The sequence below is a fragment of the Pseudomonas sp. SZ40 genome (assembly GCF_052958135.1).
On the sequence record NZ_JBQWIF010000016.1, the window covers coordinates 1 to 57,154 of the forward strand.

Annotated in this window: 50 protein-coding genes, 2 pseudogenes and 1 riboswitch (1 of these 53 cut by a window edge); of the genes and pseudogenes, 20 read left to right on the top strand and 32 right to left on the bottom strand. The window is 63.0% G+C overall.

Annotated features, from left to right (window positions below):
- The first annotated feature begins 348 nt into the window (after positions 1-348).
- The gene (locus tag ACT9T4_RS14195; RefSeq protein ID WP_499117547.1) at positions 349-807 is read left to right on the top strand and encodes a GNAT family N-acetyltransferase; all 459 of its coding nucleotides are present in this window, start codon (positions 349-351) and stop codon (positions 805-807) included.
- Between the two features lie 283 nt (positions 808-1,090).
- Positions 1,091-2,557, top strand: a complete 1,467-nt coding sequence (locus tag ACT9T4_RS14200; RefSeq protein WP_042552212.1) for an alanine/glycine:cation symporter family protein — start codon at positions 1,091-1,093, stop codon at positions 2,555-2,557.
- Positions 2,558-2,656: 99 nt separating this feature from the next.
- Here the strand turns inward: ACT9T4_RS14200 and ACT9T4_RS14205 are convergent, their stop codons facing one another.
- Positions 2,657-3,283 carry a LysE family translocator gene (locus tag ACT9T4_RS14205; RefSeq protein ID WP_499117550.1) on the bottom strand — a complete coding sequence of 209 codons (627 nt, stop codon included), beginning with the start codon at positions 3,281-3,283 and terminating at the stop codon, positions 2,657-2,659.
- A gap of 94 nt (positions 3,284-3,377) precedes the next feature.
- Positions 3,378-5,186, bottom strand: coding sequence for a sensor domain-containing phosphodiesterase (locus ACT9T4_RS14210; protein WP_042552210.1), 1,809 nt, complete (start codon positions 5,184-5,186; stop codon positions 3,378-3,380).
- Between the two features lie 263 nt (positions 5,187-5,449).
- Between ACT9T4_RS14210 and ACT9T4_RS14215 the strand changes: the two genes are divergently transcribed.
- From ACT9T4_RS14215 to ACT9T4_RS14240, 6 genes and pseudogenes are all read left to right on the top strand, one after another.
- The gene (locus ACT9T4_RS14215; RefSeq protein WP_499117552.1) at positions 5,450-6,235 is read left to right on the top strand and encodes a substrate-binding periplasmic protein; all 786 of its coding nucleotides are present in this window, start codon (positions 5,450-5,452) and stop codon (positions 6,233-6,235) included.
- A 187-nt stretch (positions 6,236-6,422) separates the two neighbouring features.
- Positions 6,423-8,966, top strand: coding sequence for a PAS domain-containing protein (locus tag ACT9T4_RS14220; protein WP_499117554.1), 2,544 nt, complete (start codon positions 6,423-6,425; stop codon positions 8,964-8,966).
- 534 nt (positions 8,967-9,500) lie between these two features.
- Positions 9,501-9,662 (top strand): annotated as a pseudogene (locus ACT9T4_RS14225) (con-10 family general stress protein); the annotation flags it as partial.
- A 209-nt stretch (positions 9,663-9,871) separates the two neighbouring features.
- The gene (locus ACT9T4_RS14230; RefSeq protein WP_042552206.1) at positions 9,872-10,093 is read left to right on the top strand and encodes a hypothetical protein; all 222 of its coding nucleotides are present in this window, start codon (positions 9,872-9,874) and stop codon (positions 10,091-10,093) included.
- 281 nt (positions 10,094-10,374) lie between these two features.
- Positions 10,375-10,776 (top strand): DoxX family protein, encoded by a 402-nt coding sequence (locus ACT9T4_RS14235; protein ID WP_042552205.1) that lies wholly within the window; start codon positions 10,375-10,377, stop codon positions 10,774-10,776.
- A gap of 295 nt (positions 10,777-11,071) precedes the next feature.
- Positions 11,072-11,458 carry an NUDIX hydrolase gene (locus ACT9T4_RS14240; protein WP_042552204.1) on the top strand — a complete coding sequence of 129 codons (387 nt, stop codon included), beginning with the start codon at positions 11,072-11,074 and terminating at the stop codon, positions 11,456-11,458.
- A gap of 30 nt (positions 11,459-11,488) precedes the next feature.
- Here the strand turns inward: ACT9T4_RS14240 and ACT9T4_RS14245 are convergent, their stop codons facing one another.
- The 5 genes from ACT9T4_RS14245 to ACT9T4_RS14265 all read right to left on the bottom strand — a co-directional run bounded on the left by ACT9T4_RS14245 (position 11,489) and on the right by ACT9T4_RS14265 (position 17,781).
- Positions 11,489-12,415 carry a DMT family transporter gene (locus tag ACT9T4_RS14245; RefSeq protein ID WP_179537695.1) on the bottom strand — a complete coding sequence of 309 codons (927 nt, stop codon included), beginning with the start codon at positions 12,413-12,415 and terminating at the stop codon, positions 11,489-11,491.
- A gap of 6 nt (positions 12,416-12,421) precedes the next feature.
- Entirely contained in the window at positions 12,422-13,237 is an 816-nt protein-coding gene (locus ACT9T4_RS14250; RefSeq protein ID WP_042552202.1) for an alpha/beta fold hydrolase, read from the bottom strand.
- A 92-nt stretch (positions 13,238-13,329) separates the two neighbouring features.
- Positions 13,330-14,217 carry a LysR family transcriptional regulator gene (locus ACT9T4_RS14255; protein WP_499117558.1) on the bottom strand — a complete coding sequence of 296 codons (888 nt, stop codon included), beginning with the start codon at positions 14,215-14,217 and terminating at the stop codon, positions 13,330-13,332.
- Positions 14,218-14,292: 75 nt separating this feature from the next.
- Entirely contained in the window at positions 14,293-16,761 is a 2,469-nt protein-coding gene (locus ACT9T4_RS14260; protein WP_499117560.1) for a PAS domain-containing hybrid sensor histidine kinase/response regulator, read from the bottom strand.
- 129 nt (positions 16,762-16,890) lie between these two features.
- A complete protein-coding gene (locus ACT9T4_RS14265) occupies positions 16,891-17,781 on the bottom strand; it encodes a LysR family transcriptional regulator (protein ID WP_179537692.1) in 891 nt (296 codons plus the stop codon).
- Between the two features lie 107 nt (positions 17,782-17,888).
- Here ACT9T4_RS14265 and ACT9T4_RS14270 point away from each other — a divergent pair, with 107 nt between their 5' ends.
- Both ACT9T4_RS14270 and ACT9T4_RS14275 read left to right on the top strand, forming a co-directional pair.
- The gene (locus ACT9T4_RS14270; protein ID WP_179537691.1) at positions 17,889-18,809 is read left to right on the top strand and encodes an NAD(P)-dependent oxidoreductase; all 921 of its coding nucleotides are present in this window, start codon (positions 17,889-17,891) and stop codon (positions 18,807-18,809) included.
- Positions 18,810-18,833: 24 nt separating this feature from the next.
- The gene (locus ACT9T4_RS14275) at positions 18,834-19,619 is read left to right on the top strand and encodes a 2-keto-4-pentenoate hydratase (protein ID WP_499117562.1); all 786 of its coding nucleotides are present in this window, start codon (positions 18,834-18,836) and stop codon (positions 19,617-19,619) included.
- Positions 19,620-19,656: 37 nt separating this feature from the next.
- Here ACT9T4_RS14275 and ACT9T4_RS14280 read toward each other — a convergent pair whose 3' ends face one another.
- From ACT9T4_RS14280 to ACT9T4_RS14305, 6 genes are read right to left on the bottom strand one after another with little or no spacing between them, the layout of a single operon-like run.
- The gene (locus ACT9T4_RS14280; protein ID WP_499117564.1) at positions 19,657-21,600 is read right to left on the bottom strand and encodes a PAS domain-containing hybrid sensor histidine kinase/response regulator; all 1,944 of its coding nucleotides are present in this window, start codon (positions 21,598-21,600) and stop codon (positions 19,657-19,659) included.
- Positions 21,590-22,465, bottom strand: a complete 876-nt coding sequence (locus ACT9T4_RS14285; RefSeq protein WP_499117566.1) for a sensor histidine kinase — start codon at positions 22,463-22,465, stop codon at positions 21,590-21,592. Before ACT9T4_RS14285 ends, ACT9T4_RS14280 begins: the two co-directional genes overlap by 11 nt.
- Complete coding sequence (locus ACT9T4_RS14290; RefSeq protein ID WP_499117634.1) at positions 22,458-23,468, bottom strand: ATP-binding protein; 1,011 nt, start codon at positions 23,466-23,468, stop codon at positions 22,458-22,460. Before ACT9T4_RS14290 ends, ACT9T4_RS14285 begins: the two co-directional genes overlap by 8 nt.
- Positions 23,465-23,869 carry an anti-sigma regulatory factor gene (locus tag ACT9T4_RS14295; RefSeq protein ID WP_042552195.1) on the bottom strand — a complete coding sequence of 135 codons (405 nt, stop codon included), beginning with the start codon at positions 23,867-23,869 and terminating at the stop codon, positions 23,465-23,467. The genes ACT9T4_RS14290 and ACT9T4_RS14295 overlap by 4 nt, the downstream gene beginning before the upstream one ends.
- Positions 23,866-24,228, bottom strand: coding sequence for an STAS domain-containing protein (locus ACT9T4_RS14300; protein ID WP_042552194.1), 363 nt, complete (start codon positions 24,226-24,228; stop codon positions 23,866-23,868). The genes ACT9T4_RS14295 and ACT9T4_RS14300 overlap by 4 nt, the downstream gene beginning before the upstream one ends.
- Before the next feature lie 4 nt (positions 24,229-24,232).
- Positions 24,233-25,084, bottom strand: a complete 852-nt coding sequence (locus tag ACT9T4_RS14305) for an STAS domain-containing protein (protein WP_499117568.1) — start codon at positions 25,082-25,084, stop codon at positions 24,233-24,235.
- A gap of 344 nt (positions 25,085-25,428) precedes the next feature.
- On the opposite strand from ACT9T4_RS14305, the pseudogene ACT9T4_RS14310 reads away from it, so the two are divergent.
- Both ACT9T4_RS14310 and ACT9T4_RS14315 read left to right on the top strand, forming a co-directional pair.
- Positions 25,429-26,217, top strand: a pseudogene (locus ACT9T4_RS14310) (MCP four helix bundle domain-containing protein); the annotation flags it as partial.
- 57 nt (positions 26,218-26,274) lie between these two features.
- The gene (locus ACT9T4_RS14315) at positions 26,275-27,075 is read left to right on the top strand and encodes a methyl-accepting chemotaxis protein (RefSeq protein ID WP_413694639.1); all 801 of its coding nucleotides are present in this window, start codon (positions 26,275-26,277) and stop codon (positions 27,073-27,075) included.
- Positions 27,076-27,124: 49 nt separating this feature from the next.
- Here the strand turns inward: ACT9T4_RS14315 and ACT9T4_RS14320 are convergent, their stop codons facing one another.
- The 3 genes from ACT9T4_RS14320 to ACT9T4_RS14330 all read right to left on the bottom strand — a co-directional run bounded on the left by ACT9T4_RS14320 (position 27,125) and on the right by ACT9T4_RS14330 (position 29,063).
- Complete coding sequence (locus tag ACT9T4_RS14320; RefSeq protein ID WP_499117570.1) at positions 27,125-27,796, bottom strand: cytochrome c oxidase assembly protein; 672 nt, start codon at positions 27,794-27,796, stop codon at positions 27,125-27,127.
- Positions 27,797-28,396, bottom strand: coding sequence for an SCO family protein (locus tag ACT9T4_RS14325; RefSeq protein WP_499117572.1), 600 nt, complete (start codon positions 28,394-28,396; stop codon positions 27,797-27,799).
- A gap of 118 nt (positions 28,397-28,514) precedes the next feature.
- Positions 28,515-29,063: a RipA family octameric membrane protein gene (locus ACT9T4_RS14330; protein WP_156152644.1), complete on the bottom strand. Its 549-nt coding sequence runs from the start codon at positions 29,061-29,063 to the stop codon at positions 28,515-28,517.
- A gap of 312 nt (positions 29,064-29,375) precedes the next feature.
- Here ACT9T4_RS14330 and estP point away from each other — a divergent pair, with 312 nt between their 5' ends.
- Positions 29,376-31,220 carry an esterase EstP gene (gene estP, locus ACT9T4_RS14335; RefSeq protein WP_499117574.1) on the top strand — a complete coding sequence of 615 codons (1,845 nt, stop codon included), beginning with the start codon at positions 29,376-29,378 and terminating at the stop codon, positions 31,218-31,220.
- A gap of 131 nt (positions 31,221-31,351) precedes the next feature.
- Here the strand turns inward: estP and ACT9T4_RS14340 are convergent, their stop codons facing one another.
- The 5 genes from ACT9T4_RS14340 to ACT9T4_RS14360 all read right to left on the bottom strand — a co-directional run bounded on the left by ACT9T4_RS14340 (position 31,352) and on the right by ACT9T4_RS14360 (position 37,578).
- Positions 31,352-32,518, bottom strand: a complete 1,167-nt coding sequence (locus ACT9T4_RS14340) for a zinc-dependent alcohol dehydrogenase (RefSeq protein ID WP_042552187.1) — start codon at positions 32,516-32,518, stop codon at positions 31,352-31,354.
- Between the two features lie 108 nt (positions 32,519-32,626).
- On the bottom strand, positions 32,627-33,649 hold the full coding sequence (locus ACT9T4_RS14345) for a FecCD family ABC transporter permease (RefSeq protein WP_499117577.1): 1,023 nt from the start codon (positions 33,647-33,649) through the stop codon (positions 32,627-32,629).
- Entirely contained in the window at positions 33,649-34,611 is a 963-nt protein-coding gene (locus ACT9T4_RS14350; RefSeq protein WP_499117578.1) for an ABC transporter substrate-binding protein, read from the bottom strand. The genes ACT9T4_RS14345 and ACT9T4_RS14350 overlap by 1 nt, the downstream gene beginning before the upstream one ends.
- Positions 34,608-35,390 carry an ABC transporter ATP-binding protein gene (locus tag ACT9T4_RS14355; protein ID WP_042552184.1) on the bottom strand — a complete coding sequence of 261 codons (783 nt, stop codon included), beginning with the start codon at positions 35,388-35,390 and terminating at the stop codon, positions 34,608-34,610. Before ACT9T4_RS14355 ends, ACT9T4_RS14350 begins: the two co-directional genes overlap by 4 nt.
- Positions 35,391-35,439: 49 nt before the next feature.
- Entirely contained in the window at positions 35,440-37,578 is a 2,139-nt protein-coding gene (locus ACT9T4_RS14360) for a TonB-dependent receptor (protein ID WP_499117580.1), read from the bottom strand.
- A gap of 110 nt (positions 37,579-37,688) precedes the next feature.
- A riboswitch (cobalamin riboswitch) is annotated at positions 37,689-37,893 on the bottom strand.
- A gap of 114 nt (positions 37,894-38,007) precedes the next feature.
- Between ACT9T4_RS14360 and ACT9T4_RS14365 the strand changes: the two genes are divergently transcribed.
- From ACT9T4_RS14365 to ACT9T4_RS14375, 3 genes are all read left to right on the top strand, one after another.
- Positions 38,008-39,051 (top strand): LacI family DNA-binding transcriptional regulator, encoded by a 1,044-nt coding sequence (locus ACT9T4_RS14365; RefSeq protein ID WP_499117582.1) that lies wholly within the window; start codon positions 38,008-38,010, stop codon positions 39,049-39,051.
- A gap of 308 nt (positions 39,052-39,359) precedes the next feature.
- Positions 39,360-40,520 (top strand): L-talarate/galactarate dehydratase, encoded by a 1,161-nt coding sequence (locus tag ACT9T4_RS14370; RefSeq protein ID WP_042552182.1) that lies wholly within the window; start codon positions 39,360-39,362, stop codon positions 40,518-40,520.
- 414 nt (positions 40,521-40,934) lie between these two features.
- A complete protein-coding gene (locus tag ACT9T4_RS14375; RefSeq protein ID WP_042552181.1) occupies positions 40,935-42,734 on the top strand; it encodes a methyl-accepting chemotaxis protein in 1,800 nt (599 codons plus the stop codon).
- 5 nt (positions 42,735-42,739) lie between these two features.
- Here the strand turns inward: ACT9T4_RS14375 and ACT9T4_RS14380 are convergent, their stop codons facing one another.
- Both ACT9T4_RS14380 and ACT9T4_RS14385 read right to left on the bottom strand, forming a co-directional pair.
- Positions 42,740-43,006: a DUF1652 domain-containing protein gene (locus ACT9T4_RS14380; protein ID WP_499117584.1), complete on the bottom strand. Its 267-nt coding sequence runs from the start codon at positions 43,004-43,006 to the stop codon at positions 42,740-42,742.
- 71 nt (positions 43,007-43,077) lie between these two features.
- Positions 43,078-43,428: a hypothetical protein gene (locus ACT9T4_RS14385; protein ID WP_042552179.1), complete on the bottom strand. Its 351-nt coding sequence runs from the start codon at positions 43,426-43,428 to the stop codon at positions 43,078-43,080.
- A gap of 461 nt (positions 43,429-43,889) precedes the next feature.
- Here ACT9T4_RS14385 and ACT9T4_RS14390 point away from each other — a divergent pair, with 461 nt between their 5' ends.
- Both ACT9T4_RS14390 and ACT9T4_RS14395 read left to right on the top strand, forming a co-directional pair.
- On the top strand, positions 43,890-44,114 hold the full coding sequence (locus tag ACT9T4_RS14390; protein WP_082045704.1) for a PLD nuclease N-terminal domain-containing protein: 225 nt from the start codon (positions 43,890-43,892) through the stop codon (positions 44,112-44,114).
- Positions 44,115-44,225: 111 nt separating this feature from the next.
- The gene (locus tag ACT9T4_RS14395) at positions 44,226-44,474 is read left to right on the top strand and encodes a DUF1652 domain-containing protein (RefSeq protein WP_042552177.1); all 249 of its coding nucleotides are present in this window, start codon (positions 44,226-44,228) and stop codon (positions 44,472-44,474) included.
- On the opposite strand, the gene ACT9T4_RS14400 is transcribed toward ACT9T4_RS14395, so the two are convergent.
- Positions 44,468-44,923 carry a hypothetical protein gene (locus tag ACT9T4_RS14400; protein WP_042552176.1) on the bottom strand — a complete coding sequence of 152 codons (456 nt, stop codon included), beginning with the start codon at positions 44,921-44,923 and terminating at the stop codon, positions 44,468-44,470. The genes ACT9T4_RS14395 and ACT9T4_RS14400 overlap by 7 nt on opposite strands.
- 196 nt (positions 44,924-45,119) lie before the next feature.
- Here ACT9T4_RS14400 and ACT9T4_RS14405 point away from each other — a divergent pair, with 196 nt between their 5' ends.
- Complete coding sequence (locus ACT9T4_RS14405; protein ID WP_042552175.1) at positions 45,120-45,344, top strand: hypothetical protein; 225 nt, start codon at positions 45,120-45,122, stop codon at positions 45,342-45,344.
- A gap of 89 nt (positions 45,345-45,433) precedes the next feature.
- On the opposite strand, the gene ACT9T4_RS14410 is transcribed toward ACT9T4_RS14405, so the two are convergent.
- Both ACT9T4_RS14410 and ycaC read right to left on the bottom strand, forming a co-directional pair.
- On the bottom strand, positions 45,434-47,791 hold the full coding sequence (locus ACT9T4_RS14410; RefSeq protein ID WP_042552174.1) for an FdhF/YdeP family oxidoreductase: 2,358 nt from the start codon (positions 47,789-47,791) through the stop codon (positions 45,434-45,436).
- Between the two features lie 208 nt (positions 47,792-47,999).
- Positions 48,000-48,632 carry an isochorismate family cysteine hydrolase YcaC gene (gene ycaC, locus ACT9T4_RS14415; protein WP_042552173.1) on the bottom strand — a complete coding sequence of 211 codons (633 nt, stop codon included), beginning with the start codon at positions 48,630-48,632 and terminating at the stop codon, positions 48,000-48,002.
- A 160-nt stretch (positions 48,633-48,792) separates the two neighbouring features.
- On the opposite strand from ycaC, the gene ACT9T4_RS14420 reads away from it, so the two are divergent.
- Complete coding sequence (locus tag ACT9T4_RS14420; RefSeq protein WP_499117586.1) at positions 48,793-49,698, top strand: LysR substrate-binding domain-containing protein; 906 nt, start codon at positions 48,793-48,795, stop codon at positions 49,696-49,698.
- A gap of 71 nt (positions 49,699-49,769) precedes the next feature.
- On the opposite strand, the gene ACT9T4_RS14425 is transcribed toward ACT9T4_RS14420, so the two are convergent.
- From ACT9T4_RS14425 to ACT9T4_RS14450, 6 genes are all read right to left on the bottom strand, one after another.
- The gene (locus ACT9T4_RS14425) at positions 49,770-50,129 is read right to left on the bottom strand and encodes a hypothetical protein (RefSeq protein ID WP_499117587.1); all 360 of its coding nucleotides are present in this window, start codon (positions 50,127-50,129) and stop codon (positions 49,770-49,772) included.
- Positions 50,116-50,589, bottom strand: coding sequence for a hypothetical protein (locus ACT9T4_RS14430; protein ID WP_042552170.1), 474 nt, complete (start codon positions 50,587-50,589; stop codon positions 50,116-50,118). The genes ACT9T4_RS14425 and ACT9T4_RS14430 overlap by 14 nt, the downstream gene beginning before the upstream one ends.
- 310 nt (positions 50,590-50,899) lie before the next feature.
- The gene (locus tag ACT9T4_RS14435; protein ID WP_499117589.1) at positions 50,900-51,778 is read right to left on the bottom strand and encodes a serine hydrolase domain-containing protein; all 879 of its coding nucleotides are present in this window, start codon (positions 51,776-51,778) and stop codon (positions 50,900-50,902) included.
- A gap of 170 nt (positions 51,779-51,948) precedes the next feature.
- A complete protein-coding gene (gene hrpA, locus ACT9T4_RS14440) occupies positions 51,949-55,995 on the bottom strand; it encodes an ATP-dependent RNA helicase HrpA (protein WP_499117591.1) in 4,047 nt (1,348 codons plus the stop codon).
- 195 nt (positions 55,996-56,190) lie between these two features.
- A complete protein-coding gene (locus tag ACT9T4_RS14445; RefSeq protein WP_499117593.1) occupies positions 56,191-56,595 on the bottom strand; it encodes a hypothetical protein in 405 nt (134 codons plus the stop codon).
- Positions 56,596-56,663: 68 nt separating this feature from the next.
- Positions 56,664-57,154: the 3' portion of a hypothetical protein gene (locus tag ACT9T4_RS14450; RefSeq protein WP_499117595.1), read on the bottom strand. Its footprint extends 457 nt past the window's final position; 491 of the gene's 948 nt are visible here — the last part of the coding sequence; its start codon lies off the right edge, out of view; its stop codon occupies positions 56,664-56,666.

Sequence of the window (57,154 nt, forward strand, 5' to 3'; positions counted from 1 at the left end):
CACCAATGCATTACCACGCAGAGCGTGGGAACGATCACAAAAGCCGTAAGCTGGGCTTCCTCGATTATCAGGCCAGCGAAGATGCCTTCTTCGCCGTATTCGAGCACCTGCGCGAAGCCAAGCTGATTCCCTGAGCCTGGATCTGCCGTCAGTTTGGGAGCCATCGACTGCACGAGGTAGCACTCGTCACGATCCAACCAACCTACCCGGCAGAGTGCGTACTACGTCCATACGAAGCTATCATCCTGCCGATATCCAGACCGTGGGCGAAAAAAGCGCAAGTGACACCTGTCATGCCGTATTTCGCCTGAGGTCTCACGTGCCACAGTCAGCAGGTTGATCCAGAACATGACGCGCATACAGCAAGCGACGCCCAACGACGTGCCGGCCCTGCTCACCCTGGTAGCCAGCTATTGGGACTTCGAGGGCATTACCGGCTTCGATCAGACCCGCGTCGCCATCCAGCTCACTCGCCTGCTATCCACCCCGGAGTTGGGGGCTGGCTGGATTGCACGGGTGGACGGTGCCGCAGTGGGTTATCTGCTCGCCGTTCAGGTATTCAGCCTCGAATACCTCGGGCTCACCGCAGAGATCGACGAATTCTTCGTGCTGTCATCACAGCGCGGAAGCGGAGTCGGGGCAGAGCTGCTGACCGTCGCCGAGTCCGAGTTCGCACGCCGGGGCTACACCAATATCGCGCTGCAACTGTCACGGGATAACGAGCCCGCACGCAGGTTCTACCGCAGCCGAGGCTACGCCGACAGAGCGGGTTACGAGTTGCTCGACAAGGTGCTGGTTGCTCAGTAAAGCTCGATTGCAGGCAGAGGCCGCTTCGCCCCACTTTCGTAGGGTGGACAACGCGAAGCTTGTCCACCACCTCATCGCATAAAGCGCTCTCCACAGCGGATACGCCCCTCCCTCGCCGCTTCGTTTACCTGAACCATCGCGCCCTTCCCGGCCCTAAGCAGTACCGCTGCGGGTAAGGGAAAGGGGCTTATCGGCCTGCCGTCAGCGGCATCGGGTTTGGGAATTTGGGCGTATTGGCCTATCCTCGCGCCCTTTCGAATAAGACGACCAAAGGAAGACGCCTGTGTCTGCGTTGCTCGATGCCTTCTCCGGCCTGCTCTGGACTTACCTTGCCATTCCCATGCTGCTGCTCAGCGGCGTCTATCTGACTTACGTGTGCCGTGGCGTGCAGCTGCGGATGATCCCCGAGATGTTTCGGGTCATTCTCGAACGTAACCACGGCGACAAGGAGGCGATCTCCTCCTTCAAGGCTTTCACCATTTCCGCCGCGTCGCGGGTCGGCACCGGCAATATCGCCGGGGTGGCCACGGCGATCGCCCTCGGTGGGCCGGGTGCGGTGTTCTGGATGTGGATGGTAGCCCTGGTAGGCGGCGCGACATCGTTCGTGGAGTCGACCCTGGGGCAGTTGTACAAGTCGGACAAGCAGTACCGCTACCACGGTGGCCCGGCCTACTACATCCAGCGCGCGCTGGGCTGGCGCTGGCTGGCGGTGGTGTTCGCGGTGATGATCAGCATCACGTATGGGCTGGTGTTCAACTCGGTGCAGGCCAACTCCATCGTCGATGCCATGCAGACGTCGTTCGGCGGCGAAGGCGGCAGTCAGACGCTGGCCTGGGGCGTCGGTATCGCGCTCACGCTGCTCACCGGGGTGATCATCTTCGGCGGCGTGCAGACCATTTCCAAGGTCTCGGTGACCGTGGTGCCAGTGATGGCGGTGATGTACCTGGGCATCGGCCTGGTGGTGATCGTCCTCAACATCGGCGACGTGCCAGCCGTATTCGCCGATATCGTCGCCCACGCCTTTGGCTGGCGCGAGATTGCCGGTGGCGGCATCGGCGCGGCGATCATGATGGGCGTGCGCCGTGGCCTGTTCTCCAACGAAGCGGGCATGGGCTCGGTGCCCAATGCCAGCGCCACGGCATCGGTCTCGCACCCGGTCAAACAGGGCCTGGTGCAGACCCTGGGCGTGTACTTCGACACCCTGGTCATCTGCACCATGACGGCGCTGATCATCCTCCTGGCCGACCCGGGCCATGCCTACGGTGATGCCGCCCTGGGTGCCAGCCTGACGCAATGGGCGCTGGCCGAGCAGCTCGGCAGCTGGGCGATTCATTACCTGACCTTCGCCATTCTGCTGTTCGCCTTCACCTCGGTGATCGGCAATTACTATTACGGCGAGTCGAACATCCAGTACATATTCGGCAGCAAGCTGTGCCTGAACCTGTTTCGCGTGCTGGTGATGGCCTTCGTGCTGATCGGTTCGGTGGCGAAGGTGTCGGTGGTCTGGGCGATGGCCGATGTGTTCATGCCGTTGCTGGCACTGACCAACCTGGTCGCCATCGTGCCGCTGGCCGGTATCGCTGCCCGTCTGCTCAGCCACTACAACGCACAGCGCCGCAAAGGTGTGGAGCCGGTGTTCCACCGTGACGACATGCCGGACCTGAAGAACGTCGAGTGCTGGGACGGCAGCGATCACATCAGTTGCGCCGAAACCTACAGCCAGCCTGCGGATAAAGCGCTGAAAAATTAGATGTTGCACCAAGCAGGCTGATCATTTGGCCTGGCAATAAAGAACGCCGACCTGAAAGGGTCGGCGTTCTGCTTTCCAGCCCACGTGAACGCGCGCTTGCTACGCCCGAACCGAGAGCAGGCGAACCCCAAGCCCGATAAACAGCGCCCCGCTCAAACGCTTGATCGCTGCGACCCAATACGCAGCACCGAGGCGTTTGCTGAAGCGAAACGCGGTGTAGCAGTACACCGAATGCACGCTGACCACGACCGCGGCGATGGTCAGGTACATGACTGCGAATTGCACCGGCACGGAACGATCCGCCTGCAGAAACTGCGGCAGGAAGGCACAGAGAAAGATCATCGATTTGGGGTTGCTGACCGACACCAGAAACGCCTCGCCGGTGATGCGCCATTTCGCTACGGGGCTGTGGTGCGCGACCGTCAGCGCATGGGTGCCCGCACTGCGGCTGAGCAGTTGGCGTGCCCCCAGGTAGATCAGGTAGCCGGCACCGACGATCTTCAGGGCCAGAAACGCCGTGGGCATGGCAACCAGTAGCGCACCGACGCCCAGGGCAACGCCGGTAGTGACGAGCAATTGGGCCGTCAGGTTGCCGACCAGCGTCACCCCCATGGCCGCCGGCCCATGGCGCAGCGCATTGCGCACCACCAGCAGCACGTTCGGCCCAGGCGTCAGCGTGGTGGCCAGATAGGCCAGGAAGAAGGTGAACCAGAGGTGGAGTGCCATGGCGGGAGCTCGTTATTGGGCGGCGCCTGTCGATGCTATCAGCTTGCACACCTGAAAACCCCACTCCCCTGGGGGGCAATCAAGGCCTCGCGCTTCAAATCACGATTCCCTGCTCGCTGACACGAACACCCGCTTTCGCATTCAGCCAGGCAACCAACGCCGGCGCTTCCAATGGGCGAGAGATAAAGTAGCCCTGGGCCTCCTGGCACCCCCACTCACGCAGGATCTGCAGCGTTTGCTCGGTTTCGATGCCTTCCGCGACCACCCGCTGATCCAGTTCCGTGGCCAGGCTGATCAGTGCGCGAACGATGTTCCAGTCCTTCTGACCGGGGCGCAGGTCATCCATGAACGAACGATCGAGCTTCACCGTGTCGGCCGGGATATCGCGCAGGTAGGACCAGTTGCTGTAGCCGCTGCCGAAGTCGTCGATGGCGATGTCCACACCAATCGCCTTGAGACGTTCGAGCTGCGAAATCACTACCGAGAGATCCCCGACCAGCGCGCTCTCGGTGAATTCCACTTCCAGGCAGGAACCGTTCAGTTCGTGGCGGGCCAGCAGACGGATAATCTCGTCGGCCAGGTGATCGTTATTGAGATCAGCAGCGGAGACATTGATGGCGACCTTGAGATCGAGACCGCTCTGGCGCCAGGTGATGATCTGCGTGATCGCCTGGTTGATGACCCAGAAACTGACAGCGTGGATCAGCACGGTCTTCTCGGCCAAGGGAATGAATTCGGCAGGGCCGATCTCGCCCAGCGTCGGATGCGTCCAGCGCAGCAACGCTTCGACGGACATGCAGGCGCCGCTATGCAGGTCGACACGCGGCTGGTACACCAGGCGCAGTTGGTCGTCGGCGCGCACCGCGTCGGCCAGGTCATTGAGCAAACGGGTACTGCGTTGCTGGGCGACATCCATCTGGTGGTCGTAGTAGGCCCAGCCACGGCCCGAAGTGCGCGCCTCGTCAGCCGCACAGACGATCAGACGCATCCAGTCAGCCGGCAGCTCGTCTGCACTGAGGCGCAGCACGCCCACGCCGATCTGCGGCAGCACCGGTAGGCCCTGGCAGTGAATGGGTTTGCTGAACGCGTCAACCAGTTGCCGGAACACGGCCTCGGCCTGCTCCTGCTGGCTGGCCGGCACGCTGCAGGCAAAACGCAGCGCGCTGATCTTGTAGAGCTCCCAGCCGTGGGGCAGCAAGGCACGCAGGGTGTCCCTGACCGCCAGGGTGAAGTCGGTGAGGAAGCGGAAGCCCAGGGATTTGAGCATGTCGTTCAACTGCGCTGGCGAAACCAGCTCGATGGCCAGGGCCAACGGGCTATCGCCCTTGCTCAGCGCATCGGAGATGTCTTCATCCAGCTTGGCGTGGTTGAACAGCCCGGTGGCGCCATCGGTGAAAGCGGCTATACGCAATTCATTGAGACGACTCATGGCCAGGCGCCCCATTTGCTGCAGCATGGCCATGTCGCCCGCCGACATCGGCTGCCGCGGCTCGGTGTCGATCACGCACAGGTTGCCAAGGATGATGCCGTTATCCAGGGCCAGGGGTACGCCAGCGTAATAGCGAATGCCAGGATCGCCGGTGACCAGCGGATTGCAGCGAAAACGTGGGTCGAGCGTGGCGTCGCACACCTCGACGCTCTCACCGATCGCCACGCTGTAGGCGCAGAACGAATCGCTGCGCGGCGTTTCCTGCAGCTCGGTACCCACGCGGGCGCGGAACCACTGACGCTTGCGGTCGAGAATGGTGATCAGCGAGATGGGCGTCTTGAAGTACATCGCCGCCATCTTCACCACTTCGTCGAGAAATGGGTCGGCGCTCTGTTCGAGGAGGCACGGATGCTCATCGAGCAGTGCCTGCCGGCTCAACTCATTCAACGGAAGGGGTGGGTTGGGCGCCAACATCGTTCTTTCTCTCACTTGTCGCTAAAAACGGGGCCGGGTTCCACGTGACACAGATGACACGGCAGATGATAACGAAATGACATCACCACGAGCAGAGAGTTGCCTAAAAGTTTCTGACCGTTTGGCGGTTAGGAACCATACGCATTGAGCCAACAAGGCATGATCCCCGCAGAATCACCGCATATCGCCGTCCAGTCGACATCAATCCGCCATGCTGCTGGTTTAAACTGGTGCCCTATCAACAGGGATGTCATGAGGTTTCCATGAGACGTTGCCGCGTGCTGCACAGCTACGCTCTGCTGATCGCGCTATGGTGCAGCGCGAGCTCGGCGCAAACCCTGCTGGGTGGCGGCGCACAGTGGCACCCTTACAGCTTTGAAGATGCCGATGGACAGGCCACCGGCATTGCCGTGGACATCGTTCGCAAGGTCATGAAGCAGAGCGGCTTGCAGGTCGAATTCGTGTTCTACCCCGCCAACCGTCTCAATCTGCTGCTCGACGAAGGCCACCTGGATCTCAATTACGCCGACTCACCACAGTGGAATTCGGCGAATGCCAGCGAACGCTTCGTGTATTCGCAGCCCTATCTGCACGTTCGCGAATACCTGTACTTCCTAAAAGACCACCCGGCGCTGCAATTGTCACTCGGTGAATTGCAGGGCCTGCGCATTGGCATCGTGCGGGGCTACACCTACCAGACTCTGGATGCTCCACTCAGAGACAAACGGCTGATGAAAGTGGAAACCTCACGCGAGCCTGCGTTGCTGGATCTGCTGATGCTTGGCCGGGTGGACGCCATTGCAGTGGTAGACGATGTATTCACCGACCTGCTCTCCACGCGCCATCTCGAGCCTGGACGCTTCGCCCGCGGTGCCAAACTCAGCGAAGCACCCCTGGTGATCAAACTGCAAAGGCAGCACGCCGATCGACTACCTGAGCTCAATACCGCTCTGGAGGGGCTGGTCCGCAGCGGCGAAGTCGAACGCATTCGCCGCAGTTACCTGGTCAACCAGACCGCAAAACCCGCCAAGAAAAGCGCAGACCGATAGTGCCGTGACGCCGAGCGAGGCGCACCTCTCCAGCTCCCCGCAGACGAGCGCCAGGCGGCACTGACACGCCGGGGCGGCATGACGTCACAAACGTCAAAAACCAGTGGAACGTAAATAGCGCTTCACACCTCTTAAAGGCGAGGCCTGAAGCGCCTCGCCCCTCAATTACAGTGCTCGCCTTGATGATATGGATCAGTTGACCAAGACCGCACCCCGAGACAGCGCAATCGAGCGCTTCGACTTCCTGGCCAGCGGCGGGAAAATCGGCGAATTGCTGCAAAGCGGCAATGGCATGAACTCGCCACTCGGCTCTCCTGCCCAGTGGTCGCCGAGCCTCAAGACGCTCATGGCCACCGTACTTCCGGTAAAGGCGCAGATCGCATTGCTGTGGGGGCCCGACTACATCGCCCTGTACAACGATGCCTATGCCCCCACCATTGGCGACAAGCACCCGCGCGCACTGGGCCGGCCGGCCGTGGAAAGCTGGACAGAGCTGTGGGATGACCTCGAGCCTTTGCTGCGCGGGGTGCGCGAAACCGGCGAAACCTTCGCAGCCAAGGACCGCCCCTTCTACATCGAGCGCCACGGCCGTGGCGAGACGGTCTATTTCGACGTGTCCTACTCGGCGGTGCGCGAGGCGGATGGTTCGGTCGGTGGCGTGCTGTGTATCGTCAGTGAGACCACCGAGCGCGTGCAGTTCGAGCGCCGCCAGACGTTTCTGCTCGAACTCGGGCAGGCGTTGCCGTCGATCAACGACCCCGACAGCGTGGAAGCACTCGTCCTGCGCAGGCTCACCGACGAACTGAAGGCTGCGCGGGTATTCTTCGCGAAAAATCAGGGTGATGGCACGACGTTCGCCGTCAAACAGCGCTACCCCACCCAGCACGATGGTGCCTCAGGCGGCGAGCATTACGAAGCATCGGAAATCGATCTTCTACGCTCGGGCCAGCCCCTGCTGCGCCCAGGCGATGAAAACCAGCAAGCTGCGCTGCACGTTCCAGTGGTGCTTCATCACGCGCTCGAAGCCGTACTGGTGATCGAGCACGAGTACGGCCACGGATGCACCGATCACGAAGCACAACTGGCCGAAGAAACCGCAAAACTGGCCTGGGCCTGGATTACCCGCGCCCAGGCCGAAGCCGCATTGCGCGCCAGCTCGGCACAATTGTCGGCCATGTTCGACCAGGCCAGCGCGGGTATTGCCGTGTGCGACGACGCCTGGGCACTGGTTCGGGTCAATGACCGTTACTGCGAAATCGTCGGCCGCAGCCGCGAAGAATTGCTCGGCCAGGGTCTGTACGACCTCGGCCAGTCAGGTGAAACCTCCCGCGTCGCTTCTGCCTGCGAGCGCAGCCTGCGGCGCGGGCAGCAGTTCGAGAGCACCCGTCCGCACAATCGTCCCGACGGCACGACCGTGTGGACACAGAACCACATCACACCGCTGCTGGACGAGCAGCGTAACGTCACCGGAACCATCTGCGTCTGTGTGGATATCAGTGAGCGCATGCGAGCCGAAGCGGAGCTGCGCGCCTTGAACGAGGGCCTGGAAGACCATGTAGCCGATATGGTTGCGCAACGTGAAGCGGCCATCGCACAGCTCCACGAAGCGCACAAGATGGAACTGGTCGGCCAGCTTACCGGCGGCTTCGCTCACGACTTCAACAACCTGCTGACGCCCATCATGGCGTCCCTGGAGCTGATTCGTCGTCGGGTGCCGGACGAGCGCGCCAGCAAACTGGTGGATGGCGCCCTGCAGGCAGCCGATCGTGCGCGCATTCTGGTGGAACGGCTGCTTACCTTCGCGCGCCGACAAACGCTCAAGCCCCAGGCGGTCAGCCTCGCAACGGTGATCGGCGAAATGCGCGACCTGATCCAACGCTCGCTCGGACCGGCTACCGAGGTGTGCATCGATATTCCTGCCGAGATGCCGACCGTCTTCATCGACCCGCATCAACTGGAACTGGCCATTCTCAACCTGACGGTCAATGCCCGCGACGCCATGCTCGACGGCGGCCGGCTGAAAATAACCGCCGAGCTCGACGCACTGGCCGACGGCACCGTGGAGAGCCTGAGTGCCGGCCAGTACGTGCATTTGCGGGTGGAAGACAGCGGCAGCGGGATGGACGAGGAAACCCTGCGCCGCTGCATCGAGCCCTTCTACTCCACCAAGGATGTCGGCAAGGGCACAGGCCTTGGCCTGCCCATGGTACAGGGCCTGCTCGTACAGTCAGGAGGCGGATTCGATATCGTCTCGCAGGTGGGCCAGGGCACGCGCGTGAGCCTGTGGTTGCCAATCGCCGATACCCCGGCTACCCGCGACACCAGTTCGACCGAGGAAGACGCGCCAAGGGCGCCACGCCCCACCCACGTTCTGCTGGTGGATGACGAGAACCTGGTGCGCGACACCACCAGCCTGCACCTGCATGATCTCGGCTACGAGGTGACGGAGACCTGTTCGGCTGCCGCAGCGCTGAAACTGATCGAGGGCGGGTTGAAACCTGACGTGCTGGTGACCGATCACGTCATGGCGAACAAGACAGGCGCACAGCTCGCTCAGGAACTGATACAGAGCATGCCTGACCTGCCTGTGTTGATCATCACCGGTTACGCCAGCCTGACTCCGACGCAGATCAGCGACTTCGAGGTGCTGGCCAAACCCTTCCGCCGTCGCGACATCGCCATCCGCCTGGCGCAGCTCGTCAATGCCAAAGGTGCCTCCCCCCCTGATTGATCGAACCTGACCGAAAACGGTATCGGCGCTTGCTGGCTTTGCGGACGGCCCATGCGCTGCAACCGCTGGACGGGCCTGCCCTTTCGCAACCTGACGCAAGGGCAGTGGGAGCGAGCGACTATTGGCACCCTGCCTGTCGTTTACTTACACCTGAACGCATCCGAAACAGTGCACGACCACGCAAATAAGTTGGCGCTGTTTTTTTGTCCATCGAATAAAAAAGCTGTAAAAAACCAGACACGAGTCTCAATACCGGCGTCAAAAAATCGAACTTTTCTACACCCGTATTTTTCCTCCATGAAAACAGTCTTCCCCGCGTGAAGAGGCACACTTCAAAGCCCCTTCCAGCGGGTTTAGTCAGTGCGGTAGAGCACTTAGCCGACTGCAAGAAGTCAATACTTCAGCACGACTATACCGTCCGTCTTATATAAAAGATTTCGCTAGAACGAAGCGCTGGAAAGTTGCTTAGTACACGGGAGGGCGAACCCCTCGTACACCCACTCATCAGGAGATACAAAAATGGCTAACAGCAATCCTGGAAACTTTGCCAATGACCGCGCCAAAGCGTCAGAGGCAGGCCGTAAGGGCGGTCAGCAAAGTGGCGGCAACTTTGCCAATGATCGTGAGAAGGCAGCGGAAGCAGGCCGCAAGGGTGGCCAGAACAGCCATGGCGGCGGTGGTAAACGCTCCTCCTAGTTGAGGGCGGCAACGGCCCACCACATGCGGGCCTAGCCTCTGGAGCCGATTCGCCCCAGGCCAACCCAAAGCCTGCCATTCTGGCTTGACCGGCCATGGAGTCAGCTGCCGTATCGCCACGCGCACTACCGAGTCAACGTGCAAGTTTCATATACAGGCCACTCGGCCTGAACAATCCCTATCGCTCCCGTAACCGAAGAATAAACAAAATGATCAAGACACTCTGCTTGGACGCAATCTACGCACTTTACAACTTCTTCAACCCGATCGTTGAACAACGACCAACTGAATCACCCTTCCTGCTGACAATCGAGCTCACCAATCCACTGACAATGGAATCGCTCACCATCACCGGCACCCCCTGCTTTGAAAACAAAGATGCTCTGGAAATCCACGAAGTCGATACATCACTCGAAATACGCGCCATGTAAGCCGCCTCTCTATTTTCCAGCTTCATGGTTTCAAGCAAACCATGAAGCGTTGAAAGCCTGCCGTTCCGCATAAACAACAGCGTTGTTCTGGATATCATCGCTCATGAAAAACAATACCTACTTATTCGTACGTAAAATGGTTTCATATAACGCATCGACAGAGCCACCAGACAACCGGTCAATCGCAAGGAAGGCGAGTCCGTAGAGAAAGCGCACAGCCATACAAGACGCCGACCACTGCGCAGCTCAGAGTGACAGCTCCTTTTGCGTGGAGGTTCGCGATGCTCCCTACTCCGATCAAGGTACCCAGCGATTGGGCTCTGCTCTTTCTGCGGGTCTCTGGCAGCCTGCTATTGCTGGCAGTACACGGCCTGCCGAAGCTGACGAACATGCAGGCAGAACTCGGCTCGATCGAAGACCCGCTGGGCCTCGGACCGGTCATCACCCTTGCCCTGGCGCTATTCGCCGAGGTCGTGTGCCCGCTGCTGATCATCTTCGGTCCCTTCACCCGACTCGCCAGCCTGCCGATCCTCGCGGTGCTGCTGGTCTCCCTGGCACTGGTACATCCCCAATGGAGCCTGGCCGAGGGCCAGTTCGCCTGGCTGCTGGCAATCGTCTTCACCACACTGGCGATCGGTGGTCCGGGTCGCTTTGCCCTGGGCAGGCACCTGCCCTTCCAGTGACGCGGCATCCTGCCCGCCGCGGTCTTCACTGCTGGGCTGGCCGTGCGGCCGCCTCGCTGCTCTTGTTGCTCTTACTGCTCACCGCAATGGCTGCAGCGCACAATTCTCGACACTGGCAGGCACCGAGCGTGATGCACTCGACGCGCCTGTGACGACATTTCTGAAATCATCGTCGCAGCTGTCTGCCATGCGGTTATCCCACGCATGCAATTAAAGAGTAGGCTGCATAAACAGTCCGAACTTTCTGGCGTTTCGACGCCCTGTATGAACACCGCACACGAAGTCTGGAATACCCATGATCAAATCCGCCAAACATCGCGCTACCGTCATCTGCCAGCAACACGGCAAGGTTCTGCTGGTGCGCAAGGCCGAAGAAAAATGGACACTGCCGGGCGGCAAGATCGAAGCGAACGAGCGGCCGGCGGAAGCGGCGCTTCGCGAGCTGTTCGAAGAAACCGGGCTGGATAGCCAGGCGCTGGAGTTCCTCGCCCTGCACGAGTTCGACAGCCGCCCCCACCATGTCTTCCGCGTAACGGTGCCAGAGGCCCTGGACGCCAGGCCGCAGAACGAGATCGCCGACTGCCGCTGGTTCTCCTCGGTCGACCTGGACAAGGACGTCAAGAAACCCTCGCGCAAACTGCTCGAACTGTATTTCGCCGAAGGCCGCCCGCAGCAGGCTTGATCACCTGCGTTCAGCAAGCGCTGCCGGCGATCACCTGGCGGCCTGAGACGACTTGAGCTGGGACACGCCGAACAGCACCAGGGCCAAACCCGCTAGCTGGTAGAGCGAAATCGCCTCGCTCAACACAGCCCAGGACACCAGCACCGTCAACAAAGGCCCCAGATTGCCGATCGCCGCGGTCTGCGTCGCACCGAGGCGCTGAATGGCCAGCGCCATCCAGTAGATTGGCAGGACCGTCGATAGCAGCGCCATCAGCGCCGCATAGCCCCATATCGCCACCGGCAGTTCGGCCAGCGCGGCCGCGTCGGAACTGATGCTGAAATGCACCAGCACCATCACCGCCGAGGTACTGCCAGCCAGCGCGGCCAGGCGCATGGAACCCAGACGACCGACCATCAGGCCAGCGCCCAGGTAATACAGTGCGTAGGTCACGGCACTGGCGAACACCCAGGCCACGCCCTTGATGACCTCCACACTGAAGCCAACCGTGCCAATATCATGGATGAACGCAACGCCCAGCCCTGCATAACAGATGGCCGATGCCAGCAACGTGCGGCGGGTCGGGCGCTCCCGCAGGGCGATCATCTGGAACAGCAGAACGAGCGTCGGGTAGGTGAAGAGAATCAACCGTTCGAGCCCGGCACTGATGTACTCCAGGCCATAGAAGTCGAACAGGCTGGACAGGTAGTAGCCGACCAGCCCCAGCCACAGGACCCGCAGCGTGTCCTGAACCGTGAGTGCGCTACGCCCTTCCCGGCGGCTCAACCAGCCGAGCAGCAAGAACAGCGGCAGTGAAAGGCCCATGCGCATGGCCAACAGGCCGAGCGCATCGACGCTGCCTGCCGCGTAGGACAATTTCACGAAGATCGCCTTGAGGCTGAACCCCGCTGCTGCCAGGACGGCGAACAGGCTGCCGTTGGCCAGGCTGCGGGAATAGAAGCTGTACAGTGGGTTCATCGTCGCTCAATCGGCAGCAAGGCCTTGCAGATGGGCAATCCGCGCCCACATCACCTGCGGGTTGGAGTACATCGGGAAGTGCCCGCAATCGGGGATCTGCGCCAGCACCACGCCGTGGCGCTGGATATGCGCCAGGTACGACAACGAGGCGTTCTGGTCGCCGTACATGAACATCTTCGGCAGCGGCAAGCCAAGGAATTTATCCATCAGTTGCCCCTGATCAGACAGCTCGACCATCGATTCGAAGATCCCCCGCACCGCCCCGGCCCGTACCTTGTGGCGCAGGCTGGCGGCATACAGCGCGCTGGCGTAGGCCGGGGCACGGCGGGTGCGTTCGATGAAGTCGGTGAAGAAACCTTCGGCATCCTCGTGCGGGTAATCGTGAATCTGCCGGCTGAGAAAGCAGTCTTCCGGCGCGATGTTGCCCTCGATATCGACGAAGCTCAGCACCCGCTGTGGATACCGATGCGCCAGCATCAACCCCGTCAGCCCACCCATGGAATGCCCCACCAGATGGAAACGCTCGATAGCGAAATGCTCGAGCATCGCCACAGCGCTCTGCACCAGCAAGGGAATCGACAGTCGCGACAGGTCCGAGCAGGTACTTTCACCGCAACCCGGTGCATCGTAAGCGAGCAGCGCGTGCCCATTGAAACGCGGCTGAAGCACGATATCGGCGTAGTCCTCCTTGGTGGAGCCGAAGCCGTGCAGAAAGACGATGGGCGCTTTTTCACCGCTGCGGTGAAGAGCAGCGACACCCAGGTCGACGCCGTCGATGCTCAAGGGCACCTGGGCCTGAGTGAGGGGATGGAACGTGGACAAGAGAGGACTCCGCTGATGGACGCAGGCGCCACTGTGTCTCGGCGTCAGCCATCTGTAAATTCCGAAGCCGGTAAGCCAGCCATAGCCGCAACCTATGGCTGGATTTGCTCCAGCAAGGCATCCACCAGAGGGTTGCTGCGCACCCTACTCCACACCACCGCGGTGGTGACCACGCTTAGCTTGGGCGTCAGCGGCTTCAGCACCACGTTGTCGGGCACCAGCTTGCGGGTCGATGCGGGAACCAGCGCCAGCCCCTGACCACAACTGACGAAGGCGATCTGCGACGCCACCGAACGCACCTCGTGCAACACCCGAGGGTTGAGGCCATTGGCCTTGCAGGCGCCGATCAGGTGATCGAAGTAGCTGGGGCTGACCTGCCGGGACGACATCACCAGCGGCTCGTCCGCCAGACTGGCGAAGCTCAGCCGCTGTCGTGTGGCAAGCGGATGATCACGAGGCACGGCAACCGCCAGGCGTTCTTCGGTCAGCGGCAGACAACGGATAGAGGCGCCCAGATTGCCCTCCAGGCGCGCGAAGGCCAGATCGATATCACCGGCTTCGAGGGCGGGGATGGCTTCGGCACTGTCGATTTCCCTGACGGCCACGGTGATCTGTGGATGATCGAGCTTGAAGCGCTCGATCAATGGCGGCAGCACGTCGGTCATCGCCGCGGTGATGGCGCCGATGGTCAGCACCCCAGCCTGGCCGGATACCGCTTCGAGCACCGCCAGTTCGAGGCGTTCGAGCTGATCGGCGAACTTGCGTACGGCCGGCAGAATGGCTGCACCGGCCGGCGTCAGCGTGACACCCCGGCGCGAGCGCTCGAACAGCTTGACCTTCAGTGCGTGTTCGAGCGTCTGGATCTGCTCGGTCAAGGGCGGCTGGGACATGCCCAGGCGCTTGGCGGCGTGGCTGAAGCTCTGCTCCTCGGCGACCGCCTGGAACAGCCAGAGGTGCCTGATCAGGCGAAAGTTGATCATTGCCCTTCCATAGCTAAAACGTATAGGTATCTGGTTATCGACCAATATACCTATGGAAGGAACGTGCAGGTAGCCTCAGCCCAACCTGTCGCCCGCGATCATCTCGTGGATGCGGTTGGCCACCGCCTCCATGGTGAAGGGCTTGGTCAGCAGGCGCATGCCGGGGGCCAGGTGGCCGTTGCCGATCACCGAGTTCTCCGCATAGCCGGTGATGAACAGCACCTTGAGCTCCGGCCGCTCGACGCGCGCCAGGTCAGCCAGTTGCCGACCGTTCATGCCACCGGGCAGGCCGACATCCGTCACCAGCAGATCGATGCGCACATCGGATTGCAGAATCTTCAGGCCCGCAGCACCGTCGCCGGCTTCGAGCGTGGTGTAGCCCAGCTCCTCGAGCACCTCGATGACCAGCATGCGGATGGCCGGCTCGTCATCGACCACCATGACGGTTTCCCGCGAGTCGGTGCGCGGGCTGCTCGACTGGCTGGTAGGCTCGGTCTCTTCTTCGTCGCTGTCGTAGTAACGCGGCAGATACAGGCACATGGTGGTGCCCTGGCCGACTTCGGAATAGATGCACACCTGCCCGCCGGATTGGCGTACGAAACCGTACACCATCGACAGCCCGAGGCCGGTGCCCTCGCCCATCGGCTTGGTGGTGAAGAATGGCTCGAAGGCGCGTTCGATCACGTCTTCGCTCATGCCGGTACCGGTACCGGTATCGGTGACGCACAGCGACAGGTACTGGCCCGGCGGCACGTTGCGCCCACGGGAGGCGTACTCGTCGATCCACTTGTTGCCGGTTTCGATGGTCAGGCGGCCGCCATTGGGCATGGCATCACGGGCGTTGAGACACAGGTTGAGCAACGCGTTTTCCAACTGCGGCCCGTCGATGAAGCTCGACCACAGGCCCGCGGCCAGCGCCACTTCGGTGGTGATGTGCGGCCCCACGCTGCGCCGTATCAGTTCCTCCATGCCGACCACCAGACGATTGACGTTGGTCGGTTTGGGGTCGAGTGTCTGCCGGCGCGAGAAAGCCAGCAGCCGGTGGGTCAGCGCCGAGGCGCGCCGTGAGGCACTCTGCGCGGCGCTGACGTAGCGCTCGACATCGCTCAGGCGGCCCTGGCTGAGGCGCATCTGCAGCAATTCCAGGGAACCACTGATACTGGTCAGCAGGTTGTTGAAGTCGTGGGCGATGCCGCCGGTCAACTGCCCGACCGCCTCCATCTTCTGCGACTGGCGCAGTGCATCTTCCACCACGCTCAGGCGCTCTTGCTCGCGCAGGCGCTCGGTGATGTCGTAGACGAACTGGTAGGCGCCGATCTGGCGGCCATCGCTGTCGTTCAAACGGCTGAAATGCATTTCGTAATGGCGGGTACCTTCTGCGGCCTCGACGGGCACCACCACATCGAACTCTTCACCGGCCAGCGCACGCTCCCAGGGCGCGAGCACGGCAGCCAGGTTCTCGGGCTGATCGGCGAGGTTGTCCTTCATGCTGTCGCCGATCTGCGGGCAAACGCCGAAGACCTGCTCGAACTCGCGCATGCCCGAGCCGTTGATGGCGATCCAGCGGTAATCGAAGCCCATGATGAAGATCAGTGCATCGGCGCCATCCACCACCCCGGCCAGCACCCGACGCGCCTCGTTGGCATCGCGCACACGCAGCTCCAGGGTTTCGTTGAGCTGGCGCAGCGAGGCCTCGGCCTGCTTGCGCTGGGTGATGTCCTGAAACAGCACCGCAACCTGCTTGCGACTGGCGGGCCCGACACGAAAGGCACTGATTTCCAGGTGGCGGCCCGTGGCGATCAGCTCCTGCTCGAAGCGAATCGACTCGCCGGTGTGCAGCACATGGCCGTAGCGTGCGACCCAGCTGTCCGCCTCTTCGCCGACCATCTCGCGCAATTTCTGGCCGACCACGTTGCGGATACCCGCGTGTTCGGCATAGGCCGGGTTGGCCTCGATATGGATGTAGTCGCTGAGCGGCCCATGGGGACCATCGAAGAACTCGATGACGCAGAAGCCTTCATCCATGGTGTTGAACAGAAATTCGTAGCGCTCGCGCTCTTGAGCGAACGCGTTCTCGACACGACGCTGCTCGGCGATGTCGATTTCCTGGACGAAGATGCCATCGACCTGCCCATGGACATCGAACTGCGGCAGGTAGAGGAAGTCCAGTTGATAGCCGTCTTTACCGGGTATCTGGAAATTCCGTGCCCGCACCGGGCGACCGCGCCGGTAGGCCTCCTCCATAAGTTCGATGAAACGTCGCTCGATGCGCCCGGCGAGCACCTCACGTACCGGCCTGCCGGTCACATCGCCCAGGCCCAGCACCCGCTGATAAGCCGGATTGATGTGTTCGAAGCGCAGCTGCTCGCCTCGCAGCACGGCCATCGCCGCAGGCGCCTGCTCGAAGATCTTCTGAAACTGCATCTCGCGGTCCGCAGCCAGGCCTTCGCCTCGCGATGCAGCCAAGCTGGCTTTCAGTTGAGCGTTTTCGTCTTCGAGTGCTTGCAGCCGCTGCCGAAGCGCTTCGGCGTCATCAGATATCACGATAGGAACCGAGCAGGCAGGGAAATGGGAGCAGAGCGAAGCGCCATTGAATCCTGTCTCGCTACTTTTTGCCACTCCTGCAAGCGGTTTCCCCGGCAGACGCAACGGCGCCACCTGTCGGCCATCCGCTCAGCCCGCCGCACGGCCGAAAAAGCCTGCATGCTGGGCGAACTCGACGAAGCGCCGGTTGGCCAGTGACAGGTATTCGTTGGCTCGCCAGCACAACCTGAAACTCATGCCCAGCGGCGGCTCGAAGGGCACACCGACGATACCGGGTTCGCCCTGCTGCACCGAGCGCAACAGGGTGGAAATGCCCAGCCCATCCAGGGTCGCCCGGGTCACCAAGGACACGAAGTTGCTTTGCAGGGCGATGCGGTAGGTGACCCCGCCCTCGGCGCAAAAGGCATCGAGCAGGTGGCGCTGCAGGAAGCTCTGGTCGAACACCACCATATCCGCGTCCTGCAGACGCCCTGCCGGCAGTCGTGCCTCACCGGCCAGGGGATGCTGCTGGTTCATGCACAGCACCATTTCGTCAGTGCCGAGCAGCACCGATTCCCAGGCGCTGCTCACCCGCCGAGATTCGAGCAGGGCGAGGTCGATCTGCCGCGCTTCGAGCAGCCGGCCGATCTCGTCGGCACTGCCTTCGAACACGCTCATGACGATGCCCGGATACGCCTGACGAAAGGCGCTGAGCAGCTCCGGCATGTAATGGATGCCGAACATCGGCGGCACCCCGAGGCGTATCTCGCCGCGCTGCAGATCGGCCATGTCGCCCAACTCCTGGCGTGCCATATCCAGTTCCAGTAGCGCCTTGGCGACACGCTCCAGAAACACCTGGCCTTCGGCAGTGACGGTGATCTGTCGGGCGGCGCGGTTGAAAAGCACCACGCCCAGCTCCTCTTCGAGGCGCGTCACGGCCATGCTCAGCGCTGGCTGGGCGATGTGCATCGCCTCGGCCGCTCGGGTGAAGCTGCCCAGCCGGGCGATTTCCACACAACACCTCAACGCTCTCAGATTCACGGCAAAACCCATAACAATTTGTGATGAAAAGCATCATAACAATATATTTCTCATGATGACCCCACGCACCTAGCATGGCCCCAACCCATCGGTCAGGAGCTCCCGCCATGCCTATCGCCTTTATCGGTCTCGGACAGATGGGTCGGCCGATGGCCATCAATCTGCTCCACGACCACCCCGGCCTGCTGGTCAGCTCAGTCAGTGGCCGCGCCTACCCCGAGTTGACCGGTCTGGGTGCCGAAGCCACCGAGGATCGGCGGCGCCTGGCAGGCTGCGACAAGGTGTTCTTGTCGCTACCCAATGCCGCGGTGATCAGAGAGCTGCTGTTCGCCGCAGACGGCCTCGCGCAGTGGATGCGCCCGGGAAGCATCGTCATCGACACCAGCACCGTCGACTATCAGCAGACCCTGGAGATCGAAAGCGAACTGGCGACGCGTGGCATCCACTTCATGGATGCACCGGTGTCCGGCATGCCGTCACGGGCCGCCGACGGCACCCTGACGATCATGTGTGGCGGCAATGCAGCAGTGTTCGCGGATGTGCAGCCGTACCTGCAGAGCATGGCCACGACCATACTGCACATGGGCGCAGCGGGTAGCGGCCAACTGACCAAACTGATCAACCAGCTGCTCTACGACATCAATTGCGCGGCGCTGGCGGAAGTTCTGCCGATGGCGGTCAAGCTCGGCCTGGATGCGGAGAAGGTCAGCGCCGTGGTCAACAACGGCACCGGGCGCAGCCATGCGTCCAGCTATTTTTTGCCGCACATACTCGCTGGCCGCTTCGACAGCGCCTACCCGCTCGATCACGCCTACAAGGACCTCACCAGTGCAGCACGCCTGAGCGCCGATCTGGGCATTCCCCTGCCGCTGCTCTCGGCCGCCACGGCGATCTACCAGACGGCCTTGCTGCAAGGCCATGGCAGCGACGACAAGGGCGCCATGATCAAGGTCTACGAGCGGCTGCTGGGCGTGGAGTTTCGCGCCGCGCCGCCAGCCAGCCTGCCAGCGCCTGTCCATCCCCACTGATCCGTTCATTCACCAGGAACCACCATGCAAGACGATGCCTTCGCCCCTGCGGCTACCGCCGCGCTGCTGCTGACAACCTGGCGCGCCGCAACGCTGCTCGACAGCCTGCCCGTCGCGCTGCGCCCGCATACCCTGCAACAGGGTTACGCCGCGCAGGACTGCCTGTTCAAGGCAGCCGGCGGTAGCCGAGCCGGCTGGAAGCTGGGCGTCGGCAGCCCAGCGGCCATGCGCGCTGCGCAACTGTCGCGGCCGCTGATAGGCCAGCTGGAAGCGGCTCGCTGCCACACCAGCGGTGCACGGCTGCATCTCCCCATGAACGGGCCACTGACCATCGAATGCGAAATCGCCTTCGTGCTCGCCCGGGATATCGAGCCGCTGCCGGGCCGTGGCGTGCAGCCCGATGACATCCGCCACACCTGTCTGACCTTCGAAGTGGTGCGCTCACGCTTCATCGACCGCAAAAGCGTCGGCTGGCCAAGCTTCACGGCGGACAACGTCGGCTTCGAAGCGCTGATCATCGGCCCGCCCGCCTGCACAGGCCTCGACCTGCAGGTGCTGCGCGAACTCGCGCAAACGACCGTGGTGCACCTGAACGGCGAGCCCCGAGCGCGCACGCTGCACGGCGATGCCGCCACCGATCCGCTGAACTCACTGGCCGCCCTCTACGCCCACGCCGCCGAACAGGGCGAGACGCTGCGCGCCGGCGACATCGTGTCCACCGGCGCGCTGTGCGAACCCTTCGATATAAGCGGCAGCGGCCATGAACTGACGGTGCGTTATCTGGGCCGGGAGCTTTGTTTTTTCTGTTGACGAGGACAGACGAGACCAACGCCACCCCGGCCGAGCCTCAGCCTTCAGGCAGCGAGCGACGCACCTTGTCGAGCAGCTCGTTCATCTTGAACGGCTTGGTCAGCAGTTCCATGCCGCTGTCGAGGAACACCTGGCGGTTGATGGCGTTCTCGGCATAACCGGTCATGAACAGGATCGGCAGATCGGGACGCAGCTTGCGCCCCGCCTCGGCCAGCTCACGACCGTTCATGCGCGGCAGGCCGACATCGGTCAGCAGCAGGTCGATCACTGCGCCGCTCTGCAGATGGGCCAACGCAGTCTCCACGTCTTCGGCTTGAGTACAGCGATAACCCGCCTCCTCCAGCACTTCGCAGACGAAGGCCCGTACCGTGGCCACATCCTCGACAACCAGTACCCGCTCGCCAGCGCCGCGATGCTCGACCTGTTCGGCATCGCTCTCGATGACCACCGGCTCGCTGCTGGCCGGCAGCATGATGGTGACTTCGGTACCTCGCCGAGTGGCGCTGCGAATGCTCGCGTTGCCGCCAGACTGGCGGGCGAAACCATAGATGGTCGACAGCCCCAGCCCGGTGCCTTGGCCCACCGGTTTGGTGGTGAAGAAGGGATCGAACACCTTATCGATCAGGGCATGGTCGATACCGCTGCCGTCGTCGCGCACCGACAGCGCCACGTAAACGCCATCGGCCAGGTTCGGGTCGCCACTGGAGTGAGCGGTGTAGGTATTGACCCAGATATTGCCGCCATTGGGCAGTGCATCCCGGGCATTGATCACCAGATTGAGCACGGCGTTTTCCAGCTGACTGGGGTCGACCAGGGCGATGGCCGGCTTGCCGGTCAGTTCCAGGGTCAGGGTGATCTGCTCGCCGATGGTACGCACCAGCAACTCTTCCAGCGAACGCACACGCTCGTTGACGTCGACGGCGCGATTGTCGAGCGGCTGCTTGCGGGCGAACGCCAGCAAACGATGGGTCAGCGCAGCAGCGCTCATCGCCGAATTAAGCGCAGCCTCGGTATACAGCTGCACGCGGTCGAGGCGCTGCTCGGCGACCCGTTTCTGAATCAGCTCCAGGCTGGTGATGATGCCGGTGAGCATGTTGTTGAAGTCGTGGGCAATACCACCAGTGAGGTTGCCCAGGGCCTCCATCTTCTGCACTTGCAGCAACTGCGCTTCGGTGCGGGCGCGCTCGGCGACTTCGCGGGCCAGCCTGCTGGTGGCGTCGTCCAGTTGTGCCAGGTGCAGACGTTCGCGGCGACGGTGCTCGGTAACGTCTTCGACGAACACCAGACTCAGTTCCGGGGTGCGGTAAGGCGACACCTGCCACTCGGTTTCCCGGGTTTCGCCCTGCACCTGCATGTTCAGCGAGCCCTTCCAGCGCTCGCCAGCCTTGAGACGCAGGCGCAGCTCGTCGAGCAGCGAAGCCTGGCCATCGTCAAAACACTGGCTGAGCAGTTGGGTATCCGGCTCGTCCTGAATCAGCTGAGCGAAGGCATGGTTGCACTCATGCACCTTGAGGTCCGAATCGAGGACGGCAATCGGCGCTGAAACGTTGACGAAAATCTCCCGAAAACGCGCCTCGCTTTCCCGCAACGCATGTTCGGTATCGCGTACCCGCAGCAGAGTGCGCAGGGTCGCCAGCAGCACGTCGGGATCGACCGGATGCACCAGATAGGCGTCGGCCCCGGCCTCCAGACCGGTAATGATGTCGCCCGTCTGGATCGACGCCGCCGAGACGTGGATCACCGGCAGCAGCGCCGTACCCGGCTCGGCACGCAGGATGCGGACGATATCGAAGCCGCTCATGTCCGGCAGGTTGACGTCGAGGATCAGCGCATCTGGCGACTCGCCACGAATCAGCGCCAGCCCGTCGGTGCCCGTGCCGGCCTCCAGCACCTGATACCCGTGTTTCTCCAGGCGCCGGCGCAGGGCATAGCGGGTGGCGACGTTGTCATCGACGATCAGCAGGCGGGTATCAGGCTTCATCGACAGACTCCGCTGCGATCGCCAGGGGAATGCTCACGAAGAACACTGACCCGACGCCCGGCTCGCTTTCCACCCCGACCTCGCCTCCCAGCAACGCCGCAAAGCGCTTGCACAGGGAAAGCCCCAGGCCGGTGCCGCGCAGACGCTTCTGCAGCGGCGAGTCGACCTGGGAAAAGTCCTCGAACAGCGCGCCGTGCAGCTCGGGGGCGATGCCGATGCCGGTGTCGCTGACCGCGAAACACACCCGATCGGTACCTTCCAGGCGGGCGGACACCCGCACTTCACCACGGGTGGTGAACTTCAGGGAGTTGGCGATGAAGTTACGCAGGATCTGCGCAAGCTTCTTGTCGTCGGTGTACAGCCGCGGCAAGCCCACCGGCTCCTCGAAAATCAGGTCCACGGCGCTGGCGTCGACGATTGGCCGGAACATGCCGCGCAAGGCCGAGAACAGGTCCAGCATGTCGAACCAGGCCGGCGAGATGCTGATGCGCCCGGCCTCGATCTTGGCCAGGTCGAGCAGGTCATCGACCATGTCGCTGAGCTCGCGTGCCGCCGTGCTGACGAAGGCTACCTGGCGATGCTGCTCGGCGCTTAGCGGGCCATCGAGTTCATCGGTCAGCAGGCTGGTGATGCTCAGGATCGAGCCCAGCGGCGTACGGAACTCATGGCTCATGTAGGACAGGAAGCGGCTCTTCAGGTCCGATGCCTGGCGCAACTCGTCGGCCTGATTGTCGAGTTCGGCATACAGGGCGAGGACGCCCTGGTTGGTTTCATCGAGTTCTTCGCGCAGCGCCGCACTTTCACCTTGCAGACGGGCGATCAGTGCGGCCTGCTCGGCATGGGTCAGGTCAGTCGGCTCAACCATGAGCGGGCTCCAGGGCAATGACCACGACCGTGACATCGTCACGGCCACGGCAGAAATCTCGGTGCAGCACGGCGGCGATCACCGCCGGATGGCAGTGCACCAGGCCGGGGTAGTCCTTCAAATTCCAGCGCGACTGCAGGCCGTCACTGTGCAGAATCAGCAGCTGGCCATTGACCTCGTCGTAGTCGAAAGGCTGCGCCTTGCGGTATTGGCCACCGACGATGCCCGGATGCGATGCCAGGCCGCGGGACTTCTCGGCGTTGATCAACGCGGCGCTGATATTGCCGACCCCGACGAAGCGCAGGGTGCCGTTGTCGAGCCGTGCCTGGGCGATGGCCACCGCGCCACCGCGGGTGCCGTTCATGGCGCGGTGCAGCTCCTCGAGCAGCACGACCGGCTCACTGAACGGGCTCAGAGCGAAGGTGCGCTCGCCTGCCAGCGCGGCACGCTCGGCTTCCTCGCCATGGCCAAGCCCGTCGATTACCAGCGCGCTGAAGGTGCTGCCCTGGGCTGCGAGGTGCCAGACATCACCGCAGGCCGGGTCGTCGTGCAGCGAATGCTGGCTGACCCCGAAGCGCCAGTCCGGCTGTTTGTCCGTGCGTGCGTAAACGCGTGCGAGCAACACCGCACCGCGGGCATCGGCGTACACGTCGAACACCTCGGCCTGCCGCGACACCGCGCCCAGCCCGATGCCCTGGGTACCGCCGGTGGAATAACCGTCGGCCAGGCAGGCATTCAGATCGAACCCCTGGGCGCGATCCACGGCAAGCACCTCGATGCCAGCGCCGCTGGGGCGTGGCACGACCCGCAGGTGCAACTCACCACGCCCGGCATGCTTGAGCAGGTTGCTTGCCAGTTCGGTGGTCACCAGGGCGACACGGCCCGCATCGGTGTCGTCGAAGCCCTGCTGCTCGGCCAGTTTCTGGGCGGTACGCCGGGCATGACCGACCTGGCTGCTGTCGTCGATGGGCAGCACCAGGGTCATGCTGCCGCTGATCGTCATGTCCATCGGGTGATCGTGATTCGTGTGCCTTCACCGGGTGCGGTGTCCAGCTCGAATTCGTCGACCAGACGCTTGGCGCCCGTCAGGCCGAGCCCCAGGCCATTGCCGGACGTCCAGCCATCGGTCATGGCGAGCTTGAGGTCGGGAATGCCGGGGCCTTCGTCGCGAAAGGTCAGGCGCAGCCCGATACGCGCGCTGTCTTCGAGCACCTGCCAGTCCATGTCACCGCCGCCGCCATAGACCATGGTGTTGCGCGCCAGCTCGCTGACCGCCGTGACCAGCTTGGTCAGATCGATCAGCCGCATGCCGCACTCGGTGGCCAGCTTGCGTGTGGTCTGGCGCGCCAGGACCACGTCCTGCTCGATGTTGATCGGTTGGGTACCGCTGCTGCGTACGATCATTGCCGAGCTACTCGTTCCCGCAGCAGCTTCATCCCGCGATCGACGTTCAATGCGGTGCTGACGCCCGGCAGGGTCATGCCCAGTTCCACCAGGGTGATCGCCACGGCGGGCTGCATGCCGACCAGCATGGTCTCGGCGTCCATGATCTTCGACAGCCCGGAGATGGTGCCGATCATCCGGCCGATGAACGAATCGACCATGTCCAGCGCGGAGATGTCGATCAACACACCGCGGGCCGAGGTCTTGCTGATCAGCTCGGAAAGATCGTCCTGCAGGGTCAGCGCGAGCTGGTCATGCATATCGACCTGAATGGTCACCAGCAGGAACTCGCCCATCCGCAAAATCGGAATGCGTTCCATGGCTTCAGACCGCTTTGCTGAGGGTGACGCCAAGACGGCTCAGGGCCAGCTTCAGGGCATCGGCCAGGTTGGCTTTGGTCACCACGCCTTGCAGGTCGAGGCCCAGGTGCACGATGGTCTGCGCGATCTGCGGGCGCACGCCACTGATGATGCAGTCGGCGCCCATCAGGCGAATGGCGGTCACGGTCTTGAGCAGGTGCTGGGCGACCAGGGTGTCTACGGTCGGCACACCGGTGATGTCGATGATGGCGATTTCCGAACCGGTATCGACGATCCGCTGCAGCAGCGACTCCATCACCACCTGCGTGCGTTGCGAGTCCAGGGTGCCGATCATCGGCAGTGCCAGGACGCCATCCCACAGCTTGACCACCGGCGTGGACAATTCCAGCAACTCTTCCTGCTGACGCTTGATCACCGATTCGCGGGATTTCTGGAACGTGCGGATGGTATGCAGGCCCAGATTGTCGAACAGCTCGGAGACTTCCCACTGCTGCTGCGCCAGTTCTTCGGGCTGGTCACGGTACTGGCGCTGCAGCAAGGCGAACAGCGGGCCCTTCAGGGCGAAGATGAAACTGGCGGCCTGGTGGGAGTCATGGCCCAGCAGCGCGCGGCTGGACGACAGGCGCTCGAGGAACTGGCGCACGTCTTCCCAGCTGGCGGCGGCGATGTTGGCAGCACCGCCGTTCTCCAGCCCGGCGATGGTCAGTTGCAGAAACTCCGCGGTCTGCTGCTGCAGATCCTGCTCCTTGAGGTTGCGAGTCGAACCGCTCGCCTCCAGGCCCCTGATCCACTCATCGAGCAGTTGTGCCTGATTGTTCTTGATCGCCTCGATGGTGCCGAGCTGCAGTGCTGCCATGTGCCATTAACTCCTGAACGAATACGGATCGATACCGAACTGACCGCTGTTAGACAGTGACAGGAGGGGTTCGGGATAGTTGGAGATAGTTTTGCGCCACGCATAGTACGAGCAAATCATCCCCATAAAGAAGGGGTAAATAGACCCAGAATGACATCATTGTCCGACGCACTGAGAATCGCTTCGCATTCCTTTTCGAGCAAGGCCGACAGGGCAGTGGCGACAGGCTCTGGCAGGGCCATTGCGAGCGTTCGGCGGCCCGCCGAACGGTATGCATGTCATGGCAGCATGAAATCATTCGTGCCCGTATACTGACGCCACTCCAATGACATGGAACATCACCCATGCGCCTCGACACACTGACACTCAAGACCCGCCTGATCATCGCAGTGGCCATCCCCTGCATCGCGCTGATTCTGGTCGCCGTGACCAGCCTCAACAGCATGTCCAACATGCAGAAGGAGGCCAGCGCGCTCTACCTCAATACCTCAGCCCCCATGCGCGCGATGGCCGAAGCCGCCTCGCGGATTCCGCGCATGCGCGTGGGTATCGACATGATGCTGCTGCAGGACACCGCCCTGCGTGACGAGCGAGGGGTCAAGACCCGTGTGCAGGAAGCCCTCAACGAGGACATCCCCGGCATGCGCACGGCCATGCGCAACGCCGTCGAGGCGCAAGTCAACCCGGAGCGCAAGGCCCAGGCGCAGCGCTTGCTCGACCAGTTCGAGGCCATGGTCAGCGGTGAGCTCACGCCCATGCTGCAGGCCCTGGACGGCGGCGACATGGCCAGGGCGCAGCAGATCTACCGTGATCAGTACGCGAAGAGCTACGGGGTGATGCGCCAGGGCGCCAACGAACTGCTCGACACCCTGCTGCAACAAGCCGAACAGCAGAACCAGCGCAGTACCGACAACTATGAGCAAGGCCGCGTGCAGCAGCTGACGATCATCGTGCTCGGCCTGCTGGTGTCGTTCATCGCCTCCTGGCTGATCGTCGCCAACCTGCGCCGCCGCGTATCCATTCTGCAGACCAGCCTGGGCAACGCCGCCGACAACCTGGCGCTGAACGCACGCATCGAACTGAGCGGCAGCGATGAGCTGAGCGACATCGCGCAGAGCTTCAACCGCTTTCTGGCCAGGGTGCACGGCATCATGCAGCAACTGGCCGGCAACTCGCGGGAGCTGTCCGGCATGGCCCGCGAAGTCGCCGAACGCGCCCAACTGACGCAAAGCAACTGCACCGCGCAGAGCGACCGTACGGTGCAGGTGGCCACCGCCATCCACGAACTGGGCTCGACGGTCAACGAAATCGCCGGTAACGCCGAGAATGCCGCCAAGGTGGCCCGCGAGGCGACCGAGCATGCCAATGGCGGTCGTGAAGTGGTGGACCAGGCCAACCGACAGATCGATGCGCTCAGCGGCGAACTGGAGCAGGCCTCCAAGGTCATTGGCGCGCTGGCCGGGCAGATCGACGCGATCAGCTCTACCCTGGGCACCATTCGCAGCATCTCCGAGCAGACCAACCTGCTGGCCCTCAACGCCGCCATCGAGGCTGCCCGCGCTGGTGAGCAGGGCCGCGGCTTCGCGGTGGTGGCCGATGAGGTGCGTACCCTGGCCAGCCGCTCGGGTGCCTCGACCGAAGAGATCCAGAAGGTCATCGACCGCCTGCAGAGCGAATCCCGCTCGGCTGTAGAGGCCATGGCCAAGGGGCGTCAGCAGAGCGAGCGGGTGGTCGAATACGCCGCCAAGGCATCTGAAGCGCTGGCGCAGATCAACGGCCACATCAGCCAGATCAGCGATCAGAACATTCAGGTCGCCACCGCCACCGAGGAGCAGTCCTGCGTGGTCGAAGAGATCAATCGCAACGTCGAGCAGATCAACCAGTTCACTCAGGAAACCACGGTGATCGCCGACCAGCTCAACACTGCCAGCGGCAACCTGCAGAGCCTGTCCCGGCAACTGGATGATCTGGTGGGCAACTTCAAGCTGTAATCACGCCGCTACGCAGCACCGCCAGTGCATGCCTGGCGGTGCTCTGCGTTCAACCGGAGGGGCGCGCGTCACTCTCCCCGCCCGCAGTGCTCAGCAGGCGTGCCCCCAACGCCACGGCGCCGCCCAGATACACCACACCACTCCAGGCAGCCATCAGGATGCCGCCGAAGCGCTGATCGTCCAGTTGCGCGAAGCCGAACGCGCCCAGGCAGAGCTCGGCGGGATAGATCAGCTTGGGCGCCATGATCAGCATCACGCCGAGCATGGTCATGTGCGCGAAGGTCAGAAAGAAGCCGAACATCGCCGCGGCCACCCCGCGCCGCGACTGGCTGGCGAACCCCATCGACCACACCCCCACCCCCACGGCCAGGAAGCTCGCCTGCTGGGCGACGAACGCCCAGACATTGATGGCCGCCGCTTCATGCAGCAACGGCGCATGCCAGCCCCACACAACCAGCATCTCGGCGAAGAACACCAGAAAGGTCCAGACGCCGACAGGGCGAAGGCTGTCCACACGCAGCCCCGAGCGCGCCAGCCCAATGGCCAGCAGCGGTGCGGCGAGCGCCACCACCCCGAGGTGCAGCAGCATATGGGCGGAGAAGGCCGTGCGGCTCATGCCGGGCAGCGGCCCTAGCCAGCAGGCGGCGAGCACCACGAAACCGAGCAACAGCGGCCAGTTGCGCGCCCGCCTGTTCTCTTGCTCACGCAGGGTGGCGGTCATTTAACGCTGGCCGATGGCGCTGGAGATTTCCTGCACCATCGCCTCGGCTGTCATTCGCGGGGAGAACAGCTCGGCTAACGCTCCATCCGGCGCCATCAGGTAAATCGAGCCGGTGTGATCGAGCATGTAGGTATCGCCCATCGGTACCTTCTCGACGTACACACTGTAGGCATCGGCGACCCGGCGGATCTGTTCGGCACTGCCGGTCAGGCCGAGGATGCGTTCATCGAAGAACGCGGTATAGGCCGCCAGCACCTCCGGCGTGTCGCGCTCGGGATCCAGGCTGATGAACAGCGGCTGAACCTGGCTGGCCTGCTCGCCCAGACCATCGAGCACCCTGGCCATGTGTACCAGGGTGGTCGGGCAGATATCGGCACAGCGGGTGAAACCAAAGAACACCAGCAGCCACTGGCCACTGAACGTCCGTTCACTGACGGCCTGGCCATGCTGATCCTGCAACTGGAAAGGCCCGCCAACCCGAGCGCCCTCGCCGACCGCCGCCGCTACCGGGGTACGGGCTGGCCACAGCTGATAGGACAGCGGCAACGCGGCGAGCAGCAGCACGATGGCGACGGCACTGGCGACCCAGGTACGATTCACGCTGCGCTGCCCTCCTCCATTATCCGCGTACGGCGAGCCCGAACGCGTTCCTCGACCTAATGACCGCAAGCCAGCCAGGGCGTGCAGGCAAATGAATGTTACCGGGAGCTGCGAACCTCTAAAGCTTGGCGGTGGACGACAGTTGCAGCCACAGCGAGAACAGCCCCAGGACCATCCAGAAGATGGTGAACAGCCAGGGTGACCGCAGCGAGAACCTCAGGGATTTGTAGTAACGCTCGTCACTGGACTCGTGCTCGCTGAACAACGGCGACTCGTCGTAGGCATGACCGAACTTCGGCTCGCTGCGCAGGAGTTGTTCCTGCTTGAAGTGCCAGTGGCCGATGATCGCCGATGACGCCTTGATGCCCGGCCAGGCGTTCAGCGAGCTGATGATCCCGAGGAGTGCCAGCAGGGCCGGCACTACCAGAGTGAACAGGTCGCCCCAGGACGGATTCGCATTGGCCATGGACGAGGCATAGGCGATGACCAGAAACGACTGGGCAGCCAGGTAGGCGTTGGTTCGATCGGCCAGCAGGTTGGTTTCGTATTGAATTTCCCGACGGTAGAAGTCCAGACGCTCCTTGGGCGTGCCGAACATCAGGGAATCGGATACGTCGGTGGCTTCGGCTTCAGGAGTCGGACCTACGGAGGAGATGATTCTGGACACAGCGGTTACCACGACATCATTGCGCATTGAAAAAGCGGCTGATCCTGCTCGGATCGACCGTGGCTCATCAAAGGTGGGAGCCGGGCCCTCGGGTATCGGTTCGAGAATGAGGACGAGTGGTCAGCTGGCAGACTCACTCGCCTACCGTCGTCAGGAAGCTATCGCTATGGCGCATGGCGTCGATGGCACGACCAACGGGTCCGTAAGGCAGTCGACGGCACCTAAAGTGCGGCCTCTCGATCAGGCTGTGCTTTCCATCGAACACTGGCTACATTTGTCGAGCGGTTCACTCCAATAATAAAAGGACTTGCCATGAAACGCTTACTCACGCCACTGGCGGCGGCCTGCCTGCTGGCCAGCGCATCTTCCCTCTCCGCCGCGCCGTATAGCGCCCTCTATGTCTTTGGTGACAGCCTCAGCGATGCCGGGTGGTTTGCCGATGCCAATGGTCCCGCCGGTGCCACCACTCGCTTCACCAATCGCACCGGCCCGACTTACCAGAATGGCAGCGGCGAAGCATTCGGAGAGGTATCGCCCATGCTGCTGGGCAATGCACTCGGGTTGTCGGGCCCCGGTCTGGGCTCGGCGAACACCGTGGACGGCGGCAACAACTGGGCGGTCGGCGGTTTTCGAACCGATCAGATCCTCAATGCCATCACCGGGCCCGGCGGCTATCTGCAGTCCACCGGCGGCCGAGCCGACCCCAACGCCTTGTACTACCTGACGGGCGGCGGCAACGACTTCCTGCAGGGCCAGGTCGTCAGTGGGCCCAGCGCCCAGGCCGCAGCGGGGCGTCTGGTGGATAGCGCCGAGGCGCTGCAACAGGCGGGTGCGCGCTACATCATGGTGTGGGTGCTGCCGGACCTCGGCTTGACGCCGAACTTTTTCGGCAGCCCGCTGCAGGGGCAGGTCAGCGCATTGGGCGCAGCCTTCAACACCGAGCTGGTCAGTCAATTGGCGACGCTGGACGCCAATGTGATTCCGTTGAACATGCCGCTCTACCTCTCCGAAGTGGTCAATGACCCTGGCCGCTACGGCCTGGTCGCCGATCGCGCCACGGTAATTGGCACCTGCTTCGCGGGTTGCAGCAACCCCAACCCGATCTTCGGGCTCAATGGCAGCACACCGGACCCGACGAAACTGCTGTTCAACGACGGGGTTCACCCGACGATTGCCGGCCAGCGCCTGATCGCCGACTACGCCTACTCGTTGCTGGCCGCCCCCTGGGAAGTCACCCTGTTGCCGGAAATGGCCCTGGGTACCCTGCGTGGCCATCAGGATCAGCTACGCGCCCAATGGCTGGCGGATTGGGACGCCTGGCAGGCGGTCGGTCAGTGGCGCGCTTTCGTCAATGGCGGTGGCCAACGGCTGGAATATGACCGTCAGGGTGGCAATGCCGATGGCAATGGCTACAGCCTCAACTTCGGCGGCAGCTATCGCCTCGATGACGCCTGGCGCGTCGGCCTGGCGGCCGGGCTGCATGAACAGAATCTCGAGGCTGGCGCAGCGGATTCCGATTACAACCTGCGCAGCTACATCGGCACGGCGTTCGCTCAATACCAGCACGATCGCTGGTGGGGCGACCTCTCGGCCAGCGCCGGACGCCTGGAATACGACGATCTGAAACGCAAGTTCGCTGCCGGCCCGGCCACCAACTCGGAGAAGGGCGACACCGATGGTACGCTCTGGGCCGTCAGCGGCCGCTTCGGTTACGACATCGCCCAGCCGGGCAGCCAGTGGCACCTGAGCCCCTTCATCAGCGCCGACTACGTGCATATCGATGTGGACGGGTACAGCGAGAAAAGCCAGCGCTCGACTGCGCTGAGCTTCGACGACCAGACGCGCAAGTCCAGGCGCCTGGGTGCTGGTCTGCAAGGGCTTTACGACCTGAGCCCGCAGACCCGGGTGTTCGGCGAGCTGGCAGTGGAGCGCGAATACGAGGATGACCCCGCCGAGCTGCGCATGTCGCTGAACAGCCTGCCGGGGATCGGCTTCGAACTGCCCGGCCATCGCCCGGATGACCGCAGCCTGCGCGGCCACGTCGGTGTCAGCCAGCGCCTCGGCGACGGTCTGTCACTGCGCGGCAGTTACAGCTACCGCCACGCCGATGACGAGCTGCAACATGGCTTGAATCTGTCGGTGTCGCTGGACATCTGACCTGGCAGTGGCTATTTCGCCACTCCTGATAGGAGCCCCGCGGCGACGGGTGACCATCACACGGCACGTGCGATGGTCACCCGTGTATCGCGTCGAAGGCGACGCGCCTGCACCCTCCCCTCGATACCCGCCTAAGGGCGAAGAATGACCTTGCGGCAGTCCTCGTCCTTCTTGTCGAACAGCCGATAGCCCTCGGCCGCGTCGGACAGGTTCAGGCGGTGGCTGATGATGATCTCCGGGTTCAGCGCGCCACTCTGAATACGCTCCAGCAGATCCGGCAACAGGCTGTGAACATGGGTCTGGCCCATCTTGAAGGTCAGCCCCTTGTCGAACGCGTCGCCGAACAGGAAGCCATGGATGAAGCCGGCATATACGCCCGGCACGCTCACCGTGCCGCCGCGCCGTACGGCGGCGATGCATTGGCGCAACGCCTTGCCGCTGCTGCCTTCCAGCTTGAGCTGGGTCAGCAGGGTTTCGGTGGTGCTGCCCTTGGCTTCGAAACCGACCGCATCGATCGCCGCGTCGACGCCGCGGTACCCTTCGGTCTGCTCGATGATGGCCTCGGCCGGATCGTCGATCTTGTCGAAATTGATCGGGATCACGCCATAGGTCGACTGCGCGTAGGCCAGACGATAAGCGTGATGATCGACCATGAAGATCTGCTTGGCGCCGAGCATCCGCGCACACGCCGCAGCCATCAGACCAACCGGCCCGGCCCCATAGATGGCCACGCTGCTGCCTTCGCCGATACCGGCATTGATCACCGCCTGGTAGCCAGTGGGCAGGATGTCGGAGAGGAACAGCACGCGCTCGTCATCGAGCTCGTCGGGGATCTTGAACGGCCCGGCATTGGCTTTCGGCACCCGCACCAGCTCGGCCTGCCCTCCGGGGATGCCGCCATACAGGTGGCTGAAACCGAACAGCGCAGCACCCGAGGGAATCTGCTTCTTGTTGATGATCGCGCCACGCCCGGTATTGGTGGTTTCGCAGGCGGCCTGCAGGTTCATGTCGCAGAAGAAGCAACTGCCGCAGGCGATCACGAAGGGCACCACCACCCGGTCGCCCTTGCTCACCGCCGTCACCGCACTGCCAACCTCTTCGACGATTCCCATGAACTCGTGGCCGAATACGTCGCCATGCTTCACCTGAGGAATCTTGCCGCGATACAGGTGCAGATCCGATCCGCAGATGGCCGTGGCGGTGACACGCAGGATGATGTCATCCGGCTCTTGAATGACGGGGTCCGCCACGTTGTCGACGCGAACGTCGTTGCTGCCGTGATAGGTCAATGCGCGCATGGTGAGCTCCGGGGCGTGAGGTAAGTATCCAGATAGATACCGAGAAGCCCCCTCGCCCTTAAGTTCATGCATGAGGATAAGCGGGGTTGGCTGGCCCACTTAGCGCGCTCAATGCCGGCGCTTGAGCAGCACGATGAAGAACAACCCGCCCAGTGCCGCCGTGGCGATACCGATGGGCAGGTCTTCCGGGGCGATCAGCGTGCGCGCGGCAACGTCCACCCAGACCAGGAACAACGCCCCAAGCAGGCCACTGACCGGGATCAGCCGACGATGCTCGGCGCCGACCAGCGCACGGGCCACGTGCGGCACCATGAGGCCGACGAAACCGATGGCACCGGACAGCGACACCAGCACGCCGGTCAGCAGCGAGGTGCAGACGAACACCTGCAGGCGCAGCCGCTTGCCGCTGAAGCCCAGGCTCACGGCGGTCTGCTCGCCGCTCATCAATGCATTCAACCCGCGCGACAGCACCAGCAACGCCGCGCAACCGAGGACCACGCAGATCGCCGGTAGCCAGATCACCTCCCAGCGCGCGGCGCCCAGACCGCCGAGCATCCAGAACACCACCGACGCCGCGGCATGGTGGTCGCCGGTGTACAGCAGCAGATTGACCAGCGCCATCAGCACGAAGGACACCGCCACGCCGGCCAGCAGCAGCCGATCGCTTTCCAGGCGACCACTGCGCCGTGCCACCGCCAAGACCAGCAACATGCTGCCCGCCGCACCGATGAACGCGGCCAGCGGCAGGCTGAACACACCGAGGAACTCCCCCAGGTAAAGCACCACCAGCACCGCGCCAAGCGCTGCGCCGGAACTGACACCGAGCAGATGCGGGTCGGCCAGCGGGTTGCGGGTCACCGCCTGCAGCGCAGTGCCAACCAGCGCCAGCCCGGCGCCGACCAGCGCACCGAGCAGCACCCGCGGCGCCCGGATCAGCCAGACGATGGGCTCCTGGCTACGGCTCCATTCGGCGCCCAGCTCCAGGCCCAGCTGCTTGCCGAGGATCCCCCAGACGGTGGCCAGCGGCACCGCTGCCGGGCCGAAGCCCAATGCCATCACACAGGAAAACGCCAGGGCAACGCACAGGCCGATGACCAGCGTTCGATAGGCCGCTGCACTGCGGATCGGCATCAGCGGCTCTCCGACTGCGGATGCAGAGCGGCGGCGAGTTTCTCGATGGCCGTGGCATTCTCCACCGATGGCGTGACCTCCAGGTAGGAGAGCACCACGAAACGCTGCTCGCGGATCGCCGTCACCGCCTGCAATGCCGGGTTGCCGAGCAGGAAGTCACGCTTCTGCTGCCAGGAACGCGGGCCGTAGTCGACGATCACGATCACTTCGGGGTCGCGCTCCACCACGCTCTCCCAGTTCACCTGGGTCCAGCTGGCCGTGACATCGTCCATTACGTTGTGCCCGCCTGCCGTTTCGATCAGTGCCTGGGGCATGCCCATGCGCCCGGACGTGGTCGGACGGTCTTCGCCGCTGTCGTAGAGAAACACTCGTGGAGCCGTGCCGTCCTGCCTGATGCTGGAGCGTACCGCTTCGATGCGCTCGCGCAGTTGCCCGACCAGTGCCTCGGCCCGTGGCTGCACCGAAAAGATCCGCCCAAGGTTGAGCAGGTCGCGGTACAGGTCATCGAGGCTGGCGCCCTGCTGTTTCATCACCCAGGAACAGGATTCGCTGAGTTCATAGACCGCGATGCCGAATGGCTGCAGGGTCGTTGGGGTGACCGCACCACCGACTCGCATGCCGTAGTTCCAGCCGGCGAAGAACAGATCCGCGTCGGCCTCCAGCAAGGTTTCCACGGAGGGATAGCGGCTGGCCAGTTCGGGCACATCGCCAAGCGAATCCCTGAAGGCCGGGTCGAGGGTTTTCCAGCCGCTGATGCCCGTGTAGCCGACCATCCGTTCGCGCAGGCCGAGGGTGATCAGCATGCTGGTCATGTTGATGTCGTGGCTGACCACGCGCTGCGGCGCCTGCTCGAAGATCACGTCACGGTCACAGCTGCGTACCGTGAGTGGGTAGTCGCTGGCTACAGCCGGCAGTGCAAGCAGCGCCAGCGACAGGCCGCAAAGGTGTCTGAAGATGTTCATTGGGTAATCCAGGTGATCCGTGGGTAGGCATGCAGCGGATGGCTGTCGACCAGCGCCTGCACGGCGAATACGCGCTGCAACAGCTCGGCGCTCAGCACCTCGCTGGGTGTGCCACTGGCGACCAGGCGGCCAGCGGCCACGACATAGAGGCGGTCGCAGAAAGCCGCCGCCAGGTTCAGGTCGTGAAAGCTGGCCAGGGTGCTCAGGCCAAGGCTGCGCAGGTGCTGCAGCAGCTCCAGCTGGTAACGCGGGTCGAGGTGGTTGGTGGGTTCGTCGAGAATCAGCAGCCCGGGCTGCTGGACCAGCGCCCGGGCCAGCAGCACCCGTTGCTTCTCGCCGCCGGAGAGGGTGGCGAATGCCTCACTCGCCTGCGCACTCAGGCCGACCTGCTGCAGTGCCTGGGCTACCAGTGCGGTGTCCTCGGCGCTGTCGCCGGCGAACAGCCCCTGGTGCGGCGTGCGCCCCATGGCGACCACATCGGTGACGCTGAGGCCGAACTCCTGGGGAAACTCCTGCAGCACCACGGCAATGCGTTGCGCACTCCAGCGCGGGCTCTGCCGCCAGAGGTTCTCACCGTCGAGATGCAGGCTGCCGCTCGCCGGCTCGCTGGAGCGGTAGGCGCAGCGCAACAGGCTGGTCTTGCCACTGCCATTGGGGCCGATGAGGCCGACGAACTCGCCCTCGCCGATATGCAGATCGATGTCCTGCAACAGCCAGCGTGGCGCAGCGCGCCGACTCTCGACGGCCCATGACAGCTTTTCGATACGTAGCGTCGACATGCCAGACTCCTTCTTGTGGGCGCACCGGGATGGCCCGGTGCGCCAGCGTTTAGAAGCTGTAGTCAGCGGTAACGAAGAACGAACGCGGTTGGCCCAAGTACCATTGTTCGCCATCACTGCTGCTGGTGGTGGCGTACTGGCGGTCGAACAGGTTGTTCAACTCCAGCCCCAGGCGTACCTCCGGCAATACCTGCCAGGCGACGTTGGCATCTACCACGGTATACCCAGGAATCTCCACGGTATTGGCCGTATCGGCATAGCGCGTATCGACATAGCGGGCGCCGATACCGGCCTCCACCTGTTCGTTCAACGCCTTGCTCAACCAGAGGTTGGCGGTACGGCGCGGCACATCGGTCGGGCGATTGCCACTGCGGTCACCACCGGCTTCGGTGAAGTCGTCGTACTCGGCACGCACCAGTGCGGCGTTGGCAGAGACCTGCCAGCCCTGCCCCAGCGCCAGCTCCAGCGTGGCTTCCAGACCATCGGAAGATTGCTGGCCGATCTGCTCGGTCGGTGCCGCTGGCGTGGCACGGCTGAGCAGCTTCTCCTTGACGATGTGATAGGCGGCCAGTGTCCACTCGCCACGTCCCTCCCAGAATGCGTGCTTGAGGCCGAACTCGGTCTGGCGCGCCTCGCTCAGGTCGAACTGCTGCTGGGTCGGGCTCAGCGTGAGCAGGTTGCTCACGCCCTCGGTGCTGGTGGCGTACTGCCCATAGAGCGACAGTTCCGGGGTCAGTTCGAAGACCAGCCCGGCGCGCCAGTTATCGCCGCTCAAGCTGCGATCGACACGCGAGTCATCGTCTAACGCGGTGCGATCGATATGCACCTGATCACGGCGCACGCCGGTGACCAGAGACAGGCGCTCGGTGAGCTGGGTACGGTTCTCGGCGAACAACGAGAACTGCCTGGCCTGGTTGAGCTCCCGCGGCCGGTAGCGATCATTGCTCAGATACGAGCCGCCGTCGGACTGTGCCAGCGGTACGACATCGCCAAGGCTGTTGTCGAAATCGTGATGGCGGGCGAAACGGATGCGGTTGTAATCGACACCCACGACGCTGCGGCTGTCGAGCCCGAACAGCGGATGGTCGAGGGTGAAGCTCTGGCGATCACCCACCTGTTCCTGAGTGTGCTTGATGCGCCAGAAATCGCCACGCTCGACCAGATCACCCGGCTGCCAGCGATAGGCCTCGGCATTGCGCCAGTAGCGCTGGGTCTTGATGTAGTAGAGCTGGTTGCTGGCACTGAGGGTGTCGCTGATCTGCCAGTCGGTGACCAGACGGGTGATCTGGTCGTGGTACTGAATATCGGCGTCCCCGACGTTGTAGTTGCGCTCACGCAGGCTCTCGCGAAAACGGCCATCGACCAGCGGCGTGCCCAGGTAGCGCATCGGCTGCTGATCGGCATGATCGTGGGACAGGGTGAAGCTCAGGTCGTCACTGGCGTCCCAGCGCAACGCCGCGCTGAGCGCCAGGCTCTCGGAATCGCCACGGTCGACCCAGCCGTTGCTGGCCTGCTGGTTGAGGCTGAAACGGTAACTCAAGGCGTCGTTCAGCGAGCCACCGCTGTCCAGCGCAGCCTGGCGACGATCATCGCTGCCATACCCCAAGCGCAGTTGATTGCGGACCTCACCCGTGAAGGGCTTCTTCGGGATGACGTTGATCACCGCACCGGTCGCGCCCTCGCCATAGAGCACCGAAGCCGGGCCACGCAGCACGTCGAGACGCTCCACCGACCAGGTATCGACCGGAAAAGTCACGGTGCCAGCGCCGATGTACTGGCGGGTACCGTCGTACAGCTGCATGGTCGAGGCATGCCCGGAAAAACCGCGAGCCGACAGCGCGGTGCCACCGTTGCCGGGCGTACCGATCGTGGTGATGCCCGGTGTGCGGGTCACGGCGTCCTGTACGGTGAGGTTATTGCGGCCACGCACTTGCGCACCGCTGAGGCTGCTGGTGCTTGCCGGCGTTTTCAGTGGGGTGAGCCCCAGGCGCGAACCGGAGGTGGTTGGCGTGTGCAGATCAGGCGGCTGCGACGACTCGTCGGCTGTGCCGGTGATCGCCGTCGACGGCAAGGCCAAGGGCTCGTCCGACTCGGCGGCCTGCACGGGCATGGCGAACAGCACGCAGGGCACCAGGCCCACGCGCAGGGATTTGCCCGACAGGGCATAGAACAGAGAAGATCGGGACATGTCGTTCCACTCGAAACAGGAATGAATGAATCCCGGAGGGAACAACGCATAGGGAATCGCAGGCGTACGAAGCCCACGGAAACCGGCCTGCGCCCGCCCACCGCGGGTTTGCCAAACTGAAGTTTCGGGCCGGTCTCCGGGCTCGCGAGGGTCATGAAGCATTCACCTTCCCATGCCGTGGCACAGTGGTCATTCGAATGCTTCGCTCGCATACCGTTGCGGGGGCAGCGCCGGACTGATCATGTTCATGACGAACCGGCTTCCCGTTTCACCCCATGCACGGCGGCATGGGACACCTGAAACTGGCGCGCATCTGACCATCCAAGCGTCGAGCCGTCAATCATCGCCATGCAGTTGCCGCGATCCGTGCACCAAAGCATCGCCTGCTGGGATAACATCGCCCGACTCGGGTTGGCCAGGAAACACAGGATGCAGCGAGACGATGATCGAGCGACCGGCAGGCGCTCCTCTAGTGCCCCAAGCAAGCCGCCGACGCTGGCGGATGTGGCCAAGGTCGCCGGGGTTTCGCCGATCACCGTGTCGCGCACGCTCAACCAGCCGGAGATCGTCCGCCCCGAACTGCGCGAAAAGGTCTTTCGAGCCGTACACAAGACCGGCTACGTACCGGCCATGCTCACCGGCGTGGCCGAACAGCGCAGTCGGCTGATTTCCCTGCTGGTGCCCACGGTTGCCAACTCGATCTTCTCGGACACGGTGCAGGCACTGATCGACACCCTCACCGAAGCCGGCCACGAGACGCTGATCGGCCTGACCAACTACAGCGCCGAACGCGAAGAGCAGTTGCTCGACGCCATCCTGCGGCGCCGTCCCGATGGCATCGTGCTGACCGGCACCCTGCACACCAAGGCCAGCCGCACACGCCTGTCGCGTTCGGGCATTCCCATCGTCGAGTCCTGGGATCTCGCGCCGCGGCCGCTGGACATGCTGGTGGGTTTCTCCCACGAGGCGGTCGGAGTGGCCACCGCGCGCTACCTGACGGGCAAGGGCTATCGACGTTTCGCCGTGGTGACCCTGGATGACCCCCGCGGCCACCGCCGCTGCGAAAGCCTGATCGGCGAACTGGCGAGCCAGGGCATTGCCGAGGTGCCTCGCGTGGTGTTGCCGCCACCGGCCACGGTGAACCTGGGGCGCGAAGGCCTGCAGCGCCTGCTGGCCGGTGGCGAGCGCCCCGATGTGGTGGTGTGCAGTTCCGATACCCTGGCCCACGGCATACTCGAGGAAGCCACCGAACGGGGCATTCGCGTGCCGCAGGATCTGGCCGTGATGGGCTTTGGTGATCTGAGCAGCGCCGCTCACCTGCACCCCGCCCTCTCCACCGTGTGCATCAACGGCGCGGACATCGGCGTGCAGGCCGCCCGCGCGCTGGTGCAACGCCTCGATCACCCCCATGAAGAGCCGGTGAAAGTACGCATCGATACCGGCTTTAGCATTGTTGAACGGCAAAGTGCGTGAGAGTCGACTCACATATCCAGCCCCTAATTCACTCGGCTTTGGCTGTTTAGTGGCGAAAGCGGACCTTCGATTTGGTGGGCTAAAGCCCACCCTACAGCCGCGCATCTAACCGTAGGGTGGGCCGGGCGGCGATCCGCTTTAGCCCACCAATTGGCCCCCGACTACGAACGGCTGCTTTCGCCTTGAAGCAGCCCTGAAGCTCTGCCCATTCCCTTGAATGATTACCTAATCAGCTTAACGTCCGGATTCACGTCAGTGATTTGAAGCACCTGGCGGCACCAACAAAAACGTCAAGCGAGGTAATCAATGTGAGCGAACAACCCCTTTCCCAAGGCTGTGCAGACCAGGATCAGATCGCCTGGATTCGTATCGCTTCAGTTTTCCTGCCCCTGGCCAACCCGATCAGCGACGCCAAGGTGCTGACCGGACGGCAAAAGCCGATGACCGAGATCGCCATGCTGTTCGTGGAGATCGAAAGCAAGGATGGCCATCGCGGCCTTGGCTTCAGTTATTCGAAACGCGCGGGCGGCCCCGGCCAGTTCGCCCATGCCCAAGAAATCGCCCCGGCACTGATCGGCGAAAACCCCAGCGATATCCAGAAGCTCTGGACCAAGCTGTGCTGGGCCGGCGCTTCGGTCGGCCGCAGCGGTCTGTCGACCCAGGCCATCGGGGCCTTCGACGTCGCCCTGTGGGACATGAAGGCCAAGCGTGCCGGTCTGTCTCTGGCACGCCTGCTGGGCGCTCAGCGCGACTCGGTGCGCTGCTACAACACCTCCGGCGGCTTCCTGCACACGCCCCTCGACCAGTTGATGAAGAACACCGACCTGAGCCGTGAAAAAGGCATCGGTGGCATCAAGCTCAAGGTCGGCCAACCCAACTCGGCCATCGATATCGAGCGCGTGAGCACCGTACGCCGCCACCTGGGCGACGACTTCCCGCTGATGGTCGACGCCAACCAGCAATGGGATCGCCCGACCGCCCAACGCATGTGTCGCCAGTTCGAAGCCTACAACCTGGTGTGGATCGAAGAGCCGCTGGACTGCTATGACGCCGAAGGCCACGCGGCCCTGGCGGCGGCTTTCGATACGCCGATCGCCACCGGAGAGATGCTCACCAGCGTCGCCGAGCACGCCGAGTTCATCAAGACCCGTGGCGCCGACTACCTGATGCCGGACGCGCCTCGAGTTGGCGGTATCAGCCCATTCCTGAAAATCGCCTCGATGGCCGAACAGGCGGGCTTGATGCTGGCCCCGCATTTCGCCATGGAGCTGCACGTGCACCTTGCCGCGACCTACCCCACCGAGCCCTGGGTCGAGCACTTCGAATGGCTGGAGCCGCTGTTCAACGAGCGCCTGGAAACCCGCGACGGACGCATGCTGGTCCCGACCCGCCCGGGTCTCGGCCTGTCGCTCAGCGACCGGGTCGCCGGCTGGACCGCCCAGGAAGTGGAGATCGGCCAGCGCCGCTAACCCACCCGACGCCGTCACGGCCATGAAGGGTGGCCCGGAGCGCGTCGCTGACGCTGTCTTCATCCACCGCTACGGCTACCGGTTGGTGACGCGTCACCTGTATGTAGGGTGGATGACGCTCTTTTCATCCACCACTGCGTTTGGCGATTGGTGGATGGGTCGGGCCGCGCAGGCAAGCGTCGGCTACGCGCCCCGGCCCACCCTTGCAATGCAATCGCCAATCAGCAGCTACAATCGTCGATGGTGGCACTTTAACTGCCTGAGTCGGGGCACTAAACTGCGCGCCCTTCGCGCGGACAACTCCCTTGGATTAAGCGCGTAACGTCGCCGAAAGCTGCGCTGGCCATTAAAGCTTCCGCGCTGCCGGTCGAATAAAAGGAAACCCAAGGATATTTCTTAGCCAGGAGCTGCGGCATGCAGTCGTTGAAGTCGCTGTACGATTCGATCGAGATGCACTTTTTCGATACCTTGACCAAGAAGCTGTCCAGCCTTTTTCTGCTGGTGGTGGTCAGTGGCCTGCTGTTCTGGGTGGCCATCAGCCTGCGTGCCGACATCCTTCAGCAACTGCATGCCGCGCAGATCGATGCCGCCTTGCTGAGCCGCGTCGAAGCCAAGCTCGACACTCTGGGCAACGCACTGTTGCTCAGTGCGCTGTTCACCCTGGGCATGGTCAGCTTCATGGTCTGGTACTTCCGCCACCTGATCGTGCGCCCGGTCGACAACATGACCCGCGCCCTGGAAGAGATCGCCAACGGCGAAGGTGACCTGTCCCGCGACCTGCCCCTGCTGACCCACGATGAAATCCGTACCCTGGCCAGTACCTGCAACCGCTTTCTGGCCAAGCAACGCGAGATCATCAGCAACGTGCAGGCACTCACCGTGCAGATCGCCGTGGAGTCCGCCCGCTCGTTGAAGAACATCAGCGATTCCAGCGAAAGCGCCACCCACCAGGCGCGCTTCGCCAATGAAGTGATGAGCGAGAGCAACAGCGCCGTCGGCCGCATCGAAGAAGTGTCGCAACAGACCCAGGCGATCTCCGGCACCACCGCACAGAACCTCAGCATGGCGCGCGACTCCTACGCCGAACTGCTGGAGGTGACCGGCAACATCGGCGCCATCTCCAATAGCCTCAACGAATTCGGCACCCTGGTTTCCGCCCTCAACGAGCGCTCGTCGAACATCAAGTCCATCGTCGGGCTGATCCAGCAGATCTCCTCGCAGACCAACCTGCTGGCCCTCAACGCGGCCATCGAAGCCGCCCGCGCCGGAGAAAGCGGCCGTGGTTTCGCCGTGGTGGCCGACGAGGTACGCACCCTGGCGCAAAACGTCAGCCGCGCCACTGGCGACATCTCGCAGAACATCGACGCCATGCTCAAGGAAGTGGGTTCGACCCACGAGCAGACCGCACTGATCAGCACCAGTGCCCGGGAAACCCAGGTGGTGGTCGAACGCGCCACTGGCCACTTCGAAAGCATGATCGTCGACTTCGAATCCACCAACGGCAAGCTCGCGGAAATCGCCGAGCACATCCAGCAGGTGGCCGATGCCAACACCGGCATCAACGAGCGGGTCACGCAGATCCATGCCGACAGCCAGGCCATCGACGAGCGCATGCAGCGCTCCGCCACCGCCACCCGTGATCTGTCCGGGGTGGCCGAGCGGGTGCAGACCTTGCTGGGTCGTTTCGTGCTGGGCCAGGGTGAGCTGGATGCTGCCATCACCCGCGCCAGCCAGTGCCGCGACATCCTGCAGGTTCGCCTGGCCGCGCTGCAGCGCGAAGGCGTTAACCTGTTCGACCAGAACTACCGGTTGATTGCCAACACCGACCCCAAGCAGTACATGACCGGCTACACCGAGCGCTTCGCGCAGATCTGCCAGGAAGAGATCGACAAGCTGACCAAGGGTACGGCCGGCGGCATCGTCACCTTCATCGTCGACAGCAAGGGCTACTGCCCGGTGAACAACAGCTGGGTATCGAAAGCGCCGACCGGCAATCGCGCCGTCGACCTGCCGGTGTGCCGCAACAAGCGCATGTTCTCCGACCCGGTGGGCCTGCGCGCCGCGACCAACACCCAGCGCTTCCTGCTACAGACCTACCTGCGCGACACCGGCGAGATCATGACCGAGATCGACGTGCCGTTCATCTTCGACGGCCGCCATTGGGGCAACATGCGCATGGGCTTCGATGCGTCGCGGCTGCTGGGCAAATCCTGAAGCCGCTAGCGGCCGGCTGAGCGCGCGTCGCGCACCTGTTGCTCAGCATCTCGTTCGTGCAGCTCCTTACGCAGTTGCATGACGAACCGGGACAGATCACGGGATGTCGACAGGCTGCTGCGCGGCACGCCGATGATCCTCACCAGTACCTCACCGCTCGCCGGCTCGCTGATCTGCACCACCAGCGAATCATCGTGACTGACGCTGCAGCGGCAGATCTCGGGTAGAAACGCCGTTTCGATGATCCGCCGCAATTCGAGTACTGACATCATCGTGCAGCCTCCCTTCAGCCATCACGCAGATGCAAAAAGCCCCGCATCAACGGGGCCATTCCAGCGCGCTGTCAGGCGGTGGGTCGCAGGCTATCGAGGTTGCGGCGCGACCACATCATCTTCGCAGCGGTCGGGTTCACTGGCGCGCCAGTGAAGGTCGGCAGCTTGCGCGACACCCAATGGGCCCCCGTGCCCTTCCAGTTGACCTCGCCACTGACCAGCTTGCGATCGCGCAGTATCTCGCGCTGCAGGGCATGCACGCCCGCCTCGCTGATCACCGACTGCTTGTCGACCGCCTTGACGAAGACATTCTCGCCGTCCTTGCTGATGGTCAGCAGGTACATGCCATCCGGGCGCGGCTTGATGGAGACCTGATGGTCAGGCAGGGCAGTGATCAACTGGTTGATGGCAGAGACGGTCATCGAGAATTCCTTATTGGCAGAAGTGGCGCACTTATCAATTCTTTGCAAATGAATAAGTGCATCACCCGTGCCAACTTTCTCGACGCTGCAATGCCCCGGTTTCCGGGGACTTCGCTTCAGCCCTGATTAATTGGCCAGTGCAAAATGCATGAACGGCAAATTTATCGGCAGGCATCATGCACGCATGGGCGAAGGCGATTGATATCAAGATGCGATTATATACTTGTATATAATCACTATTCCTGTCACCGACCATCCCTTCATACGAACTTAATATCCGGGTGCACTTCGTACCCTTATATAGCGGTGAATGAATCGCGCTATATCCATAAAGATGGCAATGCGATCTCGCATGCTGGGGGACGACTGCCATCAAGCCGCCTGCAAGCCAGCCTACCCGCTACGCAGCCCCGAGGAGCCCTGCTCAACAGGCCTCCACCCTCTCAAACAGGAGCTCTACCATGAACGATCCCTCGCTGTATTTCTGGCTGGGCGCATTTGTCGTGATCGCTTTCATCGATCTGGTGGCGATCATGAACTTGTGGCGCAGCGATAAGAGCCTCAACACTCGGCTGATATGGGCCGTGGCGATAATAGCGCTCCCATTATTCGGGATAATCGCCTGGGGATATGCCGGGCCACGCGGCATGCCGAAACCGCCCTCTTCACCCGAACATAGTAAATAGCCGGTTACTTGAACGGAATTGACACTATCTTTTAAGCCGACATTATAACGCCACCCTTCAGGCTTGACGTCGAGAGCGATTATTGTGGCAACAATGAGATTTCTGGACGCGATGGCCCTGTTGTACAACTATTTCTCGCCAATTATTGTACAAGCGTCCCTGGACTCTCCCACGCGCATGAGCGTCACCCTCGAAGAGCCCGACTCATCAACCGCCATTCATGTCAGTGACATTCCCTGCAAAACGTCACTGACACCCATGGAAGTGTTCGCGATCATTCAACTGATCGAAGACCGGGTTCGCGCCGAAACCCCGGCTATCTTCGAACGCCACCGCATGAACACTATCCTGCGTCAGTAACCGCCAGCGTCAGTCCGCGAGCGCGTATCTGGCTGCGCCTGCTGGATCGCCTCGAGCAATACCACCAGCTCCGCCGCCGACGGAATCGTCCGCCCTCCCAGGTCATCATGCACCGTCGCCTGCACACTGCTGGTCTTCAGGCCGAAGCGGTTCAGGGCATCGGTCAGCGCCTGGTCATCGAGCCCTTGCTGCGCGAGCATCCGCAACAGGCTGTCCCATACGTCGCGTAGATCCGCCTGCCGATCACGGCCGTCCGGCCAGGGATGACCAACCCGAGGTTCCGGGTGCATTTCCGCCACGGTCACCTCGCCCTCGTAAGCACGTACCGTACCGCCCGCCTCGGCCACCCTGGCATCACGCGACGCGCGGTGCCAGGCAGCCTGTGCGAGCACCGGTGAGCGGGTTGCACACAGCAGTTCGTCGTCGAGATAAATCCTGAATTCGCCCATGTTTGTTCTCCAGCATCGTGGTTGTCGAACGTCCTTTCATTCGATCCGGGTCAGCACCAGAGATTCCGAGTTTCTGCACCCGGGGGGCCGTGAAACGGCCATTTGGAAGCATCCGGATACAGACGGGAATTGTCCGAACTCACCCGTCGGATCGGCCTCCTAACTGTAGAGCCCATTCGCCAACGAGGAGAACGACATGAGCAACACACCGATCGATCAGACCCCACCGAACGCTCCGGCCAAGGATGTGCAAGGCGACGACGTCAACGTGGTGAAGAAGGAGATTCAAAGGCCAGGAGAGAAAACCGAAGCCATCGACCGCGTCATCACCCCGACCTCGATCAAGACCAAGGAGCAGGAAGCGCAGAAGATCCGGGAGAAGTCCCAGGAAGCCGAGCGCAAGATTCGTCAGCAGGACTGATGCCGCACTGCGCGGGCCGATCGCTCTGGCGGTCGGTCGCGCAGTACCTCAGCGGCGTGGCACAGCTAGGCGCCGTGCCCGAGCAGCGGCTAACGCTGCGAAGCAATCACTGCCGAATGCTGTGGCAGGGTGTCACCTGGCGCCACCGCATCGCTGAGACGCAGCGTCACCGGTATCGACTTGGCCGCCGGGACCTTGCTGCGCTCGGCATGATGCCAGAGCGGCACCAGCGGGTTGCACTCCGGGTAGTAGGCCGCGCAGCAACCCTGGGGAATGTCGTAGGCGAGTATCTGCAGCGGCCCGACCCGCCGCTCGATTTCCGGCTGCACCGCGGTGGTCACGTCCACCCAGTCGCCGGCTGCCAGCCCAAGGCGGACGATGTCGTCGGTGTTCATGAAGATCACCGAGCGGGTGCCATACACGCCGCGGAAGCGGTCGTCGTAACCGTAGATGGTGGTATTGAACTGGTCGTTGCTGCGGATCGTCATCAATTGCAGCACGTCACGCCGCACATAGGGTGCCTGCACGTCATCATCGACGCTCAACCGCCGCGGGGTAACGAATTGCGCCTTGCCGCTCGCGGTGGCCCACTCACGCTGCGCCGCGCCCAAGGGCCGGTGAAAACCGCCCGGCTCCCACATGCGCTGATTGAAGTCGCGGAAGATCTCCGGGTAGATCGTGGCGATCGCCTGGCGGATCAGGGAGTAGTCCCGGCGCCAGCCGTCCCAGTCGATGGCGACCTGCGGTGACAAGGTACTGAGCGCCAGGCCGGCGATGATCGCGGGCTCGGAGCGCAGGTGCTCGCTGGCCGGCGCGCTGCTGCCGTGCCAGCCATGGATGCAACCGGTGCTGTCCTCGGTGCTGTGGCTCTGCTCGACGCCATCCTGCCGATCGGCTTCGATGCGCCCCAGGCACGGCAGCAGCCAGGCCTGCTCACCCGGCAACAGATGGGAATGGTTGAGTTTGGTGGCCACCTGTACGTTGAGTTTGAGGCGCTGCCAGGCCGGCTCCATCCGAGCGGTATCGGGCACCGCCCGAATGAAGTTGCCCCCCAGGCTGACGAAGCCGCGCACCCGCCCGTCGAGCATGGCGCTGCAGGCGTCGACGGTGCACAGCCCGACCTTCTCAGGCACGCTGAATTTAAAGTGTTGCTCGATGAGGTCGACCGGCACCTTGGCCGGGTCTTCGGCGATACCCACGGTGCGCTGGCCCTGCACGTTGGAGTGCCCACGCACCGGGCAGATACCCGCCCCAGGCTTGCCGATATTGCCGCGCAGCAACAGCAGGTTGACCAGCATCTGCACATTCTGCACGCCCTGACGATGCTGGGTCAGGCCCATGCCATACACGATCATCACCCGCTGCGCCTGGGCATAGGTCAGCGCCGTCGCTTCCATGGCGCCACGGCTGAGCCCGGTGATGGACTCCAGTTCGGCCCAATTCTGCTCGCGCACATAACCGATGAAGTCCTCGACGCCTCTGGTGTGGGTAGCGATGAATGCGTCGTCCAGCAGGCCAGGCTCACCGCGCTGCAGGGCCGCGTCGTGCAGATCCAGTAGCGCCTTGGCCACGCCGGTGACCGCAGCGGTGTCGCCACCGATCGCCACCTGATGGTACTGGGTGCTGATCTGCGTCGAGTTCGGCCCGAGCATCTCGCCTGGTGACTGAGGGTTGACGAAGCGCTGCAGGCCACGCTCCTTGAGCGGATTGAAGGTGATGATCGGCACGTCGCGCTGCCGCGCCTCCTGCAACTGATGAAGCATGCGCGGGCTATTGCTGCCGACGTTCTGGCCAAAGAACAGCAGGCAGTCGGTGTGCTCGAAATCATTGAGGGTCACGGTGCCGACCGGTACGCCGATGCTTTCCTGCAGGCCCACCGACGTGCTCTCGTGGCACATGTTGGAACTGTCCGGCAGGTTGTTGGTGCCATAAGCCCTGGCGAACAGCTGATACATGAACGAGGCCTCCAGCGAGGCGCGCCCGGAGGCGTAGAACACCACCTCGTCCGGTTCCATCGTTCGCAGGGTGGCGCCGATTTCCTGGTAGGCGGCTTCCCAGCTGGTTTCCTCGTAGCGGTCGGTACTGGCGTCGTAGCGCATCGGATGGGTCAGCCGGCCATGCTGTTCGAGCGCGTAGGCCGACCAGTTGCGCAGTTCGGCCACGCGGTGCCGGGCGAAGAATTCCGGGCCGGTGCGTTTCGCGGTCAGCTCCCAGGCCGTGGCCTTGGCACCGTTCTCGCAGAACTCCATGGGGTGGGTGTCACCGGGCTTGGCCCAGGCACAACTCACACAGGCGAACCCCGAGGGTTTGTTCTGCTTGAGCAACGCCGCGCCGATCTTCACCACCGCCTGTTCACGCAGCACGATACGCGCCACGGACTTGGCCGACCCCCAGCCACCGGCTGCGTCGGTATAGGGTCGATAGCGGGTCTTCGGATCAGTCAGCATTACCCTCTCCAGCACGTTGGTGGTACTGGTACGACGAAGGCGCCTGCTGAAAGGTTCGGGTTAATGGCCCTACGGTCAGAGGGGGCGTTTATGACCTCATGTGTCCCGGCCGATCAGGCGCAGCGGCGTTTTGCCGATGGCGGGGCGCTGCATGCCAACGAGAAAAAGGCACCTGCGCGGAGGTGCCTTCATGCTCGCCGAATGGCCTTTACTTGTTGCCGGTCAGGGCCGCGTAGCTGGTCATCAGGTTACGGTAGTCCGGGATGTGGTCGGAGCAGATCTTCGCCAGCCCTTCCACATCGTTGCGCCAGTCGCGGTGCAGCTCGCAGGCCACGCCGAACCAGTTCATCAGCTGAGCGCCGGCGTTGGACATGCGGTTCCAGGCGGCGTCACGGGTGATCGAGTTGAAGGTACCTGAAGCGTCCGTCACCACGAATACATCGAAGCCCTCCTCCAGCGCCGACAGCGCCGGGAACGCCACGCACACCTCGGTCACCACACCGGCGATGATCAGCTGCTTCTTGCCGGTGGCCTTGATCGCCTTGACGAAATCTTCGTTGTCCCAGGCGTTGATCTGGCCAGGGCGAGCGATGTACGGCGCATCCGGGAACAGCGCCTTCAGCTCGGGTACCAACGGGCCGTTGGGGCCGGTTTCGAAGCTGGTGGTAAGGATGGTCGGCAGGTTGAAGAACTTGGCCAGGTCGGCCAGCGCGAGCACGTTGTTCTTGAACTTGTCCGGCTCGATGTCGCGCACCAGCGAGAGCAGGCCAGCCTGGTGATCGACCAGCAGAACGACGGCGTTGTCTTTGTCGAGGCGGTTGTAGGTGAAGGAAGTGGTCATGGCGCGATCCTCTATTTTCAGTGGGCTGCCGAGTCGTTCGGCTGGATTCGTTTGGTGTCGTGCAGTTGTCGCTGCATGTGGTAAAGATTAAATTCGACACCCTTGATGCACCAGACAGCAAAATTCGCCCACAGCGTTCCATTTTCAGAACGGTATACCGATGGAAGATCTCAACACCCTCTACTACTTCACCCAAGTGGTGGAGCACGGCGGCTTCGCCCTCGCGGGCCGCGCTCTGGACATACCCAAGTCCAAGCTCAGCCGACGCATCGCCCTGCTCGAGGAGCGCCTCGGCGTGCGCCTGCTGCACCGTACCAGCCGCCATTGTTCGCTCACGGAAATCGGCCAGGAGTACTACCAGCGTTGCGTGGCCATGCGGGTGGAGGCCGAGGGTGCCGCCGAAGTGATCGAACGCAACCTCAGCGAGCCTCGCGGCCTGGTGCGCCTGGCGTGCCCGACCACCCTGCTCAACTCTTGGGTCGGGCCGATGCTGACCCGTTTCATGCTGCGCTACCCGGCCGTTGAGCTGTTCATCGAGTGCACCAACCGGCGCGTCGACCTGCTCCACGAAGGCTTCGACATCGCCCTGCGGGTGCGCTTCCCGCCGCTGGAAAACACCGACATGGTGATGAAGGTACTGGGCAACAGCCGACAATGCCTGGTAGGCCGCCCGGACTTCCTCAAGCAGTTGCCGAAGAACTTTCAGCCCGCCGATCTGGGCCAGCTCCCGAGCCTGCACTGGGGTGGCTCGCAGCGTGAATACCAGTGGGAATTGTTCGGCCCGGATGAGGGAAAGCTGCTGATCCCCCATCGCCCGCGCATGGTCACCGACGACCTGATCGCCCTGCGCCACGGTGCCCTGGCCGGCGTCGGTATTGCCCACGTCCCGCGGGTCGCGGTGCGCGAGGACCTGGATGCCGGCACCCTGGTGGAAATGCTGCCGGGCTGGGAACCGAAGTGCGGCATCGTCCACGCCATCTTCCCCTCCCGCCGCGGCCTACTGCCCTCGGTACGCACGCTGATCGACTTCCTTGCCGAAGAGTTCCGAGAAAGCGATATGGCCTGATCCGCACGACGGTCCGCGCCCCAGGCGCCCAGGCAAAGCGGGCGCAGAGCGCCCAAAGACCAGACTCTCCGCTAAACGACGGGATGGAGCCGAGAGGCCGCGAGACCGAACACCGCGGCCAGGCCGATCAGCAGCACCAGGTCGAGCAGGATCCGCCGCCCTCTGGAAAGACCGGCAAACTCCTTGGCAACGCTCGCGACGAAGACGGCAGCTACCACCGCCATCGCTGGCATGGAAACCAGCCAGTCGGCGAGCCGGCTGTTCATCAGCAGTTCGCTGTCGGGATAGAGCCCCTGACTGATGGCCATGTAATCGGTCCTGGCATCCACCAGGCCCCAGTACGCCGCCACGGTAATCAGCTGAAGCACCAGCAGGATCAGGTTGCACAGTGTCTTCAGACGAGGGAATCGACCCGGGTCACGGCTGTGCACAGAGCGCGCTCCCGTTCTGGGTCTTGCCCATCATGTCCTTGATCACGCCACGAATCTTGGTGTCCGCCAACTGCCCGCCTTTGGACTCGACCTTGATCCGGCTGAGCGAGAAGGTGGATTCGTTGTTCGCGTCATAGATCGTGAAATTCACGTCCACGGTGCCACTGAAGGCCAGCGTCCCCTTCAGTTCCACCTCACCCAGCTTGCCAACCAGTGAAGAGCGACTGCACAGCCAGGCGTGCTTGGTCGTGTCGATCTTCATCCACGCAGTTTCGATATGCCCGGCGATCAGCGTGCCGCTGTTGCCACCGATCTCGGGACCGGAGGCGATACCGAACGTCTGCGGCTGGTCGCTGCTCGAACGTCTTAGCTGGATATACACACCGCTGAACAGGCTGAAACCAATGCTGGTCTTGGGCAGAGCTGCGCCAATACCGCTGGCCAATATCTTCATTTCCATCACATGCTCCTTATGTGCACACAGGTCGGTGGCGATGTCGCTGAACAAGCATGACGAAGCAACACGCAATCCACCGTGAATGACCACGCACAACAGAAATAAATCCCCAACGCCTGCAGAAGAACGCCTTGCCCGAGCAACCCCAGGGTGGATCGCGCGTCATCGATCCAGCACGGCGGATGTAAAGAGCGACATCCGCCCTACGACGGCCGATCGCTGGTCATCGACGATGGCCCAGCCGCAGGGTGGACAACGCTTTTATCGTCCACCTTTGCGGCACCGCGCTGGTGGCTGGGTCAAGCGTCAGTCGTCAGCGACCAAGCGAGGCGACCAGTTCTGCTTCCACATCGCCTTCGCGGGCGTCTTTCTGATACACCGCGCAGGTCGCCGTACCGGCATCCGTGGTGCAGCGGTAAACCGCGATCACGCTGCCCGGCCCTACCCCGGTGTGGCCGGTTAGCAGGATGCCGCCCTCGATATCGCCCCGCATCAACCCCAGGGCATAGCCGGCGACCGTCCAGGGGCGCCCTGCAATCGGGCCACCCAGCACGCGCCGCTCCTGCATCTGCGCCAACAGCTCGGCAGGCAGCAGGCTGCCACCCAGCAAGCGGTCCAGCAGCAAGGCGGCGGCGGACACGCTGCCCACCAGCAAGCCGTGATAAACCCAGCCAGGGTGGTAAGCGGTTGCACTGCCCATATCGACGTCGCGCAAGTCCGCCGGTGTCTTCGCCAGACGAACCTCGGGCACGCCAAGGGGCTGCAACACCCGCTGCTCGATGGCGCTCCCGAGCGAGGTGCCGCTGCGCTGCTCGATCAACCGGGTGACGTACAGGTAGCCGACATTGGAATACCCCCAGCCAACCCCAGGCTGATAACGCAGACGCGTTGCATCGAGGCGCTCGAGCATTTCGCTGGCGGGCCAGGGCTCGTCGCCACGGGCAACGGCGGCGTGGTAGTCGGCAAGCTCACCGTAATCGGCCAGGCCAGCTTCGTGCTTCAGCAGTTGCCGCAACGTGAAGGGGCCGCCCAGCACGACCTCGTCGAGCGACACCAACCCATCACGCACCAGGGTCAGGGCGGTCGCCGCCAGCACGGTTTTGGTGAAACTCCACCAGGGCACCAACGGCTCCGGCAACCCCGAGGTAGCGAGCTGACCGTTTACGACCCGCTCGCATGAAAAACCAGACATCGCGCTCCACCGCCTGAAAGGCGTTTGATTGTCTTGCGGTTAGAACTCATCGGTCCAGGCGGCAGCTGGCGATGGCTACCCTGCTCAGCCGCTAGCGTGGAGCGGGCAGAGACGCAGAATCGCGCGCATGGCGCGCTCCCACAACGGCGGCCCAGGCTACCAGGGCGAGATCAGCCTTCCACCTGACTCCACTGCTTGCTCAGGCGCTTGTCCGACACGGCCATCTTCGTCCCCAACTGCTGGGCGAACAGCGACACGCGATACTCCTCGAGCATCCAGCGGTACAGCACCAGATTGGCGTCACGCTTGCCCTCTTGCAGGTGCTTGCCGAGGCGCGCCTGGTACTGCTCCCAGTAGCCGGCCAGCTCGCCACTCCACACCCGGTCGCGTTGCAGTTGCGCGCCGATCTTGTCGAAGCGCTGTTCGATGGCCTTGAGATAGCGCGGCACCTCCTTGAGCCATTCGCTAGGGGTTTCGCGGACGAAACCGGGATAGACCAGATTGCCCAGCTGCGCCTTGATGTCGTTGAGCGCCACCGCCTGGGCCAGGTCGATCTTGCCCTTGAAGCGCTTCTGCAGGCCGTGCCACAGCTTGAGCACGTCCAGGGTCAGGCGGGCCAGCCGCTCGGCGTGGTCGGCCCAGGCACCGCGTTTTTTCTCGGCCAGGGCGGCCAGCGCGGCGCCGTCACGGGGCAGTGGCTGCTCGCCTTCGAGGATGCAGCTGTCGAGGCTGGCCAGCAGAATGTCTTCGACCAGCCCATCGACCCGGCCCAGCTCGCGGTGCAGCAGACCCAGCTCGGTCAGCCCCGGCAACTTGCCGCGCAGGAACTTGGCCGGCTCGGCCAACTGTTGCAGCAACAGACGCTGCAGGGCACGGCGATGCTGGAACTCGGCTTCGGCCTGGGTCGGGAAGCGCCCTTCCTTGACTACACCGCCCTCTTCCACCAGCGCCGGGAACACGGTCATGGACAGCCCGGCGACCTTCTGTTGAGTCTTCTCGGCGACCTGGGCGAAGCCCTTGGCCTCCACCGGTTTCTGCACCTTGTCGGCTTGCGGGATGGCCAGCGCGGCCTGGCTGGCCTCGGCGAAGCGTGCAGTCAGCTCGGCCAGGTCGCGGCCTTCGCCAAGCGGCTTGCCGTGGGTATCGACCACTTCGATGTTCATCTTCAGGTGATGTTCGAGTTGCCGGGTCGCCTCGACCCAGGCCTGCTCGTCGATACGCGCACCGGTCATGCGTTGCAGCTCGCGAGCCAGGCTTTCCGGCAGGCTGCCCTGGCCGAAGGTGAGCTTGCTCAGTGCTGCGCCGACGAAATCCGGCACCGGTACGAAGTTCTTGCGCAGCGCCTTGGGCAGGCCGCGCACCAGGTCGATGGCCTTGGCCTCGATCAGCCCTGGCACCAGCCACTCCAGGCGCTCGCCCGGCAGTTGCGGCAACAGCGGCGCCGGCACGCGCAGAGTCACGCCGTCACGCGGGTGGTTGGGTTCGAAGTGGTAGGTCAGCGGCAACTGCAGCTCACCGATATGCAGGGTATCGGGATACTGGGCGGCGGTGACCTCCAGCGCCTCGCGGGCCAGCACGTCTTCCTCGCGCATCATCAGCAAATGCGGATCTTTGCCGCTCTCGCGCTTGTACCAGCTCTCGAAGGTCGCCGCCTGGTAGATGTCCTGGGGAATGCGCGCCTCGTAATAGGCGAACAAGGTTTCCTCGTCGGCGAGAATGTCGCGACGGCGAGCCTTGGCCTCCAGCTCGTCGAGCCTTTCCAGCAACACACGGTTGGCGTTCAGGCACTTGGCGCGGCTGTTGATTTCGCCACGCACCAGGCCTTCACGAATGAACAGCTCGCGGGACGCCTGCGGGTCGATGGGCCCGTAATGCACGGGGCGGCGACCGACCACGATCAGGCCGTACAGGGTGACCTGCTCGTACGCCACCACCTGGCCGCGCTTCTTCTCCCAGTGCGGCTCGAAGTGGTTCTTCTTGATCAGGTGACCAGCCAGGGGCTCGATCCAGTCCGGCTCGATCTTGGCCACCTGGCGAGCGAACAGCTTGGTGGTCTCGACCAGCTCGGCGGCCATGATCCAGTTGGGTTTCTTGCGGCCGATCACCGACGACGGATGCACCCAGAAACGACGCTGACGGGCACCGAGGAAATCGCCCTCCTCGGCTTTCTGGCCGATCTGGCTGAGCAGGCCGCTGAGAATCGCCTTGTGCACGGCCGCGTAGCCCTTGGCACGCTGCGCCGCTTCACTGGCCTCGGCCTGCTCACGGAGGATCACATTGACCTTGGTGTCGGTGGTAGGCGCTGCCTGCACGGCCTTTTCCGCTGGACCTGCTGGCGCTGAATCGCCCGCAAGCGGGCTCCTACGGGAAGCGTTGTCGCCCAGTTGCAGGTCCCTCGCCAGCAACACCAACTGGCGATGGGAGTCGCGCCACTCGCGCAGGCGCATGTAGTTGAGGAAGTTCTTCTTGCACCAGCTGCGCAGCGGGTTGGAACCCAGCTCCTGGCGTTTCTCCTCGAAGCCGCGCCAGAGGTTGATCAGCGCGGCGAAGTCGGAATCCACATCCTTCCATTGCGCATGGGCCTGGTCGGCCGCCTGCTGGCGATCCATCGGCCGCTCGCGCGGGTCCTGCACCGACAGCGCGCTGGCGACGATCAGCAGCTCCTGCAGGCTGCCGAGCTTGGCGGCCTCCAGCACCATGCGGCCGAGGCGCGGGTCGATGGGCAGGCGCGCCAGCTGGCGACCCAGCGGGGTCAGCTGCCCTTCGCGATTGACCGCAGACAACTCCTGCAGCAGGTTGAAACCATCGCTGATGGCCTTGCCATCCGGCGGCTCGATGAAGGGGAAATCCTCGATACTGCCCAGGCGCAGGTGCAGCATCTGCAAGATCACCGCCGCCAGGTTGGTACGCAGAATTTCCGGGTCGGTGAATTCCGGCCGGCCGAGAAAATCCTCCTCGCTGTACAGGCGCACGCAGATGCCCGGTTCGACCCGGCCGCAACGGCCCTTGCGCTGGTTGGCGCTGGCCTGGGAAACCGCCTCGATGGGCAGGCGCTGCACCTTGGCGCGGTAGCTGTAACGGCTGATGCGCGCCGTGCCGCTGTCGATCACGTAACGAATGCCCGGCACCGTCAGCGAGGTTTCCGCGACGTTGGTGGCCAGCACGATCTTGCGCCCGGCCATGGGCGCGAAGATCTTCTGCTGCTCGGCAGGCGTCAGCCGCGCATACAGCGGCAGCACTTCGGTAAAGCGCAGGTTGGCCTTGCGCAGCACCTCGGCGGCATCGCGAATCTCGCGCTCGCCCGGCAGGAAAATCAGCACATCCCCCGGGCGCTTGCCCTCGGCACTCTCATGGGCGGCGATCTCGTCCAGCGCGGCGAGAATGCCCTGATCGACGGTGAGGTCGTCGAGCAGGCGCTCGCCCTCCTCGTCCACTTCGGCCGCCAGCGGCCGGTACCAGGTTTCCACCGGATAGGTACGGCCGGAGACTTCGACGATGGGCGCATCATTGAAGTGTTTACTGAAGCGATCCAGATCGATGGTCGCCGAGGTGATGATCACCTTGAGGTCGGGCCGACGCGGCAGCAGGGTCTTCAGGTAACCGAGCAGAAAGTCGATGTTGAGGCTGCGTTCGTGGGCCTCGTCGACGATCAGCGTGTCGTACTTTTCCAGATAGCGATCGTGCTGGGTTTCGGCGAGCAGAATGCCGTCGGTCATCAGCTTGATCAGCGAACTGTCCTTGCTCTGATCCTCGAAGCGCACCTGATAACCGACCAGCTCACCCAACGGCGTACCGATCTCCTCGGCCACCCGCGTCGCCACACTGCGCGCCGCCAGCCGCCGCGGCTGGGTATGGCCGATCAGGCCGTGCTGGCCACGGCCGATCTCCAGGCAGATCTTCGGCAACTGGGTGGTCTTGCCCGAACCGGTCTCACCGGCGATCACCAGCACCTGATGCTTGGCCAGCGCCGCCTTGATCTCGTCGCGCTTGGCCGCGATCGGCAACGCATCGTCGTAACGCATCACCGGCACACTCAAGCGCCGCGCCTCGACCTTCGCGCACGACGCCTGAAAACGCTCCAGCCACTGCGCCTGCTTGGCTTCGTCGGGCCTCTTCTGCAGCTCATGCAACTGCCGACGCAAACGATGGCGGTCGGCAATCATGGCGTGGTCGAGGTTGTTCTGCAGGGCAGCGATATCGAAGGGGACGTCGGTCATCAGGCTCGGGCGGTCGCGGAAAAGGTGGGATTGTCGCAGATTCCGGGGTGAGGCGTGCAGGGTGGGCTGTTGATGGAGTGAGCGCGATGAGGTCGTTGGAGGGCGGCGGCTTTCGGCCAAAAGCGGACAGTAGGCTAATAAATAACCCTCTTCCCTTTACCATGAGCGCAGGCATTGACAGCTGAAAGCTATTAGCTAGATTAACTGAGGATCTATATCTTCGATCAACTGTCGGATGCTGAGGCCGTCGGCACCTTTGACTAATGCATAAAGACGGCAATGTAAAACCCCGTCTTCGACACTGGCGCGCATTACTCCGTGCCTGCTATTGCCTTGAAGATCCTGCACATAATCACCAGGACGTTGCTCGAAATAACTACCCTCTTGGACGAAAGGTACTAGCTGGACGAAACTCTCCCAATTTATCGGCTCGTCAGGATCGTGTGTGAAAGCCAAAAACTCGGCTGATTGCTCAACGCACCCCCAATCGTTCAGCAACATGCATTCGATCAAATTCTCTGCAGGCCCAAGATCATCGTCGCCTGAATAATCGAGGGCAGCCAACAGTGCTGAAATTCGAGAACAGTCGATAGTGATCATTGAATTACCGTTACGCACGTCATAACCCATTAGACAGCCCTCTATTCATTTAGATAAACAAGCCTTGCTCAGAAATTCGAGCCGTTCAGAACATAATCATTTGACCACGGATTCTGGATATCCAGGCCTCCCGCTTTGATATGAGCCCATGCCTCTTTAAAGGCCGGAGTGAAATCTCGGGAGTCAAACATATCGATCATTTCCCGTACAAAATGAGTACGTGGTGTTTCACCTTCAGCGGCCTGATCGAAATGGTATATCCGGTAGAGCGCCACCAGAAATAGACTGGTAAACCGCTCGGATGGAATCGACGCAGTAGCGGCTTGAGCGTACCAGCTTTCGCGCGGCTGCGGGTACTGAAACAGCATATCCAAAGAACCAGCATTTAGAGGAAGCGGTAAGGTGAGCCAACGACTCAGTGTCCACAGTCGATCATGGTCAAGCACGGGCAACATCATTTCCTTGCGCTCGCCAGGCAGCTTAAGCGTGCGCTGAGAAGCCTCAGGCCAAAGTAGCGAAAAAAACTTTTCGTTATTGCCTTCGGTTTGTAGCACCAATT

Excerpts from the sequence above, each read along its gene's own strand:
- ACT9T4_RS14355 (WP_042552184.1), bottom strand. The coding sequence starts at position 35,390 with ATGTCGACGCTACGTATCGAAAAGCTGTCATGGGCCGTCGAGAGTCGG.
- ACT9T4_RS14445 (WP_499117593.1), bottom strand. The coding sequence starts at position 56,595 with ATGATCACTATCGACTGTTCTCGAATTTCAGCACTGTTGGCTGCCCTC.
- ACT9T4_RS14385 (WP_042552179.1), bottom strand. The coding sequence starts at position 43,428 with ATGACCGTCTCTGCCATCAACCAGTTGATCACTGCCCTGCCTGACCAT.
- ycaC (WP_042552173.1), bottom strand. The coding sequence starts at position 48,632 with ATGACCACTTCCTTCACCTACAACCGCCTCGACAAAGACAACGCCGTC.
- ACT9T4_RS14220 (WP_499117554.1), top strand. The coding sequence starts at position 6,423 with ATGGATCAGTTGACCAAGACCGCACCCCGAGACAGCGCAATCGAGCGC.
- ACT9T4_RS14320 (WP_499117570.1), bottom strand. The coding sequence starts at position 27,796 with ATGACCGCCACCCTGCGTGAGCAAGAGAACAGGCGGGCGCGCAACTGG.
- ACT9T4_RS14285 (WP_499117566.1), bottom strand. The coding sequence starts at position 22,465 with ATGGTTGAGCCGACTGACCTGACCCATGCCGAGCAGGCCGCACTGATC.
- ACT9T4_RS14315 (WP_413694639.1), top strand. The coding sequence starts at position 26,275 with ATGGCCCGCGAAGTCGCCGAACGCGCCCAACTGACGCAAAGCAACTGC.
- ACT9T4_RS14270 (WP_179537691.1), top strand. The coding sequence starts at position 17,889 with ATGCCTATCGCCTTTATCGGTCTCGGACAGATGGGTCGGCCGATGGCC.
- ACT9T4_RS14280 (WP_499117564.1), bottom strand. The coding sequence starts at position 21,600 with ATGAAGCCTGATACCCGCCTGCTGATCGTCGATGACAACGTCGCCACC.
- ACT9T4_RS14345 (WP_499117577.1), bottom strand. The coding sequence starts at position 33,649 with ATGCCGATCCGCAGTGCAGCGGCCTATCGAACGCTGGTCATCGGCCTG.
- ACT9T4_RS14210 (WP_042552210.1), bottom strand. The coding sequence starts at position 5,186 with ATGTTGGCGCCCAACCCACCCCTTCCGTTGAATGAGTTGAGCCGGCAG.
- ACT9T4_RS14305 (WP_499117568.1), bottom strand. The coding sequence starts at position 25,084 with ATGGCAGCACTGCAGCTCGGCACCATCGAGGCGATCAAGAACAATCAG.
- ACT9T4_RS14295 (WP_042552195.1), bottom strand. The coding sequence starts at position 23,869 with ATGATCGTACGCAGCAGCGGTACCCAACCGATCAACATCGAGCAGGAC.
- ACT9T4_RS14365 (WP_499117582.1), top strand. The coding sequence starts at position 38,008 with ATGCAGCGAGACGATGATCGAGCGACCGGCAGGCGCTCCTCTAGTGCC.
- ACT9T4_RS14215 (WP_499117552.1), top strand. The coding sequence starts at position 5,450 with ATGAGACGTTGCCGCGTGCTGCACAGCTACGCTCTGCTGATCGCGCTA.
- ACT9T4_RS14245 (WP_179537695.1), bottom strand. The coding sequence starts at position 12,415 with ATGAACCCACTGTACAGCTTCTATTCCCGCAGCCTGGCCAACGGCAGC.
- ACT9T4_RS14410 (WP_042552174.1), bottom strand. The coding sequence starts at position 47,791 with ATGCTGACTGATCCGAAGACCCGCTATCGACCCTATACCGACGCAGCC.
- ACT9T4_RS14300 (WP_042552194.1), bottom strand. The coding sequence starts at position 24,228 with ATGGAACGCATTCCGATTTTGCGGATGGGCGAGTTCCTGCTGGTGACC.
- ACT9T4_RS14275 (WP_499117562.1), top strand. The coding sequence starts at position 18,834 with ATGCAAGACGATGCCTTCGCCCCTGCGGCTACCGCCGCGCTGCTGCTG.
- ACT9T4_RS14195 (WP_499117547.1), top strand. The coding sequence starts at position 349 with ATGACGCGCATACAGCAAGCGACGCCCAACGACGTGCCGGCCCTGCTC.
- ACT9T4_RS14430 (WP_042552170.1), bottom strand. The coding sequence starts at position 50,589 with ATGGAAATGAAGATATTGGCCAGCGGTATTGGCGCAGCTCTGCCCAAG.
- ACT9T4_RS14230 (WP_042552206.1), top strand. The coding sequence starts at position 9,872 with ATGATCAAGACACTCTGCTTGGACGCAATCTACGCACTTTACAACTTC.
- ACT9T4_RS14405 (WP_042552175.1), top strand. The coding sequence starts at position 45,120 with ATGAGCAACACACCGATCGATCAGACCCCACCGAACGCTCCGGCCAAG.
- estP (WP_499117574.1), top strand. The coding sequence starts at position 29,376 with ATGAAACGCTTACTCACGCCACTGGCGGCGGCCTGCCTGCTGGCCAGC.
- ACT9T4_RS14255 (WP_499117558.1), bottom strand. The coding sequence starts at position 14,217 with ATGATCAACTTTCGCCTGATCAGGCACCTCTGGCTGTTCCAGGCGGTC.
- ACT9T4_RS14360 (WP_499117580.1), bottom strand. The coding sequence starts at position 37,578 with ATGTCCCGATCTTCTCTGTTCTATGCCCTGTCGGGCAAATCCCTGCGC.
- ACT9T4_RS14435 (WP_499117589.1), bottom strand. The coding sequence starts at position 51,778 with ATGTCTGGTTTTTCATGCGAGCGGGTCGTAAACGGTCAGCTCGCTACC.
- ACT9T4_RS14390 (WP_082045704.1), top strand. The coding sequence starts at position 43,890 with ATGAACGATCCCTCGCTGTATTTCTGGCTGGGCGCATTTGTCGTGATC.
- ACT9T4_RS14395 (WP_042552177.1), top strand. The coding sequence starts at position 44,226 with ATGGCCCTGTTGTACAACTATTTCTCGCCAATTATTGTACAAGCGTCC.
- ACT9T4_RS14375 (WP_042552181.1), top strand. The coding sequence starts at position 40,935 with ATGCAGTCGTTGAAGTCGCTGTACGATTCGATCGAGATGCACTTTTTC.
- ACT9T4_RS14235 (WP_042552205.1), top strand. The coding sequence starts at position 10,375 with ATGCTCCCTACTCCGATCAAGGTACCCAGCGATTGGGCTCTGCTCTTT.
- ACT9T4_RS14420 (WP_499117586.1), top strand. The coding sequence starts at position 48,793 with ATGGAAGATCTCAACACCCTCTACTACTTCACCCAAGTGGTGGAGCAC.
- ACT9T4_RS14340 (WP_042552187.1), bottom strand. The coding sequence starts at position 32,518 with ATGCGCGCATTGACCTATCACGGCAGCAACGACGTTCGCGTCGACAAC.
- ACT9T4_RS14380 (WP_499117584.1), bottom strand. The coding sequence starts at position 43,006 with ATGATGTCAGTACTCGAATTGCGGCGGATCATCGAAACGGCGTTTCTA.
- ACT9T4_RS14400 (WP_042552176.1), bottom strand. The coding sequence starts at position 44,923 with ATGGGCGAATTCAGGATTTATCTCGACGACGAACTGCTGTGTGCAACC.
- ACT9T4_RS14290 (WP_499117634.1), bottom strand. The coding sequence starts at position 23,468 with ATGACGATCAGCGGCAGCATGACCCTGGTGCTGCCCATCGACGACAGC.
- ACT9T4_RS14350 (WP_499117578.1), bottom strand. The coding sequence starts at position 34,611 with ATGAACATCTTCAGACACCTTTGCGGCCTGTCGCTGGCGCTGCTTGCA.
- ACT9T4_RS14240 (WP_042552204.1), top strand. The coding sequence starts at position 11,072 with ATGATCAAATCCGCCAAACATCGCGCTACCGTCATCTGCCAGCAACAC.
- hrpA (WP_499117591.1), bottom strand. The coding sequence starts at position 55,995 with ATGACCGACGTCCCCTTCGATATCGCTGCCCTGCAGAACAACCTCGAC.
- ACT9T4_RS14205 (WP_499117550.1), bottom strand. The coding sequence starts at position 3,283 with ATGGCACTCCACCTCTGGTTCACCTTCTTCCTGGCCTATCTGGCCACC.